The organism is Isoptericola halotolerans (assembly GCF_003003075.1).
Lineage (GTDB): Bacteria > Actinomycetota > Actinomycetes > Actinomycetales > Cellulomonadaceae > Isoptericola > Isoptericola halotolerans_A.
The window spans coordinates 57,672-113,072 of the sequence record NZ_PVTX01000012.1; the positions used below are offsets into that span (position 1 = coordinate 57,672).

Consider the following 55,401-nt stretch of genomic DNA (forward strand, 5'->3'; position numbering starts at 1 on the left):
GTGGGACGGCCCCGCCTGCCTGACCTTCACGGACGGCACGCTGATCGGTGCCGTCCTCGACCGCAACGGTCTGCGACCCGGCCGGTACTGGGTCACGGAGGACGGCCTCGTCGTCCTCGGCTCCGAGGCCGGCGTGCTCGACCTGGACCCGGCGACGGTGGTCCGCAAGGGACGGCTCGAGCCCGGCCGCATGTTCCTGGTGGACACCGCGCAGGGGCGGATCGTCGAGGACGACGAGCTCAAGTCGCAGCTCGCCGCCCAGCGGCCGTACGCGCGGTGGGTCGAGGAGAACTCGATCTCCCTCGACTCCCTGCCGGAGCGGGAGCACGTCGCGCACTCGCCGGCCTCGGTGCAGCGCCGCCAGCGTGCCTTCGGGTACACCTCGGAGGAGCTCAAGGTCATCCTGACGCCCATGGCGAACAAGGCCATGGAGCCGCTGGGCGCGATGGGCTCGGACACCCCGGTCGCGGTGCTGTCCAGCCGCCCGCGCCTGCTGTTCGACTACTTCACGCAGATGTTCGCCCAGGTCACCAACCCGCCGCTCGACGCGATCCGCGAGGAGCTGGTGACCTCGATCGGCGGTGCCATCGGTCCGGAGCCGAACCTGCTCGACGACACCCCCCTGCACGCCCGCAAGCTCACGCTGCCCTTCCCCGTGCTGGACAACGACGAGCTCGCGAAGATCGTGCGCATCGACCGGGACGCCCGGCTGGAGGGCGAGTTCCGCGCCGCCATCGTCCGCGGTCTGTACGACGTCTCGGGTGGCGGGCAGGCCCTGCACGCCCGCCTCGAGGAGATCTTCGCCGAGATCGACGCCCAGATCGACTCCGGCGCGACCCACATCGTGCTGTCCGACCGCGACTCGGACGCCGAGCGGGCACCGATCCCGTCGCTGCTGCTCACCAGCGCGGTGCACCACCACCTGCTGCGCCGGCAGACGCGCACGAGGATCTCCCTCGTGGTGGAGGCGGGCGACGTGCGCGAGGTGCACCACGTCGCGCTGCTCATCGGCTACGGCGCGGCTGCCGTCAACCCCTATCTCGCCATGGAGACCGTCGAGGACCTGGCTCTGCGCGGCTACCTCGACGTCTCTCCGGAGGTCGCCGTGCGCAACCTCATCAAGGCGCTGGGCAAGGGCGTGCTGAAGGTGATGTCCAAGATGGGCATCTCGACGATCATGTCCTACCGCGGTGCGCAGGTCTTCGAGGCCGTCGGGCTCTCCCACGAGCTGGTGGAGGACTACTTCACGGGCACCACGAGCCGGCTCGGTGGCATCGGCCTGGACGTGATCGCCGCCGAGACCGCGGCGCGCCACACCGAGGCCTACCCGGCGTCGGGCAACCACGCCCCGCACGAGCGCCTCACCACGGGCGGCGAGTACCAGTGGCGGCGCGACGGCGAGGAGCACCTCTTCGACCCCGAGACCGTGTTCCGTCTGCAGCACGCCACGCGCACCGGCCGGATGGAGATCTTCCGCAAGTACACCCGTCGCGTCGACGAGCAGTCCGAGCGGCTGATGACGCTGCGCGGGCTCCTGCGCTTCAACCCCGACCGCGAGCCGATCCCGATCGACGAGGTCGAGCCGGTCAGCGAGATCGTCAAGCGGTTCAACACCGGTGCGATGTCCTACGGCGCCATCTCCCAGGAGATGCACGAGACGCTCGCCGTCGCGATGAACGAGCTGGAGGGCCGCTCGAACTCGGGGGAGGGCGGCGAGGACTCCGAGCGCCTCTACGACCCGCGGCGTCGTTCGCGCGTGAAGCAGATCGCCTCCGGTCGCTTCGGCGTGACCAGCGAGTACCTCACGCAGGCGGACGACATCCAGCTCAAGCTCGCCCAGGGCGCCAAGCCGGGCGAGGGCGGCCAGCTGCCCGGACCCAAGGTGTACCCGTGGGTGGCCAAGACCCGGCACTCGACGCCCGGCGTCGGCCTCATCTCGCCGCCGCCGCACCACGACATCTACTCCATCGAGGATCTTGCCCAGCTGATCCACGACGCCAAGAACGCGAACCCGAGCGCCCGCATCCACGTCAAGCTCGTCTCCGAGTTCGGCGTGGGCACGGTCGCGACGGGCGTGTCCAAGGCGCACGCCGACGTCGTCCTCATCTCGGGGCACGACGGCGGCACGGGAGCCAGCCCGCTGACGTCGCTCAAGCACGCCGGCACGCCGTGGGAGATCGGCCTGGCCGAGACCCAGCAGACGCTCGTGCTCAACAACCTGCGCGACCGCATCACCGTCCAGGTCGACGGTCAGATGAAGACCGGCCGGGACGTGGTCGTCGCCGCGTTGCTCGGCGCGGAGGAGTTCGGCTTCGCGACGGCGCCGATGGTGGTCTCGGGCTGCATCATGATGCGCGTGTGCCACCTGGACACCTGCCCGGTCGGCGTGGCCACGCAGAACCCGGAGCTGCGCAGCCGGTTCACCGGCAAGCCCGAGTTCGTCGTCAACTTCTTCGAGTTCATCGCGACCGAGGTGCGCGAGCACCTCGCCTCCCTGGGCTACCGGTCCGTCGAGGAGGCGGTCGGTCAGGTCCAGGCGCTCGACACGCGCAAGGCGGTCGACCACTGGAAGGCCGAGGGCCTCGACCTGGCGCCGGTGCTCGAACGCGTCGAGCACCCGGCCGGTTCGGCCCTGCACCGCACCCGTGCGCAGGACCACGGTCTGGACAAGGCGCTGGACCAGCACCTCATCGCTCAGGCCCGAGCGGCGCTCGAGGACGCCCAGCCGGTGCGGATCGAGGTCCCGGTCCGCAACGTCAACCGCACGGTCGGCACGATGCTCGGCCACGAGGTGACCAAGCGGTACCGCGGGGCCGGTCTGCCCGACGACACGATCGACGTGACGCTGACCGGTTCCGCCGGCCAGTCCTTCGGGGCGTTCATCCCTCGTGGGGTGACCCTGCGGCTCTTCGGCGACGCGAACGACTACGTCGGCAAGGGGCTCTCCGGGGGTCGGATCGTGGTGCGGCCCGACCGCGCTGCCGTGCTCGACGGCGCCGCGAACGTCATCGCGGGCAACGTCATCGGCTACGGCGCGACGAGCGGCGAGGTGCTGCTGCGCGGCCGCGTCGGTGAGCGGTTCGGCGTCCGCAACTCCGGGGCGACCCTGGTCGTCGAGGGCGTGGGCGACCACGGCTGCGAGTACATGACCGGCGGCGAGGTGGTCGTGCTCGGTCCGACCGGCCGCAACTTCGGGGCCGGGATGTCCGGGGGCGTGGCCTACGTGCTGAACCTGCGCGACGGCGCCATGAACTCGGCGTCGGTCGCGTCCGGCGAGCTGGTGGTGGGGCCCCTCGAGGACGACGACTGGTCCCGCGTGCAGGAGCTGCTGACGAAGCACCACGAGGAGACCGGCTCGCCCGTCGCGGCCGAGCTGCTGGCGGACGAGGGCACGCGTGAGCGCTTCTCGCGGATCCTCCCGCCGGCCTGGGCGAACGTCCGCGCGGCACTGGCCGACGCGGAGTCCGCCGGAACGCCCCTGGGCGAGGGCGACGACTTCGATCCCTCCCTCTGGGAGCACATCATGGAGGTGGCACGTGGCTGACCCGCGCGGATTCCTGAAGGTCCGGGAGCGCGAGCTCCCGCCGAACCGTCCCGTCGAGGTGCGCCTGCGCGACTGGAAGGACGTGCACGCCCACCTCCAGGAGGGCCAGCCGTTCCTCAAGGAGCAGGCCGGCCGCTGCATGGACTGCGGCGTCCCGTTCTGCCACCAGGGGTGCCCGCTCGGGAACCTCATCCCCGAGTGGAACGACCTCGTCCGCCAGGACCAGTGGGCCGACGCGATCGAGCGGCTGCATGCGACGAACAACTTCCCGGAGTTCACGGGCCGGGTGTGCCCCGCCCCGTGCGAGACCAGCTGTGTGCTGGGCATCAACCAGCCGGCCGTGACGATCAAGAACATCGAGGTCTCGATCATCGACGAGGCCTTCGAGCGCGGGCTGGTCACGCCGCAGGTGCCGCAGCGGCTCACCGGGTCGACCGTCGCCGTCGTGGGCTCGGGTCCGGCCGGTCTGGCCGTCGCGCAGCAGCTCACCCGTGCCGGCCACACCGTGGTCGTCTACGAGCGGGACGACGCGATCGGTGGTCTGCTGCGCTACGGCATCCCGGACTTCAAGCTCGAGAAGACGCACATCGAGCGTCGGCTCGCCCAGATGGAGGCCGAGGGCACCCGGTTCCGTGCCGGGGTGGAGATCGGCAAGGACATCACGTGGGACGCGCTGCGCCGTCGGTTCGACGCCGTCGTGGTGGCCACGGGTGCGACCGTGCCCCGCGGCCTGCCGGTCCCGGGCCACGAGCTGTCCGGCGTGCTCCCGGCGATGGACTTCCTGACGCCGTCGAACAAGGCGGCCGCGGGCCGCCCCGTCGAGGGCGCGCCGAGCGCCCGGGGCAAGCACGTCGTCGTCATCGGCGGTGGTGACACCGGCTCGGACTGCGTCGGCACGTCGTTGCGCCAGGGCGCGGAGAGCGTGTCGACGCTCGCGATCGGCAAGAAGCCGCCGTCGGAGCGCCAGCCGCACCAGCCGTGGCCCACGGACCCCATCCTCTACGAGGTCTCGACCTCGTACGAGGAGGGCGGCGAGCGGACCTTCCTGGCCTCGACCGTGGAGTTCGTCGGCGACGAGAACGGCGCGGTCCGGGCCCTGAAGGTCGCCGAGACGGAGTACCTGGCCGACGGTCGGCGCGTGCCGAAGCCCGGCACGGAGCGCGAGATCCCGGCGGACCTGGTCCTGATCGCGATGGGCTTCACCGGGCCGGAGACGGACCAGCTGGTCGAGCAGACCGGTATCGAGACCACGAGCCGCGGCCTGGTGCGCCGCGGTGACGACTACGCGACCACACTCCCGGGCGTCTTCGTGGCCGGCGACGCCGGCCGCGGTCAGTCGCTCATCGTGTGGGCGATCGCCGAGGGGCGGGCGGCCGCGGCCGCCGTGGACACGTTCCTCCAGGGGAGCACCGAGCTGCCGGCCCCCGTGGGCCCGCGCACCGTTGCCCTGAGAGAATGAGCACGAACCCGGGCGTCGTGTGGCGTCCGGGACGGCCCCGGTCGGTACCGGGGCAGTACGACGACGAGGCTGGAGACATGCGCAGAGCGAAGATCGTGTGCACCATCGGACCCGCGACAGCATCACCGGAGAAGCTCCGGGAGCTGGTCGACGCGGGTATGGACGTGGCCCGGATCAACCGGAGCCACGGCGAGCAGTCGGAGCACGAGGCCGTCTATCACGGTGTGCGCGCGGCGGCGAAGGACGCGGGGCGCAACGTCGCCGTCCTGGTCGACCTGCAGGGACCCAAGATCCGGCTGGGCCGGTTCGGCGGCGACGAGAAGCACTTCCTGAACGAGGGCGACACCCTCACCATCACGACCGAGGACGTCGTGGGCACCCGTGAGCTGGTCTCGACCACGCACAAGGGCCTGCCGCAGGACGCCCGCGTGGGCGACCCGATCCTCATCGACGACGGCAAGGTGCGCGTGCGCGTCACCGCGGTGGAAGGCCCCCGTGTCGTCACCACCGTCGAGGTGCCGGGCCCGGTGTCCAACAACAAGGGGCTCAACCTTCCCGGCGTGGCCGTCTCGGTCCCGGCCCTGAGCGAGAAGGACACCGACGACCTGCGCTGGGCGCTGCGCATGGGCGCGGACATCATCGCCCTGTCGTTCGTCCGCAACGCGGCCGACTACGAGGACGTCCGCAAGATCATGGACGCCGAGGGCCGTGTCGTCCCCGTCGTCGCGAAGATCGAGAAGCCGCAGGCTGTGGACAACCTCGAGGAGGTCATCGCGGCGTTCGACGGCTTCATGGTGGCCCGTGGGGACCTGGCGGTCGAGATGCCGCTGGAGCAGGTCCCGCTGGTCCAGAAGCGCATCGTGGAGCTCGCGCGCCAGAACGCGAAGCCGGTCATCGTGGCGACGCAGGTGCTCGAGTCGATGACCACGAGCCCGCGTCCGACGCGCGCCGAGGCCTCCGACTGCGCCAACGCGGTGCTCGACGGTGCCGACGCGGTCATGCTGTCGGGCGAGACGTCCGTCGGCGACTACCCCATCCTCACGGTGCAGACGATGGCTTCGATCATCGAGGCCACGGAGGAGATGGGGCGTGAGCGCATCGCCCCGCTCGGCTCCGCGCCGCACACCCGTGGCGGGATCATCACGCGGGCGGCAGCGGAGATCGGCAACTCGCTCGGCGTGAAGTACCTGGTGACGTTCACGCAGTCCGGTGACTCGGCCAAGCGCATGTCGCGCCTGCGCTCGGGCATCCCGCTGCTCGCCTTCACCCCGGAGGAGTCGGTGCGCAACGTGCTGGCGCTCACCTGGGGCACCACCACGTACGCGGTGCCGGAGGTCGGTTCGGTCGACGCGATGGTCGGGCAGGTCGACCAGACCCTGCAGGCCAACGGCCTGGCCGAGGTCGGGGACCGCGTAGTCATCGTCTCGGGCGCCCCGGTCGGGGTGCCGGGTACGACGAACTCGATCCTCGTGCACAAGGTGGGCAGCCACAGCGACGGCGGCGCGCTGAGCGTCTGACCCGCTCCGGTCCGACCGGCGGTGCCGGTGGACCGGCACCGAGGAGACCACGAGAGCCCGGACCGCTGCTGCGGTCCGGGCTCTCGTGCTGCGTGCCCCGGGCGGGATTCGAACCCGCACTGGATCGGGTTTGAGCCGATTGCCTCTGCCGGTTGGGCTACCGGGGCGCGGGCGGCAGCGGCCTTATCGAACCACACCGTCCTGCCCGGTGCCCAACCGGCCGCGACCTGGTACGGGTGCGCACGGTCACACCGCGGCGTGCGGGGCAAAAGCGCCCGACCGGTGCCCACGGGGTCTACGATGGTCCCTGTGACCGACGAGAAGCTGCCGCTCGACCTGCCCCCGCTGATCGACGCTGAGCCGGAGGCGTCGCCTCCCGAGCCCCCGGCGAAGCCCTCACGGCGGGCCGTGGTCGCCGAGGACGAGGCGCTGATCCGCATGGACGTCGTGGAGACGCTGCGCGAGGCGGGCTTCGACGTCGTGGGCGAGGCCGGCGACGGTGAGACGGCCGTCAGCCTGGCCACGGAGCTCAAGCCCGACGTCGTCGTCATGGACGTCAAGATGCCCGAGCTGGACGGCATCTCGGCGGCCGAGCGGATCGGCAAGGCGCACGCGGCGCCGGTCGTGCTGCTCACCGCGTTCTCGCAGACCGAGCTCGTCGAGCGCGCGCGCGACGCGGGCGCCATGGCCTACGTCGTCAAGCCCTTCACCCCGGCGGACCTGCTGCCCGCGGTCGAGATCGCGATCTCCCGCTACCAGCAGATCGGTGCGCTGGAGTCGGAGGTGGCGGACCTCCAGGAGCGTTTCGAGACCCGCAAGCGGGTGGACCGGGCCAAGGGCCTGCTGATGACGAAGATGGGCCTGAGCGAGCCGGAGTCGTTCCGCTGGATCCAGAAGACCTCGATGGACCGGCGGCTCACCATGCGCGAGGTGGCGGACGCCGTCATCGACCAGGTGGGCGCCTGAGACAGACGTTGTGCGACTCCCTGGTGACGGCTATCGTCGCCAGGGAGTCGTGATCTTTTCGTGACCTTTCCGCTCGGAGAAGACGTACGGAGTGTCGGAGGGAGAGTCGATGCGTGCAGCGGTCACAGTTCGCCCCGCGACGGAGGACGACCTGCTGGAGGTCGCCGAGCTGGCGGCGAGCGTCGCCCCGGACGGCACGACGACGGCCGCCGCCGACCCGGGCAGGCTCTGTGAGCACCTCAGCGTCCTGCTGGCCGCCGGGGGAGAGGTCCTGGTGGCGGTCGAGGACGGCGCGGTCGTGGGCTTCCTCCTGGTCCGCGTGCTCGGCCCGCGCTTCTACGCACTGACTCCGAGCCTCTACGTCGACGCGATCCTCGTCGCGCCCCGGACCCGTCGGCACGGCGTCGGTCGGTCCCTGCTCGTCGCTGCGCTCGACCTCGCTGCCGAGGCCGGCGCGGAGAACATCTACTGCGCACCCGCGCCCGGCGCCCGGGAGATGCACCGGTTCCTGGCCCGGCTCGGGTTCGCCCCCGCTGCCGGGCACCGCGTCGTCGCGGTGCCGGTGCTGGAGCGGCGTCTGGCGCAGGGAGCGTCGCCCGGTGCCACGGTCGTCCGTCGTCGCGACGGCGGACGCCGCCGTCGCGACGCGACCCGTGCGGCGATCGAGGACCTGGTGGCGCGCCGGCGTCGCGCTCGTGAGGCCGGTCTGCCCACCGGGCCCGTGGACCTGCGCGCCTTCCAGGTGGAGCACGCCGCGGCCGAGGCGGCCCATCGGGCCGGGACCGAGGCCGAGCAGACGTCCAACGCCTCCTGACGTCCCCCGTCGCGTGGCGGGTCCCGGTCTCCCGAGGACCGCTCGCCGCTCAGCCGGCGTCGAGCAGCATGCAGGTGAGCCGCGCCGTCGCCACGCGCCGCTCGTCGTCGTCGGTGACGACGATCTCGTAGGCTGCGGTCGACCGTCCGAGGTGCAGCGCCGTCGCGACCCCGTGGACCTGTCCGCTGCGCACGCCACGGTGGTGCGTGACGTTGAGCTCGAGCCCGACGGCTGCCCGTCCGGGTCCGGCGTGGCTCTGCGCCGCCACGGATCCGAGCGTCTCGGCGAGCGAGGCGGTCGCGCCGCCGTGCAGCAGTCCGGCCGGCTGCGTGTTGCCGGCCACCGGCATGGTGCCCCGCGTCGTGCCGGCGCTCACCTCGGTCAGCACGATGCCGGTGCGCTCGATGAGCGTCCCGGCGGCCGCCCGCTGCCACCCCGCCGCGTCCTGGGGGAAGGAGTCCGTGTCAGTCATGGACGATAGGTTGGCACCCGTGACGACCTCAGCGCGAACCGGTGGCCGACTGCTCCTCATCGACGGCCACTCGATGGCCTACCGGGCGTTCTACGCCCTGCCCGACACGCTGGTGACCTCCAGCGGTCAGGTGACCAACGCCGTGTACGGCTTCTTCTCGATGCTGACGAACCTGCTGCGCGACGAGGAGCCGACGCACCTCGCGGTCGCGTTCGACGCCGGGCGCGTGACGTTCCGCACCGAGCGGTTCGCCGAGTACAAGGGCAACCGCGACGCCACGCCCGAGGTCTTCCGTGGCCAGGTCCCCCTCATCAAGGAGGTCCTCGAGGCGCTGCGCGTGCCGGCGCTGCAGCGCGACGGCATCGAGGCGGACGACATCCTGGCGACCCTGGCGCGCCAGGGCGCCGAGGCCGGGCTGGAGGTCCTGGTCTGCTCGGGAGACCGTGACGCGCTGCAGCTGGTCACCGACGGCGTCACGGTGCTGTACCCGAAGAAGGGCGTCTCGGAGCTCGCGCGGATGACGCCGGAGGCGGTGGAGGAGAAGTACAAGGTCCGCCCGGAGCGCTACCCCGACCTGGCCGCGCTCGTGGGTGAGACGAGCGACAACCTGCCCGGCGTCCCCGGTGTGGGCCCCGGTGTCGCGGCCAAGTGGATCACGCAGTTCGGGGACCTGGACTCGCTGCTGGAGCGTCAGGGGGAGGTCACCGGCAAGCGTGGTGAGGCGCTCCGGGAGCACGCGGCCCAGGTGCGCCTCAACCGCGAGCTCAACGCCCTGCTGACGGACGTCGACCTGCCGCTCGCGATCGAGGACCTCGCCGTCGTGGGCTTCGACCGCGAGGCCGTCCACAGCGTCTCCGACGCCCTGCAGTTCGGTGCGCTGCGCGACCGGCTCCTCGCGGTCGACCCGGCGGGTGGCGACCAGGAGCAGGTGGCCGCGCCCGGAGTCGCCGTCACCCTGCACGACGGGCCCCTCGCCGACTGGCTCGCCCAGCACGCCGGCGTCGTCCTGGGCCTCGACGTGACCGGGGTGGCCCGACCGGCGCGGGCCGACGCGTGGCAGCTGGCCGTCGCGACCGGCGGGACGGACGGGACGGCGAGCGCCGTCGTGCTCGACCTGGCGGAGCTGGACGCTGCCGACGAGCGCGCGCTCACCGACTGGCTCGCCGACCCCTCCGCCCCGAAGGCCGTGCACGGGGCCAAGGCCGCCTGGCACATGCTCGCCGCGCGTGGTCTCGCGCTCGACGGCGTCGTCTGGGACACCGAGCTGGCCGCCTACCTCTGCTACCCCGACCAGCGAGGGTACGACCTCGCCGACCTGGTGGTCCGGCACCTGCACCGCGAGCTCGCCGTCGCGGACGACGCGGCCCAGGGTGCCCTCGACCTCGACCTCTCCGAGGGCACGGCGCCGGGGGGCGAGGCCGCGGCCCGCGCGGTCGCCGTCGTCGACCTCGCAGACGCCCTGGCGGACGGGCTGGACGACCGGGGTGCGCGCAGCCTGCTCGACGACGTCGAGATGCCGTTGTCGAACGTGCTGGCGCGGATGGAGGACACCGGAATCGCGGCGGACACCGCGTTCCTCACGGAGCTCGAGCAGCACTTCGCGGACGCTGTCTCGCGGTCGGCCGCGGAGGCGTACGACGTCATCGGTCGCGAGGTCAACCTGGGCAGCCCGAAGCAGCTCCAGGAGGTCCTGTTCGACCAGCTGGGCATGCCGCGGACGAAGAAGATCAAGACCGGCTACACCACGGACGCCGCCTCCCTGCAGGATCTCTTCACCAAGACCGAGCACCCGTTCCTGGCGCACCTGCTGGCACACCGCGACGCAGCCAAGCTGCGGACCACCGTGGAGGGTCTGCTGAAGTCCGTGCAGCCGGACGGACGGATCCACACGACGTTCCAGCAGACGATCGCCGCGACGGGTCGGCTCAGCTCGACGGACCCGAACCTGCAGAACATCCCGATCCGGACGGAGTCGGGCCGGCGGATCCGCCGGGCGTTCCGGGTGGGCGAGGGCCACGAGGTCCTCCTGACCGCCGACTACAGCCAGATCGAGATGCGGATCATGGCCCACCTCTCGGGGGACGAGGGCCTCATCGCCGCGTTCCGCTCGGGCGAGGACCTGCACCGCTACGTCGGGTCGCGCGTCTTCGACGTCGCACCGGCCGACGTCACGGCCGAGATGCGCGCGAAGGTCAAGGCGATGAGCTACGGGCTCGCCTACGGGCTGAGCGCCTTCGGCCTCTCCCAGCAGCTCAACATCGCCACCGGCGAGGCGCAGGGGCTGATGGACGACTACTTCACGCGTTTCGGGGGAGTGCGCGACTACCTGGCGGGGATCGTGGAGGAGGCGCGCGCCACCGGGTACACCGCCACCATCCTGGGGCGTCGGCGCTACCTCCCGGACCTGACGAGCGACAACCGGCAACGTCGTCAGATGGCGGAGCGGATGGCTCTCAACGCACCGATCCAGGGCAGCGCGGCCGACATCATCAAGCTCGCCATGCTGGGGGTGCAGCGCGAGCTCGACGACCGTGGACTGGCGTCGAGGCTGCTGCTGCAGGTGCACGACGAGCTCGTGGTCGAGGTCGCCCCCGGGGAGCGGGAGGCTGCCGAGGAGGTCCTGCGCACGAAGATGGGGGCCGCCTACGCGCTCGACGTGCCGCTCGACGTCTCGGTCGGTACGGGCGAGACCTGGCACGACGCCGGTCACTGACGTGCCGGGTCAGTCCTTGGTGGTGACGAACACCGCCGTGCCGGGCAGGTACGCGCCGCGGACGGGTCCCCACCCGCCCCAGCTCTGCCTGTTCCAGGCGGGCCACTCGGGCTCGACGACGTCGCGCAGGCGCAGGCCGGCCGCCACGACGTCCCGCACGTGGTCGCCCACCGTCCGGTGGTGCTCGGCATAGACGACGTGGCCCGACGCGTCGGCCTCGACGTACGGGCGCCGGTCGAAGTACGACCGGTGCGCGGTCAGCCCGTCGGGCCCCGGGTCGTCAGGGAAGGCCCAGCGCAGGGGGTGCGTCACGGAGAACACCCACCTGCCGCCCGGCCGCAGCACGCGCGCGGCCTCCGCGTGCACGCGGTCCGCGTCGGGGACGAAGGGGATCGCGCCGAACGAGGTGAAGACGACGTCGAAGGTCTCGTCGGCGAAGGGCAGCGCCCGGGCGTCCGCCTCCACCGTCGGCACACGGGTCCCGGCGCGGGCGTCCAGGCGGGCCGCGGCGTCCATCATCGCGGGTGCCACGTCGGTCGCGACGACGCGCGCGCCCTGCCGGGCGAGCCAGCGCGAGCAGTGTGCCGCGCCGGCGCCCACCTCCAGGACGTCGGCGCCCCGCACCTCGCCGAGCAGCCCTGCCTCCGACTCGGCGAGCCCCTCCGGGCCCCACCGGAACCCGGCGTCGCCGAGGAAGGTGCCGTGCTCGTCGAGGTACTCGTCGGCGTGGCGGTCCCACCACGCGCGGGCGGCGCCGCCGTCGTCCTCGGGTGCGTCTCGGTAGCCGAACCAGGTCGCGGTCACGTCCCCATGGTGTCACCCGACATCTCGGCCGGTGACAGGGGTCTCAGGGCGTCGCTGCCGTCGGCGTTGACCCCTCCATACTGCACGGATAGGATGGCTCGCGGTGCAGTGCGCCGTGAGTCCGCCGGTCTGGCCGACGGTCGCCCGACAGCCGCACAGTACACCTGCACCACGACCCCTGTCCGCACTATGCCCTGTCCGCATCGGAGCAACTACTCAATGACCATCTCCACCACGAAGTCCGCCCCGCAGGTCGCCGTCAACGACATCGGCACCGAGGAAGACTTCCTTGCCGCCGTCGACGCCACCATCAAGTACTTCAACGATGGTGACATCGTCGAAGGCACGATCGTCAAGGTCGACCGCGACGAGGTCCTCCTCGACATCGGCTACAAGACGGAGGGCGTGATCCCGTCCCGGGAGCTCTCCATCAAGCACGACGTGGACCCGGGCGAGGTCGTCACCGTCGGTGACGCCGTCGAGGCTCTCGTCCTCCAGAAGGAGGACAAGGAGGGTCGCCTGATCCTGTCCAAGAAGCGCGCACAGTACGAGCGCGCCTGGGGCACGATCGAGAAGATCAAGGAGGAGGACGGCGTCGTCACCGGCACCGTCATCGAGGTCGTCAAGGGTGGCCTCATCCTCGACATCGGCCTGCGCGGCTTCCTCCCCGCCTCCCTGGTGGAGATGCGCCGCGTCCGCGACCTCGCGCCGTACGTCGGCAAGGAGATCGAGGCCAAGATCATCGAGCTCGACAAGAACCGCAACAACGTGGTCCTGTCGCGCCGCGCCTGGCTCGAGCAGACGCAGTCCGAGGTCCGTTCCACCTTCCTGCAGACCCTGCAGAAGGGCCAGGTCCGCCCCGGTGTCGTCTCCTCCATCGTCAACTTCGGTGCGTTCGTCGACCTGGGTGGCGTGGACGGCCTCGTGCACGTCTCCGAGCTCTCCTGGAAGCACATCGACCACCCCTCCGAGGTCGTCGAGGTCGGTCAGGAGGTCACGGTCGAGGTGCTCGACGTCGACTTCGACCGCGAGCGGGTCTCCCTGTCGCTGAAGGCGACGCAGGAGGACCCGTGGCAGACCTTCGCCCGCACGCACGCCATCGGCCAGGTCGTGCCCGGCAAGGTCACCAAGCTCGTGCCGTTCGGCGCGTTCGTGCGCGTCGAGGACGGCATCGAGGGCCTCGTGCACATCTCGGAGCTGGCCGTGCGCCACGTCGAGCTGCCCGAGCAGGTCGTCCAGGTGGGTGCCGAGGTCTTCGTCAAGGTCATCGACATCGACCTCGAGCGTCGCCGCATCTCGCTGTCGCTCAAGCAGGCCAACGAGGGCATGGACCCGGAGTCCGAGGACTTCGACCCCGCGCTCTACGGCATGGCGGCCGACTACGACGAGAACGGGGAGTACAAGTACCCCGAGGGCTTCGACCCCGAGACGAACGAGTGGCTCGAGGGCTTCGAGACGCAGCGTGAGGCCTGGGAGGCGGAGTACGCCAAGGCGCACGCCCGCTGGGAGTCGCACCGCGAGCAGGTCCGCGCCGCGCTGTCGGCCGACGCCGACGCCGCGGCCGGGGACGTCGTCTCCGGCGGTTCGAGCAGCAGCTCGTCCTCGTCGTCCTCCTCGTCGTCCTACTCCTCCGCTGCCCCCGTGCAGGAGGAGGAGACCGGCGGCACGCTGGCTTCGGACGAGGCGCTCGCCGCGCTCCGTGAGAAGCTGACCGGCAACTGAGCCGACGGTCGCCGGCCCGCTGAGGGTCGTCGACCAGGACGAAGGCCCGCCACCCCCCGGGGTGGCGGGCCTTCGTCTCGTCAGGAGCCGGACCGGTCGGCGTCGAGGTCGGCGAACTGGGTCCGGTACAGCTCGGCGTAGAGCCCGCTCGACGCGAGGAGCTCGGCGTGCGTACCCCGCTCGACGACGACACCGTCGTCGAGCACCACGATCGAGTCGGCGGCCCGCACGGTGGAGAGCCGGTGCGCGATGACCAGCGAGGTGCGGCCCGCCAGCGCCTCGTCGAGCGCCGCCTGCACGGCCGCCTCGGACTCGGAGTCGAGGTGCGCGGTCGCCTCGTCGAGCACGACGACGTCCGGCGCCTTGAGCAGGAGCCTGGCGATCGCCAGCCGCTGGCGCTCACCACCCGAGAGACGGTACCCGCGGTCGCCGACGACCGTCTCCAGGCCCTCGGGCATCCGGGCCACGAGGTCGCCGATCCGGGCCTGCTCGAGGGCGTGCCAGAGCTGGTCGTCGGTCGCGTCGTGGCGGGCGAACCGCAGGTTGCCCGCCACCGTGTCGTGGAACAGGTGGGCTTCCTGCGACACCACGCCCACCGTCTCGCGGAGGGAGGCGGCGGTGACGTCCCGGAGGTCCTGACCGGCGATGCGCACCGCCCCGGTCGTCGGGTCGTACAGGCGGACCACGAGCTGGGAGAGGGTCGTCTTGCCCGCCCCGGACGGTCCCACGAGGGCGACCATCGAGCCGGCGGGCACCGAGAACGACACGTCGTGCAGCGTGGCACCGACGGGGTCCTTGCGGACCGTGGCGACGGACTCGAGCGAGGCGAGCGAGATCTCGTCGGCCCGCGGGTAGCGGAACGTCACGGCGTCCAGCTCGATGCCCGCCCCGTGGGTGGCCACGGCCGCCCGGAGGTCGTGTGCATCAGGCTTCTCCGCCACCGTGGGCTCGAGGTCGAGGACCTCGAGCACCCGCTCGAAGCTCACGAGCGCCGTCATCACGTCGACCTGCACGTTCGACATGGCGGTCAGGGGGCCGTAGAGCCGTCCGAGGTAGGCGGTGAGCGCGACGATCGTGCCGACGGTGAGCTGACCGGCGATCGCCTGCACGCCGCCGACCCCGTAGACGACGGCGATGGCGACGGAGGCGAGCGTCGTCAGACCGACGCGGAACCAGGTCGAGTACAGGGCTCGTGCGACGCCGACGTCACGCAACGCCCGCGCTTGCTCGGCGTAGCGGGCGGCCTCGCGCTCCGGGTCGCCGAACACCTTGGCCAGGTGGGCCCCGGCGACGTTGAACCGCTCGTTCATCAGCTGTCCGGCGTCGGCGTCGAGCTCGTAGCCGCGGTGCGCCAGGGCGGCGATCCGTCGGCCGAACCAGCGGGCGGGCAGGACGAACGCCGGCAGGAGAGCCAGGGCCAGCAGCGTGAGGCTCCACGACATCGCGAACATCGCCGCGAGGGTGAAGACGATCGTGAGGCCGTTGGAGACGACCGTCTGCAGGGTGGACGTGAAGGCCTGCTGCGCTCCGAGCACGTCCCCGTTGAGCCGTTGCACGAGCGCCCCGGTCCGTGCGCGGGAGAAGAAGGCCAGCGGCATGCGCTGGACGTGGTCGTAGACGCCGGTGCGCAGGTCGACGATGAGCTCCTCGCCGACGACCGCCGACACCCACCGCTCGGCGAGCGTCAGCACAGCGGTCAGGAGGGCGAGGCCGGCCGCCGCCGCCGCCATGGCCAGCACGACGTCGCGCTGCCCGTCGCCGATGCCGACGTCGATGAGGCGGCGGAAGAGCAGCGGGACCGCCGCGCCGGCTGCCGCTCCCACGAGGAGCAGGAGCACGAAGAGCGCCAGTCGGCCCCGGTAGGGACGGGCGAAGGCCAGGATGCGGCGCAGGGTCTCGCGGGGGAGCCGGCGCCGGCGCACCGACGCGTCCTGCAGGTAGGACCGCATCGGCCCGCCCATCCCGGCTCCACCGGGCCGTCCACCGGGTGCTCGCCCGCCCATGCTCATGGCGTGAAGCCTACGGCGAGGGCAGGATGTACCCATGTTCCGCATGGGTCTCACCGGTGGCATCGCCGCAGGCAAGTCCGTCGTCTCCCGTCGTCTCGACGAGCTGGGCGCGGTGGTCGTGGACTACGACGTGCTGGCGCGCGAGGCGGTCGGGCCGGGCTCCGTGGGGCTCGCCGAGGTGGTCGAGGCGTTCGGCGACCAGGTGCTGGCCGACGACGGTTCGCTGGACCGGCCCGCTCTCGGACGGCTGGTGTTCGCCGACCGTGGTGCACGGAGCCGGCTCGAGGGGATCGTGCACCCGCAGGTGCGCCGTCTGGCGGCCGAGCGCGAGGCCGCAGCGGGCGCCGCCGACCCGCGTGCCGTCGTCGTGCACGACGTCCCGCTGCTCGTCGAGACCGGCCAGGCGGACCGCTACCACCTCGTGGCGGTGGTCGACGCGCCGGCGGAGCAGCGCGTGCGGCGGCTGGTGACCGGCCGGTCGCTGACGGAGGCGGAGGCCCGTGCGCGCGTCGAGGCGCAGGCGGGCGACGACGAGCGTCGGGCCGTGGCCGACGTCCTGCTCGACGGGACCGGTACGGAGGCCGGCCTGAGGGCGCAGGTGGACGAGCTGTGGGCCCGGGTGGCGACGGAGGTCGCGCAGGAGCTGGACGCCGAGGAGGACGAGCGCGCGTGAAGGTCCTCGTCACGGGGTTCGAGCCCTTCGACGGCGCGGCGGTCAACGAGTCGTGGGAGGCCGTGCGGTGCCTCCGGGCGGCGTGGGCCGACGAGCAGCGCGCGGAGGAGCTGGTCGTCGCCCGGCTGCCGGTCTCCTTCCGGGGCGCCCCCGCGCTCCTGCACCGGCTGCTCGCCGAGCACTCCCCGCAGGTCGTCGTGTGCGTGGGTCTCGCGGCAGGCTCACGCGCCGTGCGGCTCGAACGGGTCGCGGTCAACGTCGTCGACGCCCGGATCCCGGACGCCGCAGGGCGGGCACCGGTCGACGAGCCGGTCGTCGCCGACGGCCCGGTCGCCTACCTGAGCTCGCTGCCCCTGAAGGCGGCCCTGGCGTCCGTGCGCGGGACCGGCGTCCCCGTCGCCGTCAGCAACACGGCCGGCACCTACGTCTGCAACGCCACGTTCTACGCGCTCGCGCACGCGCTGGCGGCCACGGACGTGCGGGCTGGTTTCGTGCACGTGCCCGCGGCCGACGTCGTCCCGGTGGCCGGGTCGGCGCGCGCCCTCGCAGCGGTCGTGCGCACGGCGGCCGACCACCGCGCCGGACGGATCGACGACCTCGTCCTGGCGGCCGGTACCGAGCACTGACCTGACTGAACTGGTCGGGCCCGCACGTCCCGAGGCGATTGTCGGTGGCCCGGCCTACCGTGGGGGCATGCGACCCGTGACCGACCTGCAGCGCACCGTTGCTCCCTTCGAGGTGATCTCCGAGTTCGAGCCCAGCGGCGACCAGCCGGCCGCGATCGGCGCGCTCTCCGAGCGGATCCAGGCAGGCGAGAAGGACGTCGTCCTGCTGGGCGCCACGGGTACCGGCAAGAGCGCGACCACCGCCTGGCTCATCGAGAAGCTGCAGCGTCCGACGCTCATCATGGCGCCGAACAAGACGCTCGCGGCGCAGCTCGCCACGGAGTTCCGTGAGCTGCTGCCGAACAACGCCGTCGAGTACTTCGTGTCCTACTACGACTACTACCAGCCCGAGGCGTACATCGCCCAGACGGACACCTACATCGAGAAGGACTCCTCGATCAACGACGAGGTGGAGCGGCTGCGGCACTCGGCGACGTCGAACCTGCTGACCCGTCGCGACACCGTCGTGGTGGCGTCCGTGTCGTGCATCTACGGCCTGGGTACACCGCAGGAGTACGTCGACCGGATGGTGCGGCTCGAGGTGGGGGACGTCGTCGACCGCGACGAGATGCTGCGCAAGTTCGTGCAGATGCAGTACTCGCGCAACGACATGGCGTTCACCCGCGGGACGTTCCGCGTGCGGGGCGACACCGTGGAGATCATCCCGGTGTACGAGGAGCTGGCCGTGCGCATCGAGATGTTCGGCGACGAGATCGAGTCGATCCAGACGCTGCACCCCCTCACGGGTGACGTGATCCGTACGGAACAGAGCGTGTACCTCTTCCCGGCGACGCACTACGTGGCGGGGCCGGAGCGGATGGAGCGCGCGATCGGCAGCATCGAGGCGGAGCTCGAGACGCGCCTGGCCGAGCTGGAGCAGCAGAACAAGCTGCTCGAGGCTCAGCGGCTGCGGATGCGCACCAGCTACGACATCGAGATGATGCGCTCGATCGGGACCTGCAACGGCATCGAGAACTACTCACGTCACATCGACGGCCGCGAGGGGGGCACCCCGCCGAACACGCTGCTCGACTACTTCCCCGAGGACTTCCTGCTCGTCATCGACGAGTCGCACGTGACCGTCCCGCAGATCGGGGCGATGTTCGAGGGCGACATGTCGCGCAAGCGGTCGCTGGTGGACCACGGGTTCCGCCTTCCCAGCGCCATGGACAACCGGCCGCTGCGCTGGGAGGAGTTCGTGGAACGCATCGGGCAGACTGTCTACCTCTCGGCGACCCCCGGCGACTACGAGCTGTCGATGTCCGACGGCGTCGTCGAGCAGATCATCCGGCCCACCGGCCTCGTCGACCCGGAGGTGGTGGTCAAGCCCACGACCGGCCAGATCGACGACCTGCTGGGCGAGATCCGCGACCGCGTGGAGCGCAACGAGCGGGTGCTGGTCACGACCCTGACCAAGAAGATGGCCGAGGACCTCACCGACTACCTGCTGGGCAAGGACGTGCGGGTGCGCTACCTGCACTCCGAGGTCGACACCCTGCGCCGCGTCGAGCTGCTCCGTGAGCTGCGCATGGGGGAGTACGACGTGCTGGTGGGCATCAACCTCCTGCGCGAGGGCCTGGACCTGCCGGAGGTCTCGCTGGTGGCGATCCTCGACGCCGACAAGGAGGGCTTCCTGCGCTCCGAGCGCTCCCTGATCCAGACGATCGGCCGCGCTGCCCGCAACGTCACCGGTCAGGTGCACATGTACGCCGACAAGATCACCCCGGCGATGCGGTTCGCGCTCGACGAGACCGACCGACGTCGGGAGAAGCAGAAGGCCTACAACGCCGAGCGGGGGATCGACCCCCAGCCGTTGCGCAAGCGGATCGCGGACGTCACGGACATGCTGGCCCGGGAGGACATCGACACGGCCGAGCTGCTGGCGGGAGGCTACCGCCGGGCAGCAGGGGACAGCCGCGGCAAGGCGCCCGTGCCCGGATCGCCGAAGGAGGCCTCGACGTCGGGCAACCGCCTGGCCGGGCTGGCGGGCGACGAGCTCGCCGAGCTGATCCAGGAGCTCAGCGACCAGATGCACGCCGCCGCCGCCGAGCTGCAGTTCGAGGTGGCGGCACGCCTGCGCGACGAGATCGGCGGGCTCAAGAAGGAGCTGCGCCAGATGCGGGCGGCCACGGGCTGACGCCGGGGGTCCGGCGCGTGCCCGCGCCCCGGACCCCGGGCCGCCCGCCCACCGGATCGGAGGAGCTCAACATGGCGACGACCTTTCAGGTGACCTTCGACGCAGCCGACCCGAGAGCGCTCGGTGAGTTCTGGTGTGCCGCGCTGGGCTACGAGCGGGACGCGCCCCCGGCCGGGTTCGCCACGTGGGAGGAGGCTCTGACGGCATGGGGCGTGCCGCCGGAGCGGTGGAACAGCAAGAACGCCGTGAGCGACCCGGCCGGCGTGGGTCCGCGGATCTTCATCCAGCAGGTGCCGGAGCCCAAGATGGGCAAGAACCGGTTGCATCTCGACCTGAACGTCAGCGGAGGACGGGCGGATCACGAGCGCCTCGTGGTGCTGCAGGCCGAGGCCGAGCGGCTCACCGCCCTGGGTGCGACGGTCCTCACCGAGGGCGCCGAGCTCGGGGACGTCTGGATCGTCATGCAGGACCCGGAGGGCAACGAGTTCTGCCTCCAGTGAGCGGCCGTCGGCAGCGTGGCGTGCCGGCGACCGAACCGGCCTCGTGCCGTATGCTGGTCGATCGTTGGAGGGGAGTATCTCCCAAGTGGTGAGGCCGTCAGTACGACCGGCGTCGGTGCCGGTTCGGTCTCACCCACCCGGAACGACGGGTGAGAGAGACCTCCGGTGCCTCGTCCTGCGTACCGGAAGGATCTGTCATGGATGTCCCCGTCTGGGTCTGGCTCGTCACGATCGCCGCGATCCTCGCGATGCTCGCCGTCGACTACCTCGGTCACGTGCGCACGCCGCACGCGCCGACCCTGAAGGAGTCGGCATGGTGGTCGCTCGCCTACGTGGCGGTGGCCGTCGCGTTCGGGGCGATAGTGTTCGCGGGCTGGGGAAGCCAGTACGGCGGTGAGTACTTCGCCGGCTACATCACCGAGAAGTCGCTGAGCGTCGACAACCTCTTCGTCTTCGTGCTGATCATGACGAGCTTCCGCGTGCCGCGGGAGCACCAGCAGCGCGTGCTCCTGATCGGCATCACGATCGCGCTCGTGCTGCGGACCGTCTTCATCCTCGCCGGGGCGGCGCTCATCGCGAACTTCGCCTGGATCTTCTACGTGTTCGGCGCGTTCCTCGTGTGGACCGCGATCGCCCAGGCCCGTGCCGGCACCTCGCACGACGAGGAGTTCACCGAGAACGCCGTGCTGCGGCTGACCCGGCGAGTGTTCCGCACGACCGACGACTACGTCGACCACCGGATGACCGTCCGCATCGACGGCAAGCGGTACATCACGCCGATGCTCATCGTGATGGTCGCCATCGGCAGCGCCGACCTGCTCTTCGCCGTCGACTCGATCCCGGCGATCTTCGGGCTGACCCAGGAGACGTTCCTCGTCTTCGCGGCCAACGCCTTCTCGCTGCTCGGCCTGCGCCAGCTCTACTTCCTCGTCGACGGTCTGCTGGACCGGCTCGTGTTCCTCAACTACGGGCTGGCCGCGATCCTCGGCTTCATCGGCGTGAAGCTGATCATCCACGCCCTGCACACCAACGAGCTCCCGTTCGTCAACGGCGGCCAGCACGTCGAGGCGATCCCCGAGATCCCCACGAGCTACTCGCTGACGTTCATCGTGGTGGTGCTCGCCGTCACCACCGTCGCGTCCCTGGCGAAGACGCGCCGCGACCAGCGCGTCGGCGTCGCGGCCGCGAAGGGTGACGAATGACCCACGAGCTGCCGGTGCTGTTCGAGGTCGTGGCGCTCGCCGCGATCGCGCTGCTGCTGGTCGCAGACCTGGCGATCGTCGGGCGCCGGCCGCACGTGCCGTCGATGAAGGAGAGCGGCATCTGGGTCGCGGTCTACGTGAGCCTGGCGGTCGTCTTCGGCCTCGTCGTGCTGGCCGTCGGAGGCGCCGCACCGGCAGGCGAGTTCTACGCCGGCTGGCTGACCGAGTACTCGCTCAGCATCGACAACCTGTTCATCTTCGTCATCATCATGTCGCGGTTCGCGGTGCCGCGGGAGCACCAGCAGAAGGTGCTGATGGTGGGCATCATCATCGCGCTCGTGCTCAGGGCGGGCTTCATCCTCGCGGGCGCCGCGCTGATCGAGGAGTTCCTGGCCGTCTTCTACCTGTTCGGGGCGTTCCTGCTCTACACGGCCGTCAAGCTGCTGGCCGGCGACGACGACGAGGAGTACAAGGAGAACGTCGCGATCCGTCTCCTGCGCCGGGTCCTGCCGGTCGCGGACGCCTACGACGGCGCCAAGGTCCGCACGGTCGTCGACGGCAGGCGTCTGTGGACCCCGATGCTCGTCGTGTTCGTCGCGATCGGCACCACCGACCTGCTGTTCGCCCTGGACTCGATCCCGGCGATCTTCGGTCTGACGAAGGACCCGTTCATCGTCTTCACCACGAACGTCTTCGCGCTCATGGGCCTGCGTCAGCTCTACTTCCTGCTCGGCGGGCTCCTGGAGCGGCTCGTCTACCTGCCCGTGGCGCTCTCGGTGATCCTGGGCTTCATCGGGGTGAAGCTGATCATGGAGGCCATGCACGGCAACACGTTGCCCTTCGTCAACGGCGGGCAGCCGATCGAGTGGGTGCCCGAGGTGCCGATCTGGCTGTCGCTGCTCGTCATCGTCGGCTCGCTCGCCGTCGCGACGGTGGCCAGCCTGATCAGGACCCGACGGAACCCGACGGTCCGTGCGCAGGTCCCGGCCGAGGTGGCCTCGGCGGCGTCGCCCGACGACGGCGGGCGAGACCTGCGCTGACCTGGTGCGGCATACTGGGCCGTCGTCGCCGAAGAGGAGCCCACCGTGTCCGACAGCTCGAGCCTGCACCAGCCGCCGCCCGAGGGTGCGGACGGACCGCCGCCGGCCGACGGCAGGCCCCTGCCGGCGTACGGCCGGTACCTGCCGGCGGACGGGTCCGGCGCCCCGTCGCCGTCTCCCTGGTCCGAGCATCCCGCGCAGGAAGGTCCCCCGCGCCCCCTGCGCATCGCCGTCTCGCTGATGTGGGTCGGCGCGGTGCTGAGCCTGCTCGGTGCCGTCGTCGCGTACTTCATGGTCGACACGGTGAACACGCTGGTGGCACAGGAGCTCGCCGCCCAGGGGATGCAGGAGCTGGCCACGCCGGAGTTCCTGGCCATGCTGGAGGGCATGATCGTGGTGGGGCTCGTCGCTGGCGGAGCGATCTCTGCCGGCCTCTGGGCCTGGATGGCGGTCAAGAACCGGCAGGGCAGGCCGTGGGCCCGCGTGCTGGGCACGGTCCTTGCCGCGGTGTACGTCGTCAACTACGTGTCCGGCCTGGCTCAGGCCGGCGCGACGCCCCAGGCGGTGCTGGGAGTCCTGCAGGTGGGCCTCGTCGTCACGACCGTCGCGCTGATGTGGCAGCGCGCCTCCTCGGACTACTACGCCACGGGGTCCGCCGCGCGCCGTTGAGCGTGCAGGCGCCCGCGGTCGCGAGCGTCAGGCCGCGAACCCGCCGATGACGGGCACCCACGCACGCACGCCGACCGCGGCGACGAGCCCCTCGCGGCGGAACGGGTCGGTGTCGAGCAGCTCCGTCGCCGCCGTCGCCGACGGGGCGCGCACGACGATGAGGGCGCCGTCCGGCTCCTGGTCCGTGGCGGGCAGGGGCCCCGAGACCAGCACGGCCCCCTCGGCGCACAGCGCCTGCAGGTGGTCACGGTGCGCAGGGCGGACGCGGTCCCGAGCGGAGGCGCTGCCCGGTGCGTAGACGTAGGTGACGGCATAGACGTTCATGGCGCCATCCAAGCATCCCGGGACGGTCGGCGGCCGAGGTGTCCGCCGCACCACCACGACGACGTGACATGGAACATCTGTACGAATGTCGGTGGTGGGCCGTAGGATGCTGCGGTGAGCAATCGCCTCGTCGTCTCCGGTGCCCGCGAGCACAACCTGCGCAACGTCGACCTCGACCTGCCGCGGGACTCGCTCATCGTCTTCACCGGTCTGAGCGGCTCGGGAAAGTCGTCGCTCGCCTTCGACACCATCTTCGCCGAGGGCCAGCGGCGCTACGTCGAGTCGCTGTCCGCCTACGCCCGCCAGTTCCTCGGCCAGATGGACAAGCCGGACGTCGACTTCATCGAGGGGCTGAGCCCCGCGGTCTCGATCGACCAGAAGTCGACCAACCGCAACCCGCGTTCCACGGTCGGCACGATCACCGAGGTCTACGACTACCTTCGCCTGCTCTTCTCGCGCGCCGGCACCCAGCACTGCCCGGTGTGCGACGAGCCGGTCCAGGCGCAGACGCCGCAGCAGATCGTGGACAAGATCCTCGACCTGCCGGAGGGCACCCGGTACCAGGTGCTCGCACCGGTGGTGCGTGGGCGCAAGGGCGAGTACGCCGAACTCTTCGCCGAGCTGCAGACGCAGGGATTCTCCCGGGCGCGGGTCGACGGTGACGTCGTCCAGCTCAGCAGCCCGCCCGCGCTGGAGAAGAAGGTCAAGCACGACATCGAGGTGGTCGTCGACCGGTTGGTCGCGCGTGACGGCGTGCAGCGCAGGCTGACCGACTCCGTGGAGACGGCGCTGGGACTGGCGGGTGGACTGGTGATGATCGACCTGGTCGACGTCACCGACGACGCCGGTGAGGGGAACGGACTGCCCGGTCTGCTGAAGTACTCCGAGAAGCGTTCCTGCCCCAACGACCACCCGCTGAGCCTCGACGAGATCGAGCCGCGGACCTTCTCGTTCAACGCGCCGTACGGCGCGTGCCCGGAGTGCACCGGCATCGGCTTCCGCCTGGAGGTCGACCCCGAGCTGATCGTGCCGGACCACGAGCGGACGCTGCGCGAGGGCGCGGTCGCACCGTGGTCGCAGACCTCCTCCGAGTACTTCGAGCGCGTCCTCGGGGCGCTCGCCGAGGAGATGAAGTTCTCGATGGACGTCCCGTGGCGAGCGTTGCCGCAGCGGGCTCGGGACGCCGTCCTGCACGGGCGCAACCACCAGGTGCACGTGAAGTACCGCAACCGGTGGGGCCGCGAACGTCAGTACTCGACGGGGTTCGAGGGCGCGGTGACCTTCATCGAGCGCAGGCACGCCGAGACCGAGTCGGACTGGTCCAAGGAGCGGTACGAGGCCTACATGCGTGAGGTCCCGTGCCCGGAGTGCCACGGCGCGCGCCTCAAGCCGGAGGTCCTCGCGGTCAAGGTGGGCTCGAAGTCGATCTGGGACGTGTGCCGGCTGCCGATCGGCGACGCCAAGGAGTACCTGGACGCGCTCGAGCTCGGTGCGCGCGAGACGGCGATCGCGGGCGAGGTGCTCAAGGAGATCCACGCGCGGCTCGGCTTCCTGCTCGACGTCGGGCTGCACTACCTGACCCTGGAGCGGGCGGCGGGGACGCTGTCGGGCGGGGAGGCGCAGCGCATCCGCCTGGCGACCCAGATCGGCTCGGGCCTGGTGGGCGTCCTGTACGTGCTCGACGAGCCCAGCATCGGCCTGCACCAGCGCGACAACCGCCGACTCATCGACACCCTCACCCGGCTCCGTGACCTCGGCAACACCTTGATCGTCGTCGAGCACGACGAGGACACGATCCGCGCGGCGGACTGGATCGTCGACGTCGGGCCCGGCGCGGGCGAGCACGGCGGCGCGGTGGTGCACTCCGGCGACTACGCGGGGCTGCTGGAGTCGGAGGGCTCGATGACGGGTGCCTACCTGTCCGGCCGGCGGAGCATCGCGCTGCCCGCCGCGCGCCGCGGGGTGGACCCCGCGCGCCAGGTCTCCGTGGTGGGTGCGCGGGAGAACAACCTGCGCGACATCGACGTGTCGTTCCCGCTGGGGGTGCTCACGGCGGTCACGGGCGTCTCGGGCTCCGGCAAGTCGACCCTCGTGAACTCGATCCTGCACACGGTGCTGGCCAACGAGCTCAACGGTGCCCGGCAGGTCCCCGGGCGGCACACGCGCGTGACCGGCACCGAGCAGCTGGACAAGGTCGTGCACGTCGACCAGGGGCCGATCGGCCGGACGCCGCGCTCGAACCCCGCGACCTACACGGGGGTGTGGGACCGGGTGCGCAAGATCTTCGCCGAGACGGAGGAGGCCAAGGTCCGTGGCTACGGGCCGGGCCGGTTCTCCTTCAACGTCAAGGGCGGCCGGTGCGAGGCCTGCTCGGGCGACGGCACGCTGAAGATCGAGATGAACTTCCTCCCGGACGTCTACGTGCCGTGCGAGGTGTGCCACGGCGCGCGGTACAACCGCGAGACGCTCGAGGTCCACTTCAAGGGCAAGACGGTCGCCGACGTGCTCGCCATGCCCATCGAGGAGGCCGCCGAGTTCTTCGCGGCGTTCCCCGCGATCTCGCGGCACCTGTCCACGCTGGTGGACGTCGGGCTCGGGTACGTGCGCCTCGGGCAGCCGGCGCCGACCCTCTCCGGGGGCGAGGCGCAGCGGGTCAAGCTCGCGAGCGAGCTGCAGAAGCGGTCGACGGGCCGCACCGTGTACGTGCTGGACGAGCCCACGACAGGTCTGCACTTCGAGGACATCCGCAAGCTGCTGGGCGTCCTGCAGTCGCTGGCGGACAAGGGCAACACGGTGCTCGTGATCGAGCACAACCTCGACGTCATCAAGAGCGCCGACTGGGTGGTCGACATGGGGCCGGAGGGCGGGTCGGGCGGCGGCACGGTCGTGGCGCAGGGCACGCCCGAGCAGGTCGCCGAGGTCGAGGCGAGCCACACGGGGCGGTACCTCGCCGAGGTGCTCGCGGCGCACCCGGACGTTCCCGTCGAGCCGCCGGCGGCATCGGCCACCGCCTCGCCGGCACCCACCGGACGCAAGAGCACCAAGAAGGCGCGAGCCACCAAGCGCGACGCCGCCTGAGCCTCTACGGTGTGGCCATGGGAGCCCACCACGAGTACTCCGTCGCCGTCCGTTGGCCCGCTGCCGAGGTCGTGCCGGGCGGCGCCGACGCGGTGACGTCGTCGTACACCGCGTACACACGCGACCACGACGTCGTGCTGCCCGGCCGCCCGGTGCTGCCCGGATCGGCGGACCCGAGCTTCCGCGGCGACCCGGACCGCTTCAGCCCCGAGGACCTGTTCGTGGCCAGCCTGTCGCAGTGCCACATGCTGTGGTTCCTGCACCTGGCGGCCGAGAGCGGGCTCGCGGTGCGGGAGTACACCGACGACGCGACGGGGACCATGCGGGTCGAGGCTCGTGGAGAGGGCCAGTTCACGGACGTGACGCTGCGGCCGCGGGTGGTCGTGGAACCGGGGGAGCGGGCCACCGACGAGCACGTCGAGGCTCTGCACCACCGTGCGCACGCCCTGTGCTTCCTGTCCCGGAGCGTCAACTTCAGCGTGCTCGTCGAGCCGGCACCGCTGCACCTGGCGGACGCCGCCGCCTGAGCGGTTCCCGCGATGTCGGTGCCCTGACCTAACCTGGGGCCCATGGCCGACCCCGCGACATATCGACCTCGGCCGGGAGAGATCCCGACCTCGCCGGGCGTGTACCGGTTCCGTGACGCCCACGGCCGCGTGATCTACGTCGGCAAGGCGAAGAACCTGCGTCAGCGGCTGTCCAGCTACTTCCAGGACGTCGCCAACCTGCACCACCGCACGCAGCAGATGGTCACCACGGCCGCCTCGGTCGAGTGGACGGTCGTCGGCACGGAGGTGGAGGCCCTCGCCCTGGAGTACTCCTGGATCAAGGAGTACGACCCCCGGTTCAACGTCAAGTACCGCGACGACAAGTCGTATCCCTACCTCGCGGTCACGATGGGTGACGAGATTCCTCGGGCGCAGGTGATGCGCGGGGCGAAGCGCCCCGGCACCCGCTACTTCGGTCCCTACGGTCACGCGTGGGCGATCCGCGAGACGCTCGACCTCCTGCTGCGGGTCTTCCCGGTGCGGACCTGCTCGGCCGGGGTGTACCGGCGGGCGCAGCAGTCGGGCCGCCCGTGCCTGCTCGGCTACATCGACAAGTGCGCCGCGCCCTGCGTCGGGCGGATCAGCCCCGAGGACCACCACGACCTGGCGCGTGACCTGTGCGACTTCATGGCGGGCGACACGGCCCGCTTCGTGCGCCGGCTCGAGCAGGAGATGTCCGACGCCGCCGCGAACCTCGAGTACGAGCAGGCGGCCCGGCTGCGCGACGACCTGGCGGCCCTGCGGCGCGTGACGGAGAAGAACGCCGTCGTGCTCTCCGACGCGACCGACGCCGACGTCTTCGCCATGGTCGGCGACGAGCTGGAGGCGGCGGTCCAGGTGTTCCACGTCCGCGGCGGCCGGATCCGGGGTCAGCGCGGCTGGGTGGTCGAGAAGGTCGAGGACGCCACGGACGCCGAGCTGGTGGAGCACCTGCTCCAGCAGGTCTACGGAGCGGTCGACGACGCGCGCGACCCCGACGCGTCCGAGCGTGAGGCACGGGCCGTGGCGCGCGACGCCGTGCCCCGGGAGGTGCTCGTGCCCGTCCTCCCCGCGGACCTCGAGCAGGTCACGGCCTGGCTGGCCGGTCTGCGGGGAGCCCGGGTCGACGTCCGGGTGCCGCAGCGCGGCGACAAGCGCGAGCTCGCCGAGACCGTCCGCAAGAACGCCGAGCAGGCGCTCGCGCTGCACCGGACGCGGCGCGCCGGCGACCTCACGACCCGCAGCCAGGCGCTGGCCGAGCTCCAGGAGGCGCTCGGGCTCGACGAGGCCCCGCTCCGGATCGAGTGCTACGACGTCTCGCACACCCAGGGCACCTACCAGTCGGCGTCGATGGTCGTGTTCGAGGACGGGCTGCCGCGCAAGAGCGAGTACCGGTCGTTCTCGGTCCGCGGGCCGGACGGCGACGGCGCGGCGGACGACACGGCAGCCATGTACGAGGTCATCACCCGCCGCTTCAAGCGCTACCTCAGCGACCGGCACGCCAGCGGCGAGCTCGGGACGAACGGCGAGGTCGCCTCGGAGGTGGACCCTGAGGAACGTCGGCGCTTCGCCTACCCGCCGCACCTCGTCGTCGTGGACGGTGGCCCACCACAGGTCGCGGCGGCCGCCCGGGCGCTCGCGGAGCTCGGGGTGACCGACGTCGCGCTGTGCGGGCTGGCGAAGCGGCTGGAGGAGGTGTGGATGCCCGGCGAGGACTATCCCGTCATCCTGCAGCGCGCCTCCCAGGGCCTGTACCTGCTGCAGCGGGTCCGGGACGAGGCGCACCGGTTCGCCATCGCCCAGCACCGTCGTCGCCGCAGCAAGGGCATGGTCTCGTCCGTGCTCGACGACGTCCCGGGCCTCGGCCCGGCACGCCAGCAGGCGCTGCTCGCCCGGTTCGGCTCGGTGAAGCGGCTGCGTGCGGCGAGCGTGGAGGAGATCGCCGAGGTCAAGGGCATGGGCGCACGCACCGCCCAGGCGGTGGCCGACGCGCTCGCCAAGAGCGACGCCGTCGGCCAGGGCGGCACCGTGCAGGGTCCGCGGGCTGGCATGCTTGACCCATGAGCGAACCGTCGCCCATCACCGTCCCGCAGGGCATCGCCGCGATCGAGGCCGCCACGCCCGCACCTGACCGTTCCGACCCCGAGGTGCTCATCATCACGGGCATGTCCGGTGCCGGCCGCACCCGGGCGGCCGGCGTCCTGGAGGACCTCGACTGGTTCGTGGTGGACAACCTCCCTCCGCTGATGATCGTCCCGCTCGTCGACCTGATGACCAAGGCCGGCTCCTCGGTCGAGCGTCTGGCGGTCGTCGTCGACGTCCGTGGGCGCGAGTACTTCCCCGAGCTGACCGAGGCGCTGGGGCACCTGCGGTCGGGCGGGGTCACCTACCGGATCCTGTTCCTGGACGCCTCGGACGAGGTGCTCGTGCGGCGTTTCGAGAGCGTGCGCCGTCCGCACCCGCTGCAGGGCGGCGGGCGCATCCTCGACGGCATCGCCGCGGAGCGTCGGGTGCTCGCCTCGATCGCCGAACGGGCCGACGTCGTCCTCGACACCACCGGCCTGTCGGTGCACGACCTCGCCAAGGAGGTGCGCGACGCCGTCGCCGCCGGCTCGGTCGACGCCCTGCGGATCAACGTGGTGGCGTTCGGCTTCAAGTACGGCCTGCCGCTCGACGCCGACCACGTCGCGGACGTGCGGTTCCTCGCCAACCCGTACTGGATCTCCGAGCTGCGCCACCTGACGGGTCAGGACGAGGCCGTGCGCAGCTACGTCCTGGGACGGCCCGGCGCGACCGAGTTCGTCGAACGGTACGTCGCGGCCCTCGAGCCCGTGCTGGCCGGGTACCTCGCGGAGGAGAAGCGGTACGTGACGATCGCCGTCGGATGCACCGGCGGCAAGCACCGGTCCGTCGCGCTCGCCGGAGAGATCGCCGACCGCCTGCGCGCCACCGGGCAGCGCGTCACGGTCACCGCCCGTGACCTCGGCAAGGAGTGAGACGCTGAGCTCCGCACCCGCCGAAGGCGTCCTCGCGCGCCCCTTCCCGACACCTCGCGAGATCGGCGGCCCGGAGGGGCCGCGGACGGTCGCGCTGGGCGGCGGCCACGGCCTGGCCGCGAGCCTGGGCGCCCTGCGCCTCCTGACGGACCGGCTCACGGCCGTGGTCACGGTGGCCGACGACGGCGGCTCGTCCGGACGGCTGCGTGACGAGCTCGACGTGCTGCCCCCGGGGGACCTGCGCATGGCGCTCGCGGCCCTGTGCGACGACTCGGAGTGGGGCCGGACGTGGAGCGACCTCCTGCAGCACCGGTTCGCCTCGGGCGGCGAGCTCGACGGGCACGCGATGGGCAACCTCCTCATCGTCTCGCTGTGGGAACGCCTCGGGGACACCGTGGCCGGCCTCGACTGGGTCGGACGCCTGCTCGGGGCGCGCGGCCGGGTGCTGCCGATGGCGTCGGTGCCGCTGGTCGTCGAGGCCGAGGTCGTGGACGAGGGCGTGACGACGACGGTCGTCGGGCAGAGCAGCGTCGCCCGGTGCGGGGGCAGGATCGACACGCTGCGGCTCGACCCTGCCGACCCGCCCGCGTGCCCGGAGGCCGTCCGCGCCGTGATGGAGGCGGACTGGGTCGTGATGGGACCGGGGTCCTGGTACTCGTCGGTCCTCGTGCACCTGCTCGTGCCGGAGCTGGCGGCGGCCCTGCACGCGACGCCGGCGCGTCGGTGCGTCACCCTGAACCTCAGTGCTGAACCGGGGGAGACCCACGGTCTGACGGCGCCCGAGCACCTGGCGGCGTTGCGTCGGCACGCGCCCGGGCTGCGCGTCGACGCCGTCCTGGCGGACCCGTCCGCCGTCGACGACGCCGAGGAGCTGCGGGAGGCGGCGCAGGCGCTGGGGGCCCGGCTCGTCGTCGGTCCCGTGGCGCGGGGCGACGGCACGCCGCGGCACGACCCGCTCCGGCTGGCGGCCGCCTACCGGGACGTCTTCGAAGGGCCGGAGCCACGGGCCGGGGGCGACGCCCACGGCTGACGGCGCACGTCACGGGCCCGTGGCAGGATGACGCCATGGCGCTGACGGTAGAGGTGAAGGACGAGCTGTCCCGGCACGTGGTGACCCGGACGTCGTGCCGCAAGGCCGAGGTGTCGGCGATGCTGAGGTTCTCGGGCGGGCTGCACATCATCTCGGGGCGCGTGGTGATCGAGGCCGAGCTCGACACGGAGTCGGCGGCGGCCCGCCTGCGGCGGGCGATCGTGGACCTGTACGGGCACGCCAGCGAGCTGATCGTCGTCCGGGCCGGAGGCCTGCGCAAGAACGACCGGTACGTCGTCCGTGTGGTGCGCGACGGGGAGTCGCTCGCCCGGCAGACCGGGCTGCTGGACTCGCGGGGGCGGCCGGTGCGCGGCCTGGCGCCCGAGGTGGTCTCGGGCGGGGTGGACGCGGCGGAGGCGGTGTGGCGTGGTGCGTTCCTGGCGCACGGCTCGCTGACGGAACCCGGTCGGTCCATGTCTCTCGAGGTGACGTGCCCGGGGCCGGAGGCGGCGCTGGCGCTGGTCGGTGCCGCCCGGCGCATCGGGGTGCAGGCGAAGTCCCGCGAGGTGCGCGGGATCGACCGCGTCGTGGTGCGTGACGGGGATGCCATCAGCGAGGTGCTGCGCCGGATGGGCGCGGTGGTCACCCGCGAGACGTGGGAGGAGCGCCGGGCCCGCCGCGAGGTGCGGGGCACGGCGAACCGCCTGGCGAACTTCGACGACGCGAACCTGCGGCGGTCGGCCCGCGCGGCGGTCGCGGCCGGCGCGCGCGTGCAGCGGGCGTTCGAGATCCTGGGCGACGAGGTTCCGGAGCATCTCCGCGAGGCCGGCGAGCTGCGCCTGGCCCACAAGCAGGCGTCGCTGGAGGAGCTCGGGCAGCTCGCCTCGCCGCAGCTCTCCAAGGACGCGGTGGCCGGCCGTATCCGGCGGCTGCTCTCGACCGCGGACAAGCGGGCCATGGACCTCGGCATCCCCGACACCGAGGCGGGTCTGTCGCCGGACCTGCTGGACCTCTGACCCTCGTCGCCGACCACTGGTCGGACCACCTGTCTCACGGGGGACCGGAGTCAGCAGCAGGCAACGGATGGGTATAGGCTCCCAGGTGTCAGGTGACGACGGTGTGACCCTGGACTTGATGTCCCGGCCATGCGTCACGGGACCTCCGGGGTGGCTCCGTACGTTCCAGCGCGCCGACGGCGCGCGTGAGTTTGGCATCAACCGTGTGCGCCGGTCCGGATCCGGCGCGCCCTGAGGAGGGCTATCGTGACCATCCGCGTCGGCATCAACGGCTTCGGCCGCATCGGACGTAACTTCTACCGCGCTCTCGTCGAGTCGGGTGCGGACATCGAGGTCGTGGGCGTCAACGACCTGACCGACAACAAGACCCTGGCCCACCTGCTGAAGTACGACACCACGCTGGGTCGCTTCGGCAAGACGGTCGAGTTCGACGACGACAACATCATCGTCGACGGCACCAAGATCCGGGCCCTCGCCGAGCGCGACCCGGCGAACCTCCCCTGGGGCGAGCTGGGTGCGGACATCGTCATCGAGTCCACCGGGTTCTTCACGGACGCCACGAAGGCCAAGGCGCACATCGACGCCGGCGCCAAGAAGGTCATCATCTCCGCCCCGGCGAAGAACGAGGACGCCACCTTCGTGATGGGGGTGAACAGCGACCAGTACGACCCGGCCGCCCACCACATCATCTCCAACGCCTCGTGCACCACGAACTGCCTCGCCCCGCTGGCGAAGGCGCTCAACGACTCCATCGGCATCGAGCGTGGCCTGATGACCACGATCCACGCCTACACGGGTGACCAGAACCTGCAGGACGGCCCCCACAAGGACCTGCGTCGCGCCCGCGCCGCCGCGCAGAACATCGTGCCGACCACCACGGGTGCCGCGAAGGCCGTGGCCCTGGTGCTCCCGGAGCTCAAGGGCAAGCTCGACGGGTACGCGCTGCGCGTGCCGGTCATCACCGGCTCTGCCACCGACCTCACCTTCGAGGCGCCCAAGGACGTCACGGTCGAGGAGGTCAACGCCGCGGTGAAGGCTGCCGCCGAGGGCCCGCTCAAGGGCGTCCTGTCCTACGTCGAGGACGAGATCGTCTCCTCCGACATCGTGACGGACCCGCACCAGAGCATCTTCGACGCCAAGCTCACCAAGGTGATCGGCAACCAGGTCAAGGTCGTCTCCTGGTACGACAACGAGTGGGGCTACTCCAACTCCCTCGTCTCGCTGACGCTGCTCGTCGGCGACAAGCTCTGACGAGCTGCTCCACCAGAGTGTGACCACGACGTCCGCGGGTGCGCGGTCCGCCCGTCCCCGTGACGAGCGGACCGCCGCACCCGCGGACGTCGTCGTGTCGCGAGAAGTACCCCACCCGACCTTCCTGCACGAGGTGAGCTCATGAAGACGATCGACACTCTCGGGGACCTGCGCGGCCGCCGCGTCCTGGTCCGCTCCGACTTCAACGTGCCGCTCGACGGCACGACCATCACGGACGACGGCCGTATCCGTGCGGCGCTGCCCACGCTGCGGCGCCTGGCCGACGGCGGCGCGCGCGTCGTCGTCATGGCCCACCTGGGCCGCCCGAAGGGCGCCCCGGACCAGAAGTTCTCCCTGGCCCCCGTGGCTGCGCGCCTCGGTGAGCTGCTGGGGCAGGAGGTCTCGCTCGCCACGGACCTCGTCGGCGAGTCGGCACGGTCCACCGTCGATGGCCTGGCCGACGGTCAGGTGGCCCTGCTCGAGAACGTCCGCTTCGACGCGCGCGAGACGTCCAAGGTCGACGCCGAGCGCGCCGAGCTGGCCGGCGAGCTCGCCGGGCTCGCGGACGCGTTCGTCTCCGACGGCTTCGGCGTGGTCCACCGCAAGCAGGCCTCGGTCTACGACATCGCCCAGCTCCTGCCCGCGGTCGCCGGCGACCTGGTCCTCAAGGAGGTCGAGTCGCTCTCCCGCGCCACGACGGACCCGGCGCGGCCCTACGCCGTCGTGCTCGGTGGGTCGAAGGTCTCTGACAAGCTCGGCGTCATCGCCAACCTCCTGACCAAGGCCGACCGCCTCCTCATCGGCGGTGGCATGGTCTTCACGTTCCTCGCCGCGAAGGGCCACTCCGTGGGCTCGTCGCTGCTCGAGGAGGACCAGGTCGAGACCGTCAAGGGCTATCTCGCCCAGGCGGCGGAGAACGGCGTCGAGATCGTCCTGCCCACCGACATCGTGGCCGCCGACTCGTTCGCGGCGGACGCCCCGCACGCGACCGTGCCCGCCGAGGAGATCCCGGACGGCAAGATGGGTCTGGACATCGGCCCGGACTCCGGGGAGCTCTTCGCCGCGAAGCTCGCGGACGCGCGGACCATCGTCTGGAACGGTCCGATGGGAGTCTTCGAGTTCGACGCGTTCGCCGGCGGCACCCGTGCCGTCGCGCAGGGCATCGTCGACGCGACGGCCGGCGGCGCCTTCTCGATCGTCGGTGGTGGCGACTCCGCGGCCGCGGTGCGCATCCTCGGGTTCGACGAGGCGGGCTTCAGCCACATCTCGACCGGCGGCGGCGCCAGCCTCGAGCTGCTGGAGGGCAAGGAGCTGCCGGGCCTGACCGTGCTGGCCGACTGAGCGCCGCTGCTCGACACCTGCTCGGGACCAACCAACCACGACACGAAGGACACGACTGTGGCCACGAACCGCACGCCCCTGATGGCGGGCAACTGGAAGATGAACCTGGACCACGCCGAGGCGATCGCCGCGGTCCAGAAGCTCGCCTGGACCCTGAAGGACGCCGGGCACGACTACTCCGCGGTGGAGGTGGCGGTGCTCGCACCGTTCACCGACCTGCGGTCCGTGCAGACGCTGGTGGACGCCGACAAGCTCGAGGTGCGCTACGGCGCGCAGGACATCTCGCAGCACGAGTCGGGCGCCTACACCGGTGAGGTCTCCGGCGCGATGATCGCCCGCCTCGGCTGCACCTACGTCGCCGTCGGGCACTCCGAGCGCCGCGAGTACCACGCCGAGGACGACGCGGTCGTCAACGCCAAGGTCAAGGCCGCCTTCGGCAAGGGCGTCACGCCGATCCTGTGCGTCGGGGAGGGGCTGGACGTGCGCAAGGCGGGCGACCAGGTGGCCTACACGCTCGCCCAGCTCGACGCTGCGCTCGACGGTGTGCCCGCCGCGCAGGCGAAGGACGTCGTCGTGGCGTACGAGCCCGTGTGGGCCATCGGCACGGGCGAGGTCGCGACGCCGGAGGACGCCCAGGAGGTCTGCGGCGCGATCCGTGCCCGCCTCGCCGAGCTCTACGACGCCGAGGTCGCGGGCGGCGTGCGCGTGCTGTACGGCGGCTCGGTCAAGTCGGGCAACGTCGCGCAGATCATGGCGCAGCCGGACGTGGACGGAGCGCTGGTCGGCGGGGCGAGCCTCGACCCGGAGGAGTTCGCGAAGATCGCGCGGTACCAGTCGCACGTCGCCTGACGCAGGGACGCGGCGCTCCGGCGCCGGTCCGTCCAGGACGCCTCTCGTGGCGGTCAGCCCTCGGTCATGCCAGGGGTTCGCCACGGGAGGCGTTCGTCACCTAGTCTTGACCCCGCCGGGCAATCCCGGCACCGTCAGCCCGCCGTGAGGCGGCCGAGAACCGAGGACACCCATGTTCGCCGCGTTGACCATCTTCCTGAACGTCGTGCTCGTGCTCACCAGTGCGTTCCTGATCCTGCTCATCCTGATGCACAAGGGCAAGGGCGGTGGCATGTCCGACATGTTCGGGGGCGGGATGTCGAGCGCGGCCGGGAGCTCCGGGGTCGCCGAGCGCAACCTCAACCGCATCACGGTCGGGATCGCCCTGGTGTGGATCGTCGTGATCGTCCTCCTCGGACTCGCCACCAAGGTCAGCTGACGGACCAAGAGCCGCTCAGTGGGGTGCGGCGTCAGGCGGTGGGGGCGCCGTCGGGCACGAGGATCGTCCGTGGGCGTGAGCCCACAGAGTCGAAGGTGAGGACGACACGTGGCATCTGGACACGCCATCCGTGGCTCGCGCGTCGGAGCCGGCCCGATGGGAGAGCAGGAACGCGGCGAGATCGCTCCGCGGACCGTGGTCTCCTACTGGTGTCTCAACGGGCATGAGACACGGCCGAGCTTCGCCGCGGTGGAGCAGGTGGAGCCCCCCGAGCACTGGGACTGTCCGCGGTGCGGATTCCCCGCGGGGCAGGACGCGGCGAACCCGCCGGCACCGCTGCGCAACGAGCCGTACAAGACCCATCTGGCCTACGTGAAGGAGCGGCGGTCGGAGGAGGACGGCGCCGCCCTGCTGGAGGAGGCTCTCGCGACGTTGCGGGACCGGCGCTCCGGCGGGCTGGCGACGATGCGCTGACGAACGACGAGGGGCGGTCCCGAGGACGGGACCGCCCCTCGTCGCTCGTGGCGGAGGACGTCGGTGCCGGACGACTCAGTCGCGACCCGCGGCGGCCGCGGCGTCGAGCAGCCACAAGGTGCGGTCGTGCCCGACGGCACGGACCGCCGGGACCTGCGTCACCGGTCCGTCCGCCAGCGCTGCCGCGGCCTGGGCGGCCTTCTCGGACCCGGCGGCGACGACCCACACCTCGCGCGCGTGCCCGATGGTCGCGAACGTCAGCGAGACGCGATCCGGCGGCGGCTTGGGGGAGTCGTGGACCGGCACGACGGCGCCCGCCGCGCCGAGCGCAGGATGCTCGGGGAAGAGTGACGCGACGTGCCCGTCCGGGCCCATGCCGAGCAGGAGCACGTCGAACGACGGCGTGGTGGCGTCCCCGGCCGCGTACCCGGCGAGCTCGGCGGCGTAGGCGGTGGCGGCGTCCTCGGCGGTAGCCGCCTCGCCCGGCCCGTCGCCGCGCGCCGGCACGGCATGGATGTTGCCTGCGGGCAGACCTGACGAGGCGACGAGGTCCTCCAGCAGGGCGTCGCGGGCCTGGGTCTCGTTCCGGTCGGCGTCGCCGGCCGGCAGGAACCGTTCGTCGCCCCACCACAGGTGCACGACCGACCAGTCGACCGCGGCCCGCAGCGGGCTGCCGGCGACCGCGGCGAGCGTCTTGATGCCGACCGTGCCGCCGGTGAGCACGACGTGCACCGGGCTGCGAACCGACTGCACGTCCAGGATCCGCGTGAGCAGGCGTGCCGCGGCAGCCTCGGCGAGGACGGTGGGGTCGGGATGGACGACGACCAGCCGGGTGCTCACGCGACCGCCTCGACCGTCTCGACCCGGGCCAGGCCCTTGGCGAGCACCTGGCCGTAGATCTCGTCGGGGTCCAGCCGCCGCAGCTCCTCGATGAGTGCCTCGGACAGCGAGCGGATGGGCAGGGACATGCGCCGTTCGGGCTTGCCGGGCTGGCTGATCGTCACCACCCGGCCGTCCGGGCGGTCGAGGACGATGGGGCCGCTGCGGCGCTCCAGCGTCACCCGGGTGATCGCGTCGGAGCCCTCGGTGCGTTCCACCGTCGCCGGGCACTTGAGCTTCAGCCCGAGCCATGCCGCCAGCAGGTCGAGCGAGGTGTGCTGGGTCTGCCCCTCGACGCGGACGGCGGTCACCGGCTCGTAGGGCGGCTGGTCGATCGCCGCGGCGATGAGGCCGCGCCACAGGGTGACGCGCGCCCAGGCCAGGTCCGTGTCACCCTCCGTGAACGACGCGGCGAGCCGCCCCAGCATCCCGACCGGGTCGCTCGCCGTCGTGGTGTCCGTGATCCGTCGCTGCGCCATGGCGCCCAGGGGGTCGGCGACCGGGTCGGCCGGGCCTCCCGTGGGCCACCAGACGACGATGGGCGCGTCCGGCAGCAGGAGGGGCATCACCAGCGTGTCGGGGTGGTCCCGCAGCGGCTCGGCGCACCGCAGCACCACGACCTCGCTGGCGCCGGCGTCCCCGCCGACGCGGATCTGCGCGTCGAGGCGGCCGGCCGTGCCGCGCGAGGCGAGGGGCGCGACGACGATGACCCGGCAGGGGTGCTCGTGGCTGGCCTCGTTGGCGGCGGCCACCGCCGCCTCGATGTCGTCCTCGACGGCGACGACGACCAGGGTCAGCACGCGGCCCAGCGCCACGGCGCCGCCCTCGTCGCGGAGGTGGTCGAGCCGCTTGCTGACGGCGTTGGTCGTGGTGTCCGGCATGTCGATGATCATGGCTGGTGCTCCTTCGTCGTGCCGGCGGGTCAGGGTCGGCGCCACGTGCGGCCGTCGCGGGCCATCATGGCGTCGGCGGACGGCGGGCCCCACGAGCCCGACGGGTACGGCTCCGGAGTGCCCTTGTGCGCCCAGTGCGCGATGACCGGGTCGAGGATCTTCCAGGAGAGCTCGACCTCCTCGCGGGTGGGGAAGAGCGGCGGGTCGCCCAGCAGGACGTCCAGGATCAGCCGCTCGTACGCCTCCGGGGAGGACTCGGTGAAGGAGTGGCCGTAGCCGAAGTCCATCGTGACGTCGCGGACCTCCATCGCCGTGCCGGGGACCTTGGCGCCGAAGCGGAGCGTGACGCCCTCGTCCGGCTGGACACGGATGACCAGGGCGTTGCTCCCGAGGTCGGACGTCAGCGAGCTCTCGAACGGCAGGTGCGGAGCCGTCTTGAACACGACGGCCACCTCCGTGACCCGCCGGCCGAGCCGCTTGCCGCTGCGCAGGTAGAAGGGGACGCCTGCCCACCGGCGGTTGTCGATGTCGAGCCGGATCGCGGCGTACGTCTCGGTGGTGGACTCCGGGTTGAAGCCCTCCTCCTCGAGGAAACCCACGACCTTCTCGCCGCCCTGCCAGGCCGAGGCGTACTGCCCGCGGGCCGTGTGGCGGGAGAGGTCGCGCGGCAGGCGGACGGAGGACAGCGCCTTGATCTTCTCGGCGCGCAGCGCGTCGGCGTCGAAGTCGACCGGCTCCTCCATGGCGACGAGGGCCAGCAGCTGCATCAGGTGGTTCTGGATGACGTCGCGGGCCGCGCCGACGCCGTCGTAGTACCCGGCCCGACCGCCGATGCCGATGTCCTCGGCCATCGTGATCTGGACGTGGTCGACGTAGTTGCTGTTCCACAGCGGCTCGAACATCTGGTTCGCGAAGCGCAGCGCCAGGATGTTCTGGACCGTCTCCTTGCCGAGGTAGTGGTCGATGCGGAACACGGACTCGGGCTCGAAGACCTTGGAGACGACCGAGTCCAGCTCCCGGGCGGACTCCAGGTCGTGGCCGAACGGCTTCTCGATGACCACGCGGCGCCAGGCCTCGTCCGGGGACTCCGAGAGGCCCGAGCGGGAGAGCTGCTCGCACACGAGGGGAAAGGCGCTCGGCGGCACCGAGAGGTAGAACGCGTGGTTGCCGCCCGTGCCGCGCTCGGCGTCGAGGTCCTCGACCGTCGTGCGCAGCCGCTCGAAGGCCTCCGGGTCGTCGAACGAGCCCTGGACGAACCGGATGCCCTCGCTGAGCTGCTGCCACGTCGCCTCGCGGAACGGGGTGCGAGCGTGCTCCTTGACGGCGTCGTGCACGATCTGCGCGAAGTCCTGGTCGTCCCACTCCCGGCGGGCGAACCCGGTCAGGGCGAAGCCGGGTGGCAGGAGCCCGCGGTTGGCGAGGTCGTAGACCGCCGGCATGAGCTTCTTGCGTGACAGGTCGCCCGTGACCCCGAAGATCACGAGGCCGCAGGGGCCGGCGATCCGGGGGAGCCGGAGGTCGAGGGGATCGCGCAGCGGGTTCTGCTCAGCAGTGATCTTGGCCGGTCTCACGGTGCCCCGTCTCTCTCGTGGTGCTGATCTGGTGATGCGTGGTGGTCGTCGCGCGAACGGTCAGCCGCGGGCGGCGTCGAGGCCGTTCTTGGTCGTGGTGAGCAGCTCGTCCCAGCTCTTCTCGAACTTGGACACGCCCTCCGCCTCGAGGCGGGCGGTGACCTCGGTCATCGAGACGCCCTGCGCCTCGACGGCCGCCAGCGTGGCGAGCGCCTGCTCGGCCGTGCCGGAGACGGTGTCGCCGGAGATCTCTCCATGGTCCGCGAAGGCGTCGAGCGTGGCCTCGGGCATGGTGTTGACGACGCCCGGTGCCACGAGCTCGGTGACGTACAGGGTGTCCGGGTAGGCGGGATCCTTCACGCCGGTCGACGCCCACAGCGGGCGCTGCGGCTGTGCCCCGGCGGCGGCCAGCGTCTGCCAGCGCTCCGAGGCGAACACCTCCTGGTAGGCGGCGTAGGCCAGACGGGCGTTGGCGATCGCAGCCTTGCCGCGCAGCGCGAGGGCCTCGTCCGTCCCGACGTCGGCGAGCGCGGAGTCCACGGCGGCGTCCACGCGGGAGACGAAGAACGAGGCGACCGAACCGATCGGACCCAGGTCGTGCCCCTGGGCCCGGGCCCGCTCCAGCCCCGTGAGGAACGCATCCATGACCTGGCGATAGCGGTCGATGGAGAAGATGAGGGTCACGTTGACGCTGAAACCGGCGGCGATCGTCTCGGTGATGGCCGGCAGGCCCTCGACGGTCGCGGGGATCTTGATCATGAGGTTGGGCCGGTCCACGGTGGTCCAGAGCCGGCGGGCGGTCTCGACGGTGGCCGCCGTGTCGCGGGCCAGCCGGGGGTCGACCTCGATGGAGACCCGGCCGTCCACGGTGCCGGTCGCGTCGTACACACCGCGCAGCACGTCGGCCGCGGACCGGACGTCGTCGGTGGTGATCGTCTCGACCGCCGCCTCCACGTCGGTGCCGGCCAGCTCCGCCAGCGCCGTGTCGTAGGCGTTCCCCGCGGAGAGCGCCCCGGCGAAGATGGTGGGGTTGGTGGTGACGCCGACGACGTCGTGGGTGTCGATGAGCCCGGCGAGGTTGCCGGTGTCGAGCCGCTCGCGCGACAGGTCGTCCAGCCAGATGGACACGCCTGCCTCGGAGAGGCGCCGGGTGGGTCGGTTCGTCTCGGTCATCTCAGGGTCTCCTGCCTCGACGTCGGTGGCCTCACCACCGCGTTCGTCACATGGTGGACGACGACGGCGGCCGACGCCTGCCGGCCGCCGTCGTCGGAGGTGCTACTCGCCGCGCACGGCCGCGACAGACTCGCGGGCGGCGGCGGCCACGGCCTCGGCGGTGATGCCGAACTCGCGGTAGAGCGTCTGGTAGTCGGCGGACGCACCGTAGTGCTCGAGCGAGATGCTGCGTCCGGCGTCGCCGACGATGTCCCGCCAGCCCTGCGCCACGCCGGCCTCGACCGAGACGCGCGCCCGGACCGCCGTCGGCAGCACCGACTCGCGGTAGGCGGCGTCCTGGCGGTCGAACCACTCACGGCTCGGGAGCGACACGACCCGCGCGGCGATGCCGTCGGCCGCGAGGAGCTCGCGCGCCTCGACCGCGAGCTGGACCTCGGAACCGGTGCCGACGAGGATGACGTCGGGCGTGCCGTCGGTGTCCAGCAGCGTGTAGCCGCCCTTGAGGGTGCCCTCCGCACCCGCGAAGCCCTCGGTGCCCCGGGGGAAGGTGGGCACGCCCTGGCGGGTCAGGACGAGGCCCGCGGGGTGGTCGCGGTTCTCGAGGATGCCGCGCCAGGCCCAGGCCGTCTCGTTGGCGTCCGCCGGGCGGACGATGTCGAGACCGGGGATGGCGCGCAGGGCGGCCAGGTGCTCCACCGGCTGGTGGGTCGGGCCGTCCTCGCCGAGGCCGATCGAGTCGTGGGTCCACACGAAGGTGCTCGGGATCCCCATGAGGGCGGCGAGCCGGACCGATGCGCGCATGTAGTCGGAGAACTGCAGGAACGTGCCGCCGTAGGGACGGGTGAGCCCGTGCAGGACGATGCCGTTGAGGATCGATCCCATGGCGTGCTCGCGGATGCCGAAGTGCAGGGTGCGGCCGTAGGGGTCGCCCGGGAACTTCTTCGTCGCGTGCTCGATCGGGACGAACGAGGTCGCCCCGTCCATGGTCGTGTTGTTCGACCCCGCGAGGTCGGCCGAGCCGCCCCAGAGCTCGGGCAGGACGTCGGCCAGCGCCGAGAGCACCTTGCCGGAGGCGGCGCGGGTCGCGACGCCCTTGGTGGACTCCTCGAACTCCGGCAGCGCGTCCGCCCAGCCCTCCGGGAGCTCGCCCGCCGTGAGTCGCTCGAGGAGCGCCGCCCGCTCGGGGCTCGCCGTGCGCCAGGCCTCGAAGGCGGTCTCCCACGCGGCGCGCTGGTCACCCTGGCGCTCGGCGACGGCGCGGGTGTACGCCAGCACGTCGTCGTCGATGTGGAAGGACTTCTCCGGGTCGAGGTCGAGGACCTTCTTCATGCCGGCGACCTCGTCGGCGCCCATGGCGGAGCCGTGGATGCCACCGGTGTTCTGCTTGGTGGGGGCCGGCCAGCCGATGATGGTGCGCAGCGCGATGATGGACGGCTTGCCCGTCTCGGCCTTCGCGGCGTCGAGCGCTGCGGCGAGCTCGGCGGTGTCCTCGGCGTAGCCCGTGCCGCCCTGCGTGAAGTCGACGCGCTGGGTGTGCCAGCCGTAGGCCTCGTAGCGCGCGAGCACGTCCTCGGTGAACGCGATGTCCGTGTCGTCCTCGATCGAGATCTTGTTGTCGTCCCAGATCACCACGAGGTTGCCGAGCTGCTGGTGGCCGGCGAGCGAGGACGCCTCGGAGGTGACGCCCTCCTGCAGGTCGCCGTCGGAGGCGATGACGTAGACGTGGTGGTCGAACGGGGAGGTGCCCGGCGCGGCGTCGGGGTCGAGCAGGCCCCGCTCGCGGCGTGCGCCGTAGGCCATGCCGACGGCGGACGCCAGGCCCTGGCCCAACGGACCGGTCGTGATCTCGACGCCGGGCGTGTGGCCGTACTCGGGGTGGCCCGGGGTCTGCGAGTCCCAGGTGCGCAGCGCGGCGATGTCGTCCATCTCCATGCCGTACCCGGCGAGGAAGAGCTGCAGGTACAGCGTCAGGGACGAGTGCCCGGCCGACAGCACGAACCGGTCGCGTCCGACCCAGGCCGGGTCGCTCGGGTCGTGGCGCATCGCCTTCTGGAAGAGCAGGTACGCGGCGGGCGCGAGGGAGATCGCCGTACCGGGGTGGCCGGAGCCGCACTTCTCGACGGCGTCGGCGGCGAGCGCCTTGATGGACTTGACCGCGCGCGCGTCGAGTTCGTTCCACTCGAGCGGCGACAGTGCGGGGTCGAACGCGTTCACGTATGCCTCTTTCCTGCCCGAGGCGTGGCCCCGGGAGCTCTGCTGCTGTGGCCGGGCGCGGCAGGCCTCGCCTCTGGCGGCGAGGACGGTCGCCGGGCGCAGCCGAGGGACCGGTGCGCACGACGGCACCAGTGCCCTGCGGTGTGCGTCTCCACACTAGCGGTGACGGCGGACCGACGCGTCCATGCCTCGGGACCGTCCCACGATGTGGGCGCGCGCCGAGCCGGCGGCCGGCCCTGCCCGGACCTTTCTCACACCCGGTCGGCGCCGCGCGGGGACGAGGGGTCGCACGGGTCGGCGTACGATGGAGCCGCCCGACCGACCCCCTCGCGAACGGAAGCATCACGCGCGTGAGCACCCCGAGCCGCACGACGTCCGACTCGTCGACGACACGCGCCGCCGTGCACCGTCCCGACGGCGCCCGCGGGGCGGCCTGGCGCGATCGCGTCGGCGCCTACGTCGCGCTCACCAAGCCGCGCATCATCGAGCTGCTGCTGGTGACCACGGTGCCGACGATGATCCTCGCGCAGGGCGGCCTGCCCGACCTGTGGCTGGTGGTCAAGACGCTCGTCGGCGGCGCCCTCGCGGCCGGTTCGGCCAACGCCTTCAACTGCTACCTCGACCGGGACATCGACGAGGTGATGAACCGGACGAAGCGTCGGCCGCTCGTCACCGGGGAGATCGTGCCGCGCAGCGCGCTGATCTTCGCCACGGCCCTGGGCGTCGTGTCGCTGGTGTGGTTCGCCTGGCTGGTCAACGTCCCGGCCGCCTGGCTGACCTTCGCGGCGATCGCCATCTACGTCGTCGGCTACACGATGATCCTCAAGCGGCGCACCTCGCAGAACATCGTCTGGGGCGGCATCGCCGGCTGCATGCCGGTGTTCATCGGCTGGGCGGCGGTGACCGAGTCGCTGAGCTGGGCCGCGCTGGCCCTGTTCGGCGTCATCTTCTTCTGGACGCCGCCGCACTACTGGCCGCTGTCGGTCAAGTTCAAGAAGGACTACGAGAACGCCGGCGTGCCGATGCTGCCCGTGGTCGCCTCGGACCGCCGCGTCGCGGCCGAGATGGTCGGGCACACGGTGGCGATGATCGCCTGCTCGCTCGCCCTGGTGCCGCTGGCCGGCATGACCTGGGTGTACACGGTCGTCGCCGCAGCCTCGGGCGGGTGGTTCCTGTGGCTCACCGTCGCCATGCTCCGCAAGGCCCAGGGGCGCTCGCGGGGCGGCCCGGGTGCGATGAAGGTGTTCCACGCCTCGATCACCTACCTCACCGTGCTGTTCGTCGCCGTCGCCGTGGACGTGTTCCTCCCGTTCTGACCTGCTGGCGGCCTGGACCGGGCATGATGGGCGCGTGAGCGCTCCCGCCGACCTGCTGCAGCCCGCCCTCGAGGCGGCGCTGCGCGACTACCTGGCGCACGTGCGGGTCGAGCGCGGCCTGTCGACCAACACCGTCGCGGCCTACCGGCGGGACCTGGGTCGCTACGCGAGGTACCTGGCAGAGGCCGGTCGCAGCGCGCTCGACGAGGTGACCGAGCACGACGTGAGGTCGTTCCTGGCGGCGGTCCGTGAGGGGTCGGACGGCGGGCGCGCCCTCTCGGCGGCGTCGGCCGCCCGTTCCCTCGCCGCCGTCCGGGGGTGGCACCGGTTCGCCCGCGCGGAGGGCCTGACGACCGAGGACCCGTCGGCCGAGGTGGCCGCGCCCACCCAGACACGACGGCTGCCGCACGCCCTGAGCGTGGACGCCGTCGCCCGGCTGCTCGCCGCCGCGTCGTCGGGGGACACCCCGGCCGGCCTGCGCGACCGGGCGCTGCTCGAGCTGCTGTACTCGACCGGCGGGCGGATCAGCGAGGTCGTCGGCCTGGACGTCGACGACGTGGGGTCCGACGCCCTGGTGCGCCTCTTCGGCAAGGGCAGCAAGGAGCGCATCGTCCCGGTCGGCTCGTACGCCCGGGACGCCGTGGACGCCTACCTGGTCCGGGCGCGTCCGGTGCTGGTCGCGGCGGGCTCCGCACGCGGCCGGAGCACCCCGGCGCTGTTCCTCAACACGCGGGGCGGCCGGCTCTCGCGGCAGAGCGCCTGGGCGGTGCTGCAGGGCGCGGCCGAGCGCGCGGGCCTGACCGAGCACGTCTCGCCGCACACGCTGCGGCACTCGTTCGCCACCCACCTGCTCGCCGGCGGCGCCGACGTCCGCGTGGTCCAGGAGCTGCTCGGTCACGCCTCGGTGACCACCACGCAGATCTACACGATGGTCACCCCCGAGGCGCTCCGGGAGGTCTACGCCGCCACCCACCCGCGGGCGCTGTAGCGGGCCGCGGCACGGCCGCGCGTCGGCCGGGGTGCCGATGTCCACCACGCCGCGCGGCGGACCGGTGCCCGGCACACCGCCGGTGTAGCGTGACGGACGTGAGCGACGCACCCGGGGGGAGCGACACGATGACGCAGCCTGCGACGGCCGAGAGCACGTTGCCCGGGATCCCGGGCCGAGGGCCGGAGGACGGACCGGCCACCGACGTGGTGGGTCGGCCGCTGCCCGAGTTCCCGGAGCCGCCGACGCGCGCGGGCCACGGCCCGGCGCGGATCGTGGCGATGTGCAACCAGAAGGGTGGCGTCGGCAAGACGACCACCACGATCAACCTGGGTGCAGCCCTGGCCGAGTACGGCCGCAGGGTGCTGCTGGTCGACTTCGACCCGCAGGGCGCCGCGTCGGTCGGGGTGGGGATCAGCCCGCACGAGCTCGACCTGAGCGTCTACAACCTGATCATGGACCGTGACGTCGAGCTGTCCGACGTCGTCCGGCCGACGGCCATCGAGCGGCTCGACGTGGTCCCCGCCAACATCGACCTCTCGGCGGCCGAGGTCCAGCTCGTCGGAGAGGTCGCCCGCGAGTCGATCTTGTCACGGGCGCTGCGCCCGGCGCTGGACGACTACGACGTGATCCTGGTCGACTGCCAGCCCTCCCTGGGGCTCCTGACCGTCAACGCGCTGACGGCCGCGCACGGCGTGCTCATCCCGCTGGAGTGCGAGTTCTTCGCGCTGCGCGGGGTCGCCCTCCTGGTCGAGACGATCGACAAGGTCAAGGACCGTCTCAACCCCGACCTGGAGGTCGACGGGATCCTGCCCACCATGTTCGACTCGCGCACGCTGCACTCGCGCGAGGTCGTGCAGCGGGTCCACGAGGCGTTCGGCGACACGCTGCTGCACACGGTCATCGGACGCACGGTGAAGTTCCCGGACGCCTCGGTGGCCGCCGAGCCGATCACCGCCTACGCCCCGACCCACCGCGGCGCGTCCGCCTACCGGCAGCTCGCGCGCGAGCTCGTGGCCCGTGGCCGCATCGCCTGACCCCGGTCGGACGGAGCCGCCGCGGGCCGGAGCCTTCACTGTCCACCTCGCCAACTTCGACGGTCCGTTCGACCTGCTGCTGTCCCTGATCAACGCTCGCAAGCTCGACGTCACCGAGGTCGCGCTGGCCGAGGTCACCGACGACTTCATGGCACACATCCGGGCCGCCGACTCCGCCTCGCGAGAGGCGGCCGGCCGCGGCGAGGAGCATCCCTCGTGGGACCTCGGCGTGGCGAGCGAGTTCCTGGTGGTCGCCGCGACGCTGCTGGACCTCAAGGCGGCCCGGCTGCTGCCGGGCATCGCCGAGGAGGACGCCGAGGACCTGGAGCTCCTGGAGGCCCGCGACCTGCTCTTCGCCCGGCTGCTGCAGTACCGCGCCTACAAGGAGGTCTCCGCGGTGCTGGCCGAGCGCCTGGCCACGGAGGGTCGGCGGGTGCCGCGCTCGGTGCCGATGGAGGCCCACCTGGCGGCGATGCTGCCCGAGCTCGTCTGGACCCTCGACGGCGACCGGATCGCCGCGCTCGCCGCGAAGGCGCTCGAGCCCCGGCTGCCCCCGGTGATCGGGCTGAGCCACCTGCACGCGCCCGCGGTCAGCGTGCGCGAGCAGGCTGCGGTGGTGGTCCGGCTCCTGCGTCGCGACCGCGTCGCGACCTTCCGTGCCCTCACGGCGGGCGAGGAACGCCTCGTGGTGGTGGCGCGGTTCCTGGCCCTGCTGGAGCTCTTCCGCAACGGTCAGGTGGCGTTCGACCAGGTCGCGGCACTCGGTGAGCTCACGGTGCGGTGGACGGGGGACGACGGCGGCGAGATCGGCGAGGAGTTCGAGGAGTTCGAGGGCGCCGTGGAGGGAGCCGCATGACCGACACCGAGACCGAGACCCCGGCCGGGTCCGACGCCGCGGCGCGACGAGACCGCACCGGGTCGGCGTCCAGCGCGAGCAGCGCTACGGAGCCGGTCGACGTCGACGAGCTCCCCGGCGGCCTGGAGGCCGCGCTCGAGTCGATCCTCATGGTCGCGGAGGCGCCGGTCGAGGTGGAGCGGTTGGCCGCCGCGGTCGGCCGCCCGACGGCGGAGGTCGCCGACGCGCTCGAGCGCCTGGCGGGGGAGTACCGCGGCGAGACGGGCCCGCGACCGCGGGGCTTCGAGCTGCGCCGCGGCGCGCAGGGCTGGCGCGTCTACTCCTCGCGGGAGCACGCCGAGGTCGTGAGCCGGTTCGTGCTCGAGGGACAGTCGTCCCGTCTGAGCCAGGCGGCGCTCGAGACGCTGGCGGTGGTCGCCTACCGGCAGCCCGTGACGCGCGGGCAGGTCTCCGCCGTGCGCGGTGTCAACGTCGACGGCGTGGTGCGCACGCTCCTGGCCCGCGGACTGGTGGCCGAGGTCGGGCAGGACCCGCTGTCCGGAGCGGTGCTGTTCGGCACCACGGCGGAGTTCCTGGACCGGATGGGCTGGTCGTCGCTCGACGAGCTCCCGCCGCTCGCCCCCCACCTGCCGGGCGTGGAAGCGGTCGGCGACCTCACCGACTGACGCCTGCGACAATAGGACCATGCCCACCTCACGCCGCGGCGGCCGCCGTCGTCCCCAGCAGTCGAACGCAGCACAGACCCCGCCGGTCGACGTCCACGTCGCCGACGGCGTCAGGCTGCAGAAGGTGCTCGCCCAGGCGGGGCTCGGCTCGCGCCGCAAGTGCGAGGAGCTGATCTCCGAGGCCCGCGTCGAGGTCGACGGCCAGATCGTCACGGAGCTGGGGGTGCGGATCGACCCGTCCACGGCGGTCGTCCGCGTGGACGGTATGACCGTCCAGCTCGACCCGTCGAAGATCACCGTCGCGGTCAACAAGCCGCTGGGCATGATCTCGGCCATGAGCGACCCCGACGGCCGGCCCACGGTGGCCGAGCTGGTCAAGGACCGCCCGGAGCGGCTGTTCCACGTCGGTCGCCTCGACGCGGACTCCGAGGGCCTGCTGCTCCTGACCAACGACGGCGAGCTCGGCAACCGGCTCGCGCACCCGAGCCACGAGATCCCCAAGACGTATCTCGTCACGGTCGAGGGCGGCGAGGTCTACCCGCGGATCATGAAGCAGCTCACCTCCGGGGTGGATCTCGACGACGGCAAGGCGCGCATGGACAAGGTGCGGGTCGTGGACGCGGTGCCCGGGCAGTCGATGCTGGAGGTCGTGCTGCACGAGGGTCGCAACCGCATCGTGCGGCGCATGTTCGAGGCCGTCGGTTTCCCTGTGACCCGCCTGGTGCGCACGCGCATCGGCCCGATCGCCCTGGGCGACCTCAAGGTCGGCCGGTCGCGCGTGCTGGGCCGCACCGAGCTCGGCACGCTCATGCGCGCCGTCGACCTCTGACCTCCTCCCGACCGCACCTGTACCCCACCCACTCACAGAAACGAGCAGCAGTGGTCACGATCGCCGTCGACGGTCCGTCCGGATCCGGCAAGTCCAGCGTCTCCAAGGCCGTCGCCGCCCGGCTCGGCCTCGCCTACCTCGACACGGGCGCCATGTACCGCGCGGCCACGCTGTGGTGCGTGCGCAGCGGCGTGGCTCTCGACGACACGGCGGCCGTGGCCGCCGCCGTGCGCGCGATGCCGCTGGAGATGGGCGTCGACCCCGCCGCGCCGGGGGTCGCCCTGGACGGGGACGACGTCGCCGCGGCGATCCGGACGACGGACGTCACCGCGGTCGTGTCGCAGGTCGCCACCAACCTGGACGTCCGCGACGAGCTGCGTCGTCGGCAGCGTGCCATCATCGCCGACGAGACCGTGGGCGGCTTCTCGGGTGGGCACGGCATCGTCGCGGAGGGCCGGGACATCACCACCGTCGTCGCGCCGGACGCGGACGCCCGTGTGCTGCTCGTGGCCAGCGAGGAGGCACGGCTGCGCCGCCGGTCCCTCGAGGTGCACGGCGTCGCCGACGCCACCTCCGTCGAGGCGACGCGGGACCAGGTGCTGCGCCGCGACCGCGACGACTCGACCGTGAGCACGTTCCACGTGGCCGCCGACGGCGTGGTCACGGTGGACTCCAGCGACCTGGACTTCGAGCAGACGGTCGAGGCCGTGCTCACCGTCGTGGAGCGCGCGGCCGTCTGACGACCGCAGGGCCGCCGTCGTGCCCGGCGTGACGCGCGTCTCGCCGGGCACGACGGTACGACGTGGTGCCGACCCGTGCGCACCTGGGACAATGGTCGGCATGACCCACCCCGCCGACGGCCCCGAGACCACGCCCGCCGACGTCGTCGACGACCCTGCCGAGGACACCGCGACCGTCGTGACCGAGTTCGTCGACGACGAGGCGCGCGAGCGCGCTCTGCGCGCCGGCCTGGAGGACTTCGAGCTCGACGACTCCGACCGCCTGCTGCTGTCCGACGAGTGGGACGACGACGGCTTCGCCCCCGCCGAGCACGCCCTGCCGGTGCTGGCCGTCGTGGGCCGGCCCAACGTCGGCAAGTCCACCCTCGTCAACCGGATCCTGGGCCGGCGCGAGGCGGTCGTCGAGGACACGCCGGGCGTGACCCGCGACCGCGTGAGCTATCCCGCCGAGTGGTCCGGGCGGCACTTCACGCTGGTCGACACGGGCGGCTGGGAGGTCGACGTCGCCGGGATCGAGTCCAAGGTGGCGGAGCAGGCCGAGGTCGCGATCTCCCTGGCCGACGCCGTCGTGTTCGTGGTGGACGCCCAGGTCGGCGCCACGGCGAGCGACGAGCGCGTGGTCGAGCTCCTGCGCCGTTCGGGCAAGCCGGTCGTGCTGTGCGCCAACAAGGTCGACGGCCCCGCCGGCGAGGCCGACGCCGCGTACCTGTGGGCGCTCGGGCTCGGCGAGCCGCGGCCGGTCTCCGCCCTGCACGGGCGCGGGACGGGGGACCTGCTGGACGCGGTGCTGGACGCGCTGCCCGAGCACTCCGCGCACGGCACCCTGCGACCCGAGGGTCCGCGACGGGTCGCCCTCGTGGGTCGCCCGAACGTCGGCAAGTCGTCGCTGCTGAACAAGATCGCGGGCTCCGAGCGCGTGGTCGTCGACGAGGTCGCCGGCACGACCCGTGACCCCGTGGACGAGCTCGTCGAGATCAAGGGCATCCCGTACTGGTTCGTGGACACCGCGGGCATCCGCCGCCGCGTGCACCAGACCAGCGGGGCCGACTTCTACGCCTCGCTGCGCACGCAGGCCGCCATCGAGAAGGCCGAGGTCTCGGTGGTGCTCGTGGACGCGTCGGTGCCGCTGACCGAGCAGGACACGCGGGTGATCTCCCAGGTGGTCGACTCCGGGCGGGCGCTGGTCATCGCGTACAACAAGTGGGACCTCATGGACGAGGACCGGCGTCCGTACCTGGAGCGCGAGATCGAGCGCGACCTGGTGCAGGTCACCTGGGCGCCCCGCGTCAACGTCTCGGCCCGGACGGGCTGGCACACGGACAAGCTGGTGCGGGCTCTCGAGACGTCGCTGGAGTCCTGGGACACCCGCATCCCGACCGGCCGGCTCAACGGCTTCCTCGGTGAGCTCGTCGCGGCGCACCCGCACCCCGTGCGCGGGGGCAAGCAGCCGCGCATCCTGTTCGCCACGCAGGCCTCGACGCGCCCGCCACGGTTCGTGCTGTTCGCCACGGGGTTCATCGAGGCGGGCTACCGCCGGTTCATCGAGCGCCGCCTGCGCGAGACGTTCGGGTTCGAGGGCTCGCCGATCTCGATCAGCGTGCGTGTCCGGGAGAAGCGCCGCCGGCGCTGAGTCCGCGCGCCCGGTGTGACCGGTGTCGCACCGGATGCCCGTGCTCGTGCGGTATCGTCGCAGCACGAACGAGCAACAGCTCGCGTGCTCTGGGGTCGGTGAAAATCCGAGCCGGCGGTGAAAGTCCGCGACCCGGTCACAGCCAGTGACCGGTTGACCAGGTGGAACTCCTGGACCGACGGTCAAAGTCCGGATGGGAAGACGCACGCGACGCCTTCGTCCGCTCGCCGGTGGTGTGGACCCGTCCACACCCGTGGTGCCTGGTGCACCGCGGGCCCGGCGCGCGGCGACGACGCCGTGCAGCCCCAGCGGTCCGCGACCGGACGACAGGGGCTGCCCATGACCACCGCCACGGCGGGACCCACCGTGAGACCCGCGGAGACCGACGCCATGCGTCGCGCCCTCGAGCTGGCCGCCACCGACGGCCTGGTCCTGGGCCCCAACCCGCGTGTCGGGTGCGTGCTGCTCGACGCCGACGGCGCCACGATCGCCGAGGGCTTCCACCGCGGCGCGGGAACGCCCCACGCCGAGACGGTCGCGCTGGCGAACGCGCGGGCCGCGGCCGGACCGGACGCGGCGCGCGGCGCCACCGCCGTCGTGACCCTCGAGCCGTGCGCCCACACCGGGCGCACCGGGCCGTGCGCACAGGCGCTGGTCGACGCCGGCGTCGGCCGCGTCGTGTTCGCCCAGCCGGACCCGAACCTGGTCGCCACCGGCGGCGGTGCGCTGCTGCACGCGGCCGGTGTCGACGTCGTCGGCGGGGTGCTGGGTGACGAGGCACGCACGCTCAACGCCGTCTGGACGCGGGCCATGGAGCTCGGCCGCCCGGTCGTGACCTGGAAGGTCGCCGCGAGCCTCGACGGGCGCACCGCCGCGGCCGACGGGACCTCCCGCTGGATCACCTCGGCCGCGGCGCGGGCGGACGTGCACCGGCTGCGCGCCTCCTGCGACACGGTGCTCGTGGGCACCGGCACCGTGGCCGCCGACGACCCGTCGTTGACGGTCCGCGACGCCGACCTGACCGGACCGCAGCCGCTGCGGGCCGTGATGGGCCGACGCGAGCTGCCGCCGTCGTCGCGGCTCGCCGTGCCGGCCGACGACGGGACCGAGACCCTGCACCTGCGCACCCATGACCCGCGCGAGGCGCTCGAGGCCCTGTGGGCCGCCGACCGTCGCCACGTGCTGCTCGAGGGCGGGGCCACCCTGGCCGCCGCCTTCTGGCGAGCGGGGCTCGTGGACGAGATGGTCGCCTACGTCGCGCCCGTGCTTCTCGGTGCCGGCCCTGCCGCCGTGGGCGACCTCGGCATCACCACCATCGCCGGGGCCGCGCGGCTCGACGTCGTCGACGTCGCCCTGCTCGCCGCAGGCACCCCCGGCACCCCCGGCACGGCCGGGGCCGACGGTCGGGCCGACGCCGGCCCGACCGAGACGAACGTGCGGCTCACCCTGCGGCCGCGGAAGGAGTCCTGATGTTCACCGGGATCGTGACCGAGCTCGGCACCGTCCGTGCCCTGGAGACCACCGCCGACGCGGCACGGCTGACCGTCGCCGCGTCGGACGTGCTCGACGGCGTCCGCCTGGGCGACTCGATCGCCGTCGACGGCTGCTGCCTGACGGTGACGGCCTTCGACGCCGAGACGTGGACCGCGGACCTCATGGCCGAGACGCTGCAGCGCACCTCGCTCGGCTCCCTGGCCCCGGGCGACCGGGTCAACCTCGAGCCGGCGCTGCCCGTCACCGGCCGCCTCGGCGGGCACATCGTGCAGGGGCACGTCGACGGCGTCGGCACGGTGCTCGCCCGGACACCGGGGGAGCGGTGGGAGGTCGTGGAGATCTCGCTGCCCATCGACCTGGCCCGCTACGTCGTGACCAAGGGGTCGATCGCCGTCGACGGCGTCTCGCTCACCGTGGTCGACGCCGGCACGGACCGGTTCGCCGTGAGCCTCATCCCCGAGACCCTCGAGCGCACCACGCTCGGCGCGCGGGCCGTGGGTGACCAGGTCAACCTGGAGACGGACGTGCTCGCGCGGCACGTCGAACGGCTGCTCGCGACGGCGGAGGTGACCTCGTGAGCGCGCCCGGCGCGACCGCGGTGGTGGAGCGGGTCGAGCGCGCGCTGGCGGCCGTGGCGGCGGGACGCGCCGTCGTCGTCGTCGACGACGAGCACCGCGAGAACGAGGGGGACCTCATCTTCGCCGCCGAGGCGGCGACACCCGAGCTGATGGGCTTCACCGTGCGGCACACGTCCGGGCTCGTCTGCGTCGCCGCGGACGGCGCCACGCTGGACCGGCTCGCCCTGCCCCTGATGGTCGCCGAGAACCGCGACGCCTTCCGCACCGCCTACACGGTGACCGTCGACGCGGCCGACGGCGTGACCACCGGCATCTCCGGCGCCGACCGGGCACGGACCGCGCGGACGCTCGCCGCGCCCGGCGCGGTGCCGGCGGACCTCACGCGGCCCGGTCACGTGCTGCCGCTGCGCGCCCGCGACGGCGGGGTGCTGGAGCGCCCCGGGCACACCGAGGCGGCCGTCGACCTCGCCCGGCTGGCCGGACGCGGCACCACCGGTGTGCTCGCCGAGCTCACGCACGACGACGGCACGATGATGCGGCTCCCGGCGTTGCGGGAGTTCGCCGCCGCGCACTCGCTGGAGCTGCTGAGCGTCGCCGACCTGGCGGCCTACCGGCGCCTGACCGAGGTGCTCGTGGACCGCCTCGCCGTGACACGGCTGCCCACGCGGCACGGGACGTTCACCGCGGTGGGGTACCGCGACCGGGTGACCGGGGACGAGCACGTGGCCCTCGTGGCGGGGGCGCTCGCGGACCTGGACGGCGACGGACCCGTCCTGGCCCGGGTGCACTCCGAGTGCCTCACCGGCGACGCGTTCGGCTCCCTGCGCTGCGACTGCGGGCCGCAGCTCGACGCCTCCCTGCGCGCCGTGCAGGAGGCGGGCCGCGGTGTGGTCGTCTACGTGCGCGGGCACGAGGGCCGGGGCATCGGACTCGTCGCCAAGCTCGCCGCCTACAGCCTGCAGGACGGCGGCCACGACACCATCGACGCGAACCTCGCCCAGGGGCTGCCGGTCGACTCCCGGGAGTACACGGCGGCCGCCCACGTGCTGCGCGACCTCGGGGTCGGCGCCGTGCGCTTGCTCACGAACAACCCGGCGAAGGTCGACGGCCTGCACGCCGGGGGAGTGGAGGTCGCCGAACGCCTGCCGCTGGCGATCCACCCCGCCCCGGACAACGTCGCCTACCTGCGGACCAAGCGGGACCGCATGGGGCACGACCTGCCCAACCTCGAACCCGACGAAGGAGCACCCGTGACCACTCGCCCCAGCTTGCCCGAGGCCGCCCGATGAGCGGCGCCGGAGCGCCCACGACACGGGCGACGGACTGCTCGGACCTGCGGGTCGCCGTCGTCGCCGCCTCCTGGCACGACACCGTGATGGGCGGCTTGCTGGACGGCGCCCTGCGGGCGTGCCAGGACCACCAGGTGGAGCCGGAGGTGCTGCGGGTACCGGGATCGTTCGAGCTGCCGGTGGCGGCCCAGGCCGCGGCGGCCGCGGGGTTCGACGCCGTCGTGGCGCTCGGCGTCGTCATCCGCGGCGGCACGCCTCACTTCGACTACGTGTGCGCGGCGGCCACCGACGGTCTGGGTCGGGTGGCCCTGGACCACACCGTCCCCGTGGGCTTCGGGCTGCTCACCTGCGACGACGAGGCCCAGGCACTGGACCGTGCCGGACTGCCCGGTTCCTCCGAGGACAAGGGCTACGAGGCCACGGCCGCGGCGCTCGCGACCGCGCGCGTCGTGCGCACGGTGCGCTCCACCGTGGTGGCCGACGTCCGGTGACCCCGCACACACCGGCCGCCGCGAGTGGACGAGCAGCGCCCGGTCTGGGGTAGTATTTCGGTCGGCCCTCCGGGGCCGAACCGGACTGGTTCCCGCGCTCCGGCGCGAGGGGCGGTCCGGACGGGCTGTGGCGCAGCTTGGTAGCGCACTTGACTGGGGGTCAAGGGGTCGCAGGTTCAAATCCTGTCAGCCCGACGTTGTGATGTCTCAGGACATCGGCAAGGCCCGGACCCACGAATGTGGGTTCGGGCCTTTGTCTTGTGTCGGTGGTGGTGGTGCCGCGTGGCTGGTAGTCGCGGGTGAGTTCGATGGTGAGCTCGCGCAGGATCTCGCCGGTGGCGGCGTTGATGATGCGCACGTCGTGGTCGTGGACGAGCAGCAGGACGTGGGTTCCTGCGTGGGGTCGTCCGATGCCGATGTGTCGGAGCTTGCCAGCGATGCGCAGGGTGACGCATCCGGTCTTGTCGATCTTGTCGCGGCGGAGCCGGTCGTGGCTGTCGGTTCGGTTGGTGGGGTCGGGGGCGGCTTTCGGTGTGGCGGTGTAGGCG

46 protein-coding genes, 2 tRNA genes, 1 pseudogene and 1 riboswitch (1 of these 50 cut by a window edge) are annotated in these 55,401 nt (G+C 72.2%); of the genes and pseudogenes, 38 read left to right on the top strand and 11 right to left on the bottom strand.

Features of this window, described 5'->3' with window-relative positions; translation table 11 throughout:
• From gltB to pyk, 3 genes are all read left to right on the top strand, one after another.
• Positions 1–3,544, top strand: the 3' portion of a protein-coding gene (gene gltB / locus BCL65_RS15800) for a glutamate synthase large subunit (RefSeq protein ID WP_106269474.1). The gene continues 1,025 nt to the left of window position 1, outside the view; 3,544 of the gene's 4,569 nt are visible here — the last part of the coding sequence; its start codon lies off the left edge, out of view; it ends in the stop codon at positions 3,542–3,544.
• A complete protein-coding gene (locus tag BCL65_RS15805; RefSeq protein ID WP_106269475.1) occupies positions 3,537–5,003 on the top strand; it encodes a glutamate synthase subunit beta in 1,467 nt (488 codons plus the stop codon). The genes gltB and BCL65_RS15805 overlap by 8 nt, the downstream gene beginning before the upstream one ends.
• Positions 5,004–5,080: 77 nt before the next feature.
• A complete protein-coding gene (pyk, locus tag BCL65_RS15810; RefSeq protein WP_106269476.1) occupies positions 5,081–6,520 on the top strand; it encodes a pyruvate kinase in 1,440 nt (479 codons plus the stop codon).
• Between the two features lie 93 nt (positions 6,521–6,613).
• Here the strand turns inward: pyk and BCL65_RS15815 are convergent.
• Positions 6,614–6,687 (bottom strand) — tRNA-Leu (locus tag BCL65_RS15815).
• 133 nt (positions 6,688–6,820) lie between these two features.
• Between BCL65_RS15815 and BCL65_RS15820 the strand changes: the two genes are divergently transcribed.
• Positions 6,821–7,486 carry an ANTAR domain-containing response regulator gene (locus tag BCL65_RS15820; protein WP_106269477.1) on the top strand — a complete coding sequence of 222 codons (666 nt, stop codon included), beginning with the start codon at positions 6,821–6,823 and terminating at the stop codon, positions 7,484–7,486.
• 109 nt (positions 7,487–7,595) lie between these two features.
• Complete coding sequence (locus BCL65_RS15825; protein WP_125206568.1) at positions 7,596–8,300, top strand: GNAT family N-acetyltransferase; 705 nt, start codon at positions 7,596–7,598, stop codon at positions 8,298–8,300.
• A gap of 49 nt (positions 8,301–8,349) precedes the next feature.
• On the opposite strand, the gene BCL65_RS15830 is transcribed toward BCL65_RS15825, so the two are convergent.
• Positions 8,350–8,772: a hotdog fold thioesterase gene (locus tag BCL65_RS15830; RefSeq protein WP_106269479.1), complete on the bottom strand. Its 423-nt coding sequence runs from the start codon at positions 8,770–8,772 to the stop codon at positions 8,350–8,352.
• Between BCL65_RS15830 and polA the strand changes: the two genes are divergently transcribed.
• Positions 8,771–11,485 (top strand): DNA polymerase I, encoded by a 2,715-nt coding sequence (gene polA, locus BCL65_RS15835; RefSeq protein WP_106269480.1) that lies wholly within the window; start codon positions 8,771–8,773, stop codon positions 11,483–11,485. The genes BCL65_RS15830 and polA overlap by 2 nt on opposite strands.
• 9 nt (positions 11,486–11,494) lie before the next feature.
• Here polA and BCL65_RS15840 read toward each other — a convergent pair whose 3' ends face one another.
• Complete coding sequence (locus BCL65_RS15840; RefSeq protein WP_106269481.1) at positions 11,495–12,289, bottom strand: class I SAM-dependent methyltransferase; 795 nt, start codon at positions 12,287–12,289, stop codon at positions 11,495–11,497.
• Between the two features lie 219 nt (positions 12,290–12,508).
• On the opposite strand from BCL65_RS15840, the gene rpsA reads away from it, so the two are divergent.
• Complete coding sequence (gene rpsA / locus BCL65_RS15845) at positions 12,509–14,011, top strand: 30S ribosomal protein S1 (RefSeq protein ID WP_106269482.1); 1,503 nt, start codon at positions 12,509–12,511, stop codon at positions 14,009–14,011.
• Positions 14,012–14,091: 80 nt separating this feature from the next.
• On the opposite strand, the gene BCL65_RS15850 is transcribed toward rpsA, so the two are convergent.
• Positions 14,092–16,020 (bottom strand): ABC transporter ATP-binding protein, encoded by a 1,929-nt coding sequence (locus BCL65_RS15850; protein ID WP_106269483.1) that lies wholly within the window; start codon positions 16,018–16,020, stop codon positions 14,092–14,094.
• Between the two features lie 34 nt (positions 16,021–16,054).
• On the opposite strand from BCL65_RS15850, the gene coaE reads away from it, so the two are divergent.
• The 7 genes from coaE to BCL65_RS15885 all read left to right on the top strand — a co-directional run bounded on the left by coaE (position 16,055) and on the right by BCL65_RS15885 (position 22,906).
• Positions 16,055–16,693: a dephospho-CoA kinase gene (gene coaE, locus BCL65_RS15855; protein WP_106269484.1), complete on the top strand. Its 639-nt coding sequence runs from the start codon at positions 16,055–16,057 to the stop codon at positions 16,691–16,693.
• The gene (locus BCL65_RS15860) at positions 16,690–17,319 is read left to right on the top strand and encodes a pyroglutamyl-peptidase I family protein (protein ID WP_106269485.1); all 630 of its coding nucleotides are present in this window, start codon (positions 16,690–16,692) and stop codon (positions 17,317–17,319) included. Before coaE ends, BCL65_RS15860 begins: the two co-directional genes overlap by 4 nt.
• Positions 17,320–17,386: 67 nt before the next feature.
• Positions 17,387–19,495 (top strand): excinuclease ABC subunit UvrB, encoded by a 2,109-nt coding sequence (gene uvrB / locus BCL65_RS15865; RefSeq protein ID WP_106269486.1) that lies wholly within the window; start codon positions 17,387–17,389, stop codon positions 19,493–19,495.
• 71 nt (positions 19,496–19,566) lie between these two features.
• Entirely contained in the window at positions 19,567–19,995 is a 429-nt protein-coding gene (locus tag BCL65_RS15870) for a VOC family protein (protein WP_106269487.1), read from the top strand.
• A gap of 197 nt (positions 19,996–20,192) precedes the next feature.
• On the top strand, positions 20,193–21,197 hold the full coding sequence (locus BCL65_RS15875; RefSeq protein ID WP_106269488.1) for a TerC family protein: 1,005 nt from the start codon (positions 20,193–20,195) through the stop codon (positions 21,195–21,197).
• Positions 21,194–22,237, top strand: coding sequence for a TerC family protein (locus tag BCL65_RS15880; RefSeq protein WP_106269489.1), 1,044 nt, complete (start codon positions 21,194–21,196; stop codon positions 22,235–22,237). Before BCL65_RS15875 ends, BCL65_RS15880 begins: the two co-directional genes overlap by 4 nt.
• A gap of 45 nt (positions 22,238–22,282) precedes the next feature.
• Positions 22,283–22,906, top strand: a complete 624-nt coding sequence (locus BCL65_RS15885) for a DUF3824 domain-containing protein (protein ID WP_106269490.1) — start codon at positions 22,283–22,285, stop codon at positions 22,904–22,906.
• A gap of 27 nt (positions 22,907–22,933) precedes the next feature.
• Here BCL65_RS15885 and BCL65_RS15890 read toward each other — a convergent pair whose 3' ends face one another.
• Positions 22,934–23,230 carry a YciI family protein gene (locus BCL65_RS15890; RefSeq protein ID WP_106269491.1) on the bottom strand — a complete coding sequence of 99 codons (297 nt, stop codon included), beginning with the start codon at positions 23,228–23,230 and terminating at the stop codon, positions 22,934–22,936.
• A 114-nt stretch (positions 23,231–23,344) separates the two neighbouring features.
• On the opposite strand from BCL65_RS15890, the gene uvrA reads away from it, so the two are divergent.
• The 11 genes from uvrA to BCL65_RS15945 all read left to right on the top strand — a co-directional run bounded on the left by uvrA (position 23,345) and on the right by BCL65_RS15945 (position 36,210).
• Positions 23,345–26,308, top strand: a complete 2,964-nt coding sequence (gene uvrA / locus BCL65_RS15895; RefSeq protein WP_106269492.1) for an excinuclease ABC subunit UvrA — start codon at positions 23,345–23,347, stop codon at positions 26,306–26,308.
• A gap of 17 nt (positions 26,309–26,325) precedes the next feature.
• On the top strand, positions 26,326–26,835 hold the full coding sequence (locus tag BCL65_RS15900) for an OsmC family protein (RefSeq protein ID WP_106269493.1): 510 nt from the start codon (positions 26,326–26,328) through the stop codon (positions 26,833–26,835).
• Positions 26,836–26,877: 42 nt separating this feature from the next.
• Positions 26,878–28,899 carry an excinuclease ABC subunit UvrC gene (gene uvrC, locus BCL65_RS15905; protein WP_106269494.1) on the top strand — a complete coding sequence of 674 codons (2,022 nt, stop codon included), beginning with the start codon at positions 26,878–26,880 and terminating at the stop codon, positions 28,897–28,899.
• Positions 28,896–29,831 carry an RNase adapter RapZ gene (gene rapZ / locus BCL65_RS15910; RefSeq protein ID WP_106269495.1) on the top strand — a complete coding sequence of 312 codons (936 nt, stop codon included), beginning with the start codon at positions 28,896–28,898 and terminating at the stop codon, positions 29,829–29,831. Before uvrC ends, rapZ begins: the two co-directional genes overlap by 4 nt.
• 61 nt (positions 29,832–29,892) lie before the next feature.
• Positions 29,893–30,861: a gluconeogenesis factor YvcK family protein gene (locus tag BCL65_RS15915; RefSeq protein WP_181340744.1), complete on the top strand. Its 969-nt coding sequence runs from the start codon at positions 29,893–29,895 to the stop codon at positions 30,859–30,861.
• 35 nt (positions 30,862–30,896) lie between these two features.
• Positions 30,897–31,877, top strand: coding sequence for a DNA-binding protein WhiA (gene whiA, locus BCL65_RS15920; protein WP_106269497.1), 981 nt, complete (start codon positions 30,897–30,899; stop codon positions 31,875–31,877).
• Positions 31,878–32,123: 246 nt separating this feature from the next.
• Entirely contained in the window at positions 32,124–33,128 is a 1,005-nt protein-coding gene (gene gap / locus BCL65_RS15925; protein WP_106269498.1) for a type I glyceraldehyde-3-phosphate dehydrogenase, read from the top strand.
• A gap of 141 nt (positions 33,129–33,269) precedes the next feature.
• Positions 33,270–34,469, top strand: a complete 1,200-nt coding sequence (locus BCL65_RS15930; RefSeq protein ID WP_106269499.1) for a phosphoglycerate kinase — start codon at positions 33,270–33,272, stop codon at positions 34,467–34,469.
• 81 nt (positions 34,470–34,550) lie between these two features.
• Positions 34,551–35,318: a triose-phosphate isomerase gene (tpiA, locus tag BCL65_RS15935; RefSeq protein ID WP_219885670.1), complete on the top strand. Its 768-nt coding sequence runs from the start codon at positions 34,551–34,553 to the stop codon at positions 35,316–35,318.
• A gap of 172 nt (positions 35,319–35,490) precedes the next feature.
• A complete protein-coding gene (secG, locus tag BCL65_RS15940; protein ID WP_106269501.1) occupies positions 35,491–35,736 on the top strand; it encodes a preprotein translocase subunit SecG in 246 nt (81 codons plus the stop codon).
• A gap of 108 nt (positions 35,737–35,844) precedes the next feature.
• Entirely contained in the window at positions 35,845–36,210 is a 366-nt protein-coding gene (locus BCL65_RS15945; RefSeq protein WP_106269502.1) for an RNA polymerase-binding protein RbpA, read from the top strand.
• Positions 36,211–36,285: 75 nt separating this feature from the next.
• Here the strand turns inward: BCL65_RS15945 and pgl are convergent, their stop codons facing one another.
• From pgl to tkt, 5 genes are all read right to left on the bottom strand, one after another.
• Positions 36,286–37,050 carry a 6-phosphogluconolactonase gene (gene pgl / locus BCL65_RS15950; protein WP_106269503.1) on the bottom strand — a complete coding sequence of 255 codons (765 nt, stop codon included), beginning with the start codon at positions 37,048–37,050 and terminating at the stop codon, positions 36,286–36,288.
• A complete protein-coding gene (gene opcA, locus BCL65_RS15955) occupies positions 37,047–37,982 on the bottom strand; it encodes a glucose-6-phosphate dehydrogenase assembly protein OpcA (protein WP_106269504.1) in 936 nt (311 codons plus the stop codon). The genes pgl and opcA overlap by 4 nt, the downstream gene beginning before the upstream one ends.
• Before the next feature lie 29 nt (positions 37,983–38,011).
• Positions 38,012–39,553: a glucose-6-phosphate dehydrogenase gene (gene zwf / locus BCL65_RS15960; RefSeq protein WP_106269505.1), complete on the bottom strand. Its 1,542-nt coding sequence runs from the start codon at positions 39,551–39,553 to the stop codon at positions 38,012–38,014.
• Between the two features lie 60 nt (positions 39,554–39,613).
• On the bottom strand, positions 39,614–40,726 hold the full coding sequence (tal, locus tag BCL65_RS15965; protein ID WP_106269506.1) for a transaldolase: 1,113 nt from the start codon (positions 40,724–40,726) through the stop codon (positions 39,614–39,616).
• Between the two features lie 102 nt (positions 40,727–40,828).
• Positions 40,829–42,940: a transketolase gene (gene tkt, locus BCL65_RS15970; protein ID WP_106269507.1), complete on the bottom strand. Its 2,112-nt coding sequence runs from the start codon at positions 42,938–42,940 to the stop codon at positions 40,829–40,831.
• Positions 42,941–43,290: 350 nt separating this feature from the next.
• Here tkt and BCL65_RS15975 point away from each other — a divergent pair, with 350 nt between their 5' ends.
• The 13 genes from BCL65_RS15975 to BCL65_RS16035 all read left to right on the top strand — a co-directional run bounded on the left by BCL65_RS15975 (position 43,291) and on the right by BCL65_RS16035 (position 55,048).
• Positions 43,291–44,256, top strand: a complete 966-nt coding sequence (locus BCL65_RS15975) for a heme o synthase (RefSeq protein WP_374956688.1) — start codon at positions 43,291–43,293, stop codon at positions 44,254–44,256.
• 34 nt (positions 44,257–44,290) lie between these two features.
• Positions 44,291–45,244: a site-specific tyrosine recombinase XerD gene (xerD, locus tag BCL65_RS15980; RefSeq protein ID WP_243401117.1), complete on the top strand. Its 954-nt coding sequence runs from the start codon at positions 44,291–44,293 to the stop codon at positions 45,242–45,244.
• Between the two features lie 128 nt (positions 45,245–45,372).
• A complete protein-coding gene (locus tag BCL65_RS15985; protein WP_106269530.1) occupies positions 45,373–46,281 on the top strand; it encodes a ParA family protein in 909 nt (302 codons plus the stop codon).
• Complete coding sequence (locus BCL65_RS15990) at positions 46,265–47,137, top strand: segregation and condensation protein A (protein ID WP_106269508.1); 873 nt, start codon at positions 46,265–46,267, stop codon at positions 47,135–47,137. Before BCL65_RS15985 ends, BCL65_RS15990 begins: the two co-directional genes overlap by 17 nt.
• Positions 47,134–47,802, top strand: a complete 669-nt coding sequence (gene scpB / locus BCL65_RS15995) for an SMC-Scp complex subunit ScpB (protein WP_106269509.1) — start codon at positions 47,134–47,136, stop codon at positions 47,800–47,802. Before BCL65_RS15990 ends, scpB begins: the two co-directional genes overlap by 4 nt.
• A gap of 19 nt (positions 47,803–47,821) precedes the next feature.
• On the top strand, positions 47,822–48,631 hold the full coding sequence (locus tag BCL65_RS16000; RefSeq protein WP_106269510.1) for a pseudouridine synthase: 810 nt from the start codon (positions 47,822–47,824) through the stop codon (positions 48,629–48,631).
• Between the two features lie 50 nt (positions 48,632–48,681).
• On the top strand, positions 48,682–49,371 hold the full coding sequence (gene cmk / locus BCL65_RS16005; RefSeq protein WP_106269511.1) for a (d)CMP kinase: 690 nt from the start codon (positions 48,682–48,684) through the stop codon (positions 49,369–49,371).
• Between the two features lie 100 nt (positions 49,372–49,471).
• Positions 49,472–51,001: a ribosome biogenesis GTPase Der gene (gene der / locus BCL65_RS16010; RefSeq protein WP_106269531.1), complete on the top strand. Its 1,530-nt coding sequence runs from the start codon at positions 49,472–49,474 to the stop codon at positions 50,999–51,001.
• Positions 51,002–51,081: 80 nt separating this feature from the next.
• A riboswitch (FMN riboswitch) is annotated at positions 51,082–51,212 on the top strand.
• Between the two features lie 128 nt (positions 51,213–51,340).
• Positions 51,341–52,471 (top strand): bifunctional diaminohydroxyphosphoribosylaminopyrimidine deaminase/5-amino-6-(5-phosphoribosylamino)uracil reductase RibD, encoded by a 1,131-nt coding sequence (ribD, locus tag BCL65_RS16015; protein WP_106269512.1) that lies wholly within the window; start codon positions 51,341–51,343, stop codon positions 52,469–52,471.
• Positions 52,471–53,073 (top strand): riboflavin synthase, encoded by a 603-nt coding sequence (locus BCL65_RS16020; protein ID WP_106269513.1) that lies wholly within the window; start codon positions 52,471–52,473, stop codon positions 53,071–53,073. Before ribD ends, BCL65_RS16020 begins: the two co-directional genes overlap by 1 nt.
• Positions 53,070–54,362, top strand: coding sequence for a bifunctional 3,4-dihydroxy-2-butanone-4-phosphate synthase/GTP cyclohydrolase II (locus tag BCL65_RS16025; RefSeq protein WP_106269514.1), 1,293 nt, complete (start codon positions 53,070–53,072; stop codon positions 54,360–54,362). The genes BCL65_RS16020 and BCL65_RS16025 overlap by 4 nt, the downstream gene beginning before the upstream one ends.
• Positions 54,359–54,853 (top strand): 6,7-dimethyl-8-ribityllumazine synthase, encoded by a 495-nt coding sequence (gene ribH / locus BCL65_RS16030; protein WP_106269515.1) that lies wholly within the window; start codon positions 54,359–54,361, stop codon positions 54,851–54,853. Before BCL65_RS16025 ends, ribH begins: the two co-directional genes overlap by 4 nt.
• A 121-nt stretch (positions 54,854–54,974) precedes the next feature.
• Positions 54,975–55,048 (top strand) — tRNA-Pro (locus BCL65_RS16035).
• Here the strand turns inward: BCL65_RS16035 and BCL65_RS16040 are convergent.
• Positions 55,014–55,401, bottom strand: a pseudogene (locus BCL65_RS16040) (hypothetical protein); the annotation flags it as partial. The gene BCL65_RS16035 and the pseudogene BCL65_RS16040 overlap by 35 nt on opposite strands.

Excerpts from the sequence above, each read along its gene's own strand:
- opcA (WP_106269504.1), bottom strand. The coding sequence starts at position 37,982 with ATGATCATCGACATGCCGGACACCACGACCAACGCCGTCAGCAAGCGG.
- rapZ (WP_106269495.1), top strand. The coding sequence starts at position 28,896 with ATGAGCGAACCGTCGCCCATCACCGTCCCGCAGGGCATCGCCGCGATC.
- BCL65_RS15825 (WP_125206568.1), top strand. The coding sequence starts at position 7,596 with ATGCGTGCAGCGGTCACAGTTCGCCCCGCGACGGAGGACGACCTGCTG.
- uvrC (WP_106269494.1), top strand. The coding sequence starts at position 26,878 with ATGGCCGACCCCGCGACATATCGACCTCGGCCGGGAGAGATCCCGACC.
- secG (WP_106269501.1), top strand. The coding sequence starts at position 35,491 with ATGTTCGCCGCGTTGACCATCTTCCTGAACGTCGTGCTCGTGCTCACC.
- polA (WP_106269480.1), top strand. The coding sequence starts at position 8,771 with ATGGACGATAGGTTGGCACCCGTGACGACCTCAGCGCGAACCGGTGGC.
- BCL65_RS16020 (WP_106269513.1), top strand. The coding sequence starts at position 52,471 with ATGTTCACCGGGATCGTGACCGAGCTCGGCACCGTCCGTGCCCTGGAG.
- BCL65_RS15850 (WP_106269483.1), bottom strand. The coding sequence starts at position 16,020 with ATGAGCATGGGCGGGCGAGCACCCGGTGGACGGCCCGGTGGAGCCGGG.
- BCL65_RS15830 (WP_106269479.1), bottom strand. The coding sequence starts at position 8,772 with ATGACTGACACGGACTCCTTCCCCCAGGACGCGGCGGGGTGGCAGCGG.
- BCL65_RS15875 (WP_106269488.1), top strand. The coding sequence starts at position 20,193 with ATGGATGTCCCCGTCTGGGTCTGGCTCGTCACGATCGCCGCGATCCTC.
- tal (WP_106269506.1), bottom strand. The coding sequence starts at position 40,726 with ATGACCGAGACGAACCGACCCACCCGGCGCCTCTCCGAGGCAGGCGTG.
- scpB (WP_106269509.1), top strand. The coding sequence starts at position 47,134 with ATGACCGACACCGAGACCGAGACCCCGGCCGGGTCCGACGCCGCGGCG.
- pyk (WP_106269476.1), top strand. The coding sequence starts at position 5,081 with ATGCGCAGAGCGAAGATCGTGTGCACCATCGGACCCGCGACAGCATCA.
- rpsA (WP_106269482.1), top strand. The coding sequence starts at position 12,509 with ATGACCATCTCCACCACGAAGTCCGCCCCGCAGGTCGCCGTCAACGAC.
- uvrB (WP_106269486.1), top strand. The coding sequence starts at position 17,387 with ATGCGACCCGTGACCGACCTGCAGCGCACCGTTGCTCCCTTCGAGGTG.
- BCL65_RS15890 (WP_106269491.1), bottom strand. The coding sequence starts at position 23,230 with ATGAACGTCTATGCCGTCACCTACGTCTACGCACCGGGCAGCGCCTCC.
- whiA (WP_106269497.1), top strand. The coding sequence starts at position 30,897 with ATGGCGCTGACGGTAGAGGTGAAGGACGAGCTGTCCCGGCACGTGGTG.
- BCL65_RS15900 (WP_106269493.1), top strand. The coding sequence starts at position 26,326 with ATGGGAGCCCACCACGAGTACTCCGTCGCCGTCCGTTGGCCCGCTGCC.
- BCL65_RS15880 (WP_106269489.1), top strand. The coding sequence starts at position 21,194 with ATGACCCACGAGCTGCCGGTGCTGTTCGAGGTCGTGGCGCTCGCCGCG.
- BCL65_RS16000 (WP_106269510.1), top strand. The coding sequence starts at position 47,822 with ATGCCCACCTCACGCCGCGGCGGCCGCCGTCGTCCCCAGCAGTCGAAC.
- BCL65_RS15870 (WP_106269487.1), top strand. The coding sequence starts at position 19,567 with ATGGCGACGACCTTTCAGGTGACCTTCGACGCAGCCGACCCGAGAGCG.
- BCL65_RS15930 (WP_106269499.1), top strand. The coding sequence starts at position 33,270 with ATGAAGACGATCGACACTCTCGGGGACCTGCGCGGCCGCCGCGTCCTG.
- tpiA (WP_219885670.1), top strand. The coding sequence starts at position 34,551 with ATGGCGGGCAACTGGAAGATGAACCTGGACCACGCCGAGGCGATCGCC.
- BCL65_RS15820 (WP_106269477.1), top strand. The coding sequence starts at position 6,821 with ATGGTCCCTGTGACCGACGAGAAGCTGCCGCTCGACCTGCCCCCGCTG.
- ribH (WP_106269515.1), top strand. The coding sequence starts at position 54,359 with ATGAGCGGCGCCGGAGCGCCCACGACACGGGCGACGGACTGCTCGGAC.
- BCL65_RS15985 (WP_106269530.1), top strand. The coding sequence starts at position 45,373 with ATGACGCAGCCTGCGACGGCCGAGAGCACGTTGCCCGGGATCCCGGGC.
- ribD (WP_106269512.1), top strand. The coding sequence starts at position 51,341 with ATGACCACCGCCACGGCGGGACCCACCGTGAGACCCGCGGAGACCGAC.
- der (WP_106269531.1), top strand. The coding sequence starts at position 49,472 with ATGACCCACCCCGCCGACGGCCCCGAGACCACGCCCGCCGACGTCGTC.
- coaE (WP_106269484.1), top strand. The coding sequence starts at position 16,055 with ATGTTCCGCATGGGTCTCACCGGTGGCATCGCCGCAGGCAAGTCCGTC.